The organism is Flavobacterium melibiosi, assembly GCF_048158545.1.
GTDB classification, from domain to species: Bacteria; Bacteroidota; Bacteroidia; order Flavobacteriales; family Flavobacteriaceae; genus Flavobacterium; species Flavobacterium melibiosi.
In genome coordinates, this window is the sequence record NZ_JBLNKU010000002.1 from 173,015 (window position 1) to 230,685 (window position 57,671).

Here is a 57,671-nt window from a genome sequence, read left to right on the forward strand (position 1 = left end):
CAGAAGGTTAGGTAGTACTAGCAATAATTGCTTTCTAAAGTTACATAATTTTCGGGTTCATAAAATAAAATGCTATCAAATTAGCTGATAATTGCGTTTTTCATTTTATATCATATTTATTACATATAGTTCTCTCAGGTTCAAAAGTAAATAGTAAATTTATATTTTTGATTTCTAATAAATATATAATCCTTGTACAAAAGCACCTCTTCCCTTTTCGTCTTTTTTCTATTTTGTATCATGCCAGCTTTTGGTCAAGTACAAAAGGACACGATCACTCTTCCTGAAATTATTCTTCAGGCATCGCCTATTAAAACTTCTATTCAAAATACTGCGGCAGCTGTATCAGTTATTGAGAGGACGGATCTCAACAAAAGTGATGGCGTGATACTCACCTCCGTTTTAAATAAAATTCCGGGGGTTTACATGCAACAAGGATCTTTGAATACCAATAGAATTACGATTCGGGGAATTGGCGCTCGATCACAATATGGAACCAATAAAGTAAAAGCCTATTTCGAAAATATTCCATTGACAAGTGGCGAAGGCGAAACGGTAATTGAAGATATTGATTTGGAATCCATTGGAAGTATTGAAATAATTAAAGGTCCTAATTCCACTAGCTTTGGTTCTGGATTGGGTGGTGTAATACATTTATTTGCAAGAGAAACTCCTTTTCGGGAATCCTTTGGAAAATCAGTAACGACATACGGTAGTTTTGGCTTGGTAAAACAAAGTCTTTCTGCGGGCTATAGCGATGCTAAATCAAATCTGTTTTCTAGCTATACGCATTTGCAAAGTGATGGCTTTAGAGCTAATAGTGCTTACGACAGAAAATCATTTAACGTACACGGGAAACAAAAATTAAACTCCAAAGGAAGTTTATCCTATTTAGGGATTTTCACCCGTCTAAAAGCTTTTATCCCAAGTTCATTAAATGAAAATGATTTTAAAAATCATCCCGAAAAGGCTGCGACTACTTGGGCTGCGGCCAAAGGAAATGAATCCTCTGATAAATTCCTGATGGGAATTGGATACAACTATCAGTTTTCTGAGAAATGGTCAGCCAAAACGAGTGTTTTCACCCATTTAAAAAAGGCAAATGAAGACAGACCTTTTGACATTTTGGAAGAAAAAACAAACTCCTTAGGATTTCGGTCTACGATAAATTACAAAGCCGGTTTATTTTCTCTGCCCTTTGAAGCAAGCCTTGGAACAGAATTCTTATCCGAAAAATATAATTTTTCTCTTTTCAAAAATTTATACTTATCTCAACCCGGCCAGGGAAGTATTACGGGAGCGGAATTCAGTAACATAAAACAGAAACGGAATTACATCAATTATTTTTTACAAATAGAACTACAACTGTCGAAAGAGCTGTTTTTAGAAAGCGGTCTGGCATTGAATACAACCACGTATTCTTTAGAAGATGTTTTTCAACATAATACTGTAAACCAAAAACCACCTTATACTTTTGGAAATGTTTTATCGCCTAGAATTGGGCTTTCGTATAAAGTAGCCGAAGGTAAGAACATCTATTCCTCAATCAGTAAAGGATTCTCAGTGCCTTCAGTTGCCGAAACATTGACTCCTGAAGGGCAAATCAATACCAATTTAAAACCAGAGATTGGATGGAATTATGAATTGGGTTTCAAAGGCAATTGGTTGGCTAATAAATTATATACTGAAATCGCACTTTATAGCACACAAATCACAAACTTATTGGTGGCCAGACGCACAGCCGAAGACCAGTATTTGGGGATTAATGCAGGAGAGAGTTCACATGTTGGAATTGAATATTCTGTAAACTATATGCTTTTAAAAACTTCTAAATGGCAAATTACACCCTATTTTTCAGGAACGATTAACAATTTTAAATTCAAGGATTTTGTGGATGGAAATGCAGATTATTCGGGTAACAGACTAACAGGCGTTCCTAACGTACAATTGAATTTGGGGGTGGATTTGAGTACAGAAAATGGTTTTAGTTTGAATACTTCTTTTAGAAGTGTGGGTGAAATTCCAATGAACGATACAAACTCAAAATATAGTGATGGCTATAAACTGTTGGATATTAAAGCGGCTTATACTTTTAAAATACAAAAATTCCTAAAAGCAGAACTGAGTACTGGAATTAATAATGCAACGAACACCCATTATGCGGCTAGCATTTTACCCAATGCCGTTGGTTTTGGAAATGTACCACCAAGGTATTATTACCCCGGAAATCCTAGAAATTTTTATGGTGGGATTTCTGTTTCCTATGTTTTTTTATAGTCTATTTTCAAAACTCGTAGTTGTTTAAATTCTGAATAGGAATCTTGGCTCATATCATTCCCGAAAAGGATTTATGAAATTCTAAACTTATATAATTTTGGTTTTCTTACAATTAAAAATCCAGTTTCCTTCCAAACAAGTTGTTTTGACTATCTTTAAAAAACTATAAAAGAAAATCATGGAAGCACAATCCTATAAAAATTATATTCGGTATTATCCGCCTCATCATTTTGTTTATTATCCTATTATAATGACATTTCTGGCCCTCAGCGTGTATTTTAGTTGCACCTCCGAAGACAAATTGATTTGGACTTTCATCAGTGCTATTTTTGTTGTTCTGTTTTGTCTGGCTTTCATGTTGCGACAACATTACGCATTGACTTTGCAAAACCGAATTGTACGTTTAGAACTTCGATACCGTTATTTTTCTATTACAGGAAAAAGATTGGAGGATTTTGAACATAAGTTAAATGATGACCAATTATTTGCTTTGCGGTTTGCACCCGATGAAGAACTTCCAGCTCTTACAGAAAAAACTTTGAATGAAAATCTATCCGGATCCGCAGTTAAAAAAGCGATCATTAATTGGAAAGGAGATTATGACAGAGTTTAAAATTTTAAAATAATTATTTCAAATTCTGAATTGTATAGCTATAGAATTTTGTTTCTTTGTTGCGAAGTATCATTGCCTTAAACCTGAATTTAAAACCTATAAATGCCAGAATATTTTCTAGATATTGAATACAACAACATCATTTATAGCGAAGAAGAAGTCAATTTTAAGGAATTTGAGTGTTGTACTTTTACCAATTGTAATTTCTCCCAATGTGTATTTCTGGCGGTCACTTTTATTGACTGTACTTTCAATGATTGTACTTTTAGCAATGCAAAAATAAATTATGTCGCTTTTAGAACCGTGACTTTTAATCGTTGCGAAATTAAAGAAGTGAATTTTTCCATGTGCGATAAATTAATTTTCGAAATTGCTTTTACCGATTGTATTTTGGATTTCTCCAAATTTTATACCTTAAAAATCAAAGGAACATCATTTACCAATTGTAGTTTAATTGCAGTAGATTTTATGGCCACAGATTTGACCGAAGTTATTTTTGAAAATTGCGATTTATACCGTTCTGAATTTGCTAAAGCAATTGCTAATAAAGCAAATTTCAAAACAAGCTACAATTATACCATTGACCCGAAGACAACAAAATTAAAGAAAGCCGTCTTTGCTTTAGAAGGACTTAAAGGACTACTTTACAAACATGATATTATAGTGAAATAATTATAGCTTTTTTTCCATTTTGTAGTCTTCCATCAAGTACCCGTTACCAATCTCAATATTTTCTTCGGCAATGATTTCAAAACCTAATTTTTGATAGAAAGCTAGTGCTTTATTAAAACGATTTACGTTTAAGGAAAGTGATGTCGAATTATTTTCGTTGGCTAATTTTTGTACCGCATCAATTAATAATTTACCAATTCCTTTTCCTTGTGTTTCTGGCAAAATATAAATTTTATGAATTCGGGTTACTGCTTCACTCTTATAATTGTGCTCGATTGCTATAAATGCTAAAACTGAAGTTTCCTCATAGGCAATATAAAATAATTGCTCTTGGTTTTGAATTTGTTTTATTAAAGATTCATCTGAATAAATCAAATCCATCATATAGTTTAATTGTTCTTTTGACAAAATTTCACCATATGTTATCGGCCACGTTTTATTGGCAATCTCTTGAATTGTATTTATATCAGCTATTGAAGCTTCTTTTAATGTAATCATTGTAATTTATGTATTGAAATTAAAGCAAATTTCCTTTTGGAATAAAAATATAGAATTTAGCCCCTACTCTAGGTTCCCCTTTTACTTTTATGAAACCTTTGTGGTTCTCTACAATTCTATTGCAAATAGCCAGACCAAGTCCAGTCCCTGAGTATTTAGGATCGGTTTCCAAACGTTTAAACAAAAGAAATATATTTTCGGCATATTCCTGTTTGAAACCAATTCCGTTATCTTCAATAGCAATTTTATAATAATCGGCTGCATTCGCTATCTTATAATCTACTACTTCTTTTTCAGTAATCTCTTTAGATGCGATACTTATTTGAGGTGGTACATCGTCTTTACTGTATTTAAGAGAATTCGAAATTAAGTTTATAAAAAGCTGTTTCATCTGAAACGGTATTACTTTGATCGTTGGCAAATTTCCAATTTCAACGGTTGCTTTTTTGTCTTCAATATTAGTGGATAAATCTTGAAGCGTTTCATCTAATACCTTATTTAAATCCGTTTCTACAAAAACCTTATCGCCTTTTATTGTTCTGGAATAATCGACTAAATCTATTAATAAAGTTTGCATTCTGTTGGCTGCTATACGGATTTTAGAAAAATATTCTTTTCCTTGCTGGGTTAACAAATCCAATTCCTTTTCTTCTAATCTGGAAATAAACATTTGAATCTTACGCAGCGGTTCCTGCAAATCATGACTTACTATATTGTTAAAAGCTTCGAGTTCTTTATTGATATATTTAAGCTCTTTATTATTTTCCTCTAATTCAAGTGTTTTTTTGTATTGGTTTGTTATATCACAATTCACACCTATTTTAATTAAATTTCCATTTCCATCATTAGTAAAACTTCCTACACCCAAAATGTATTTCACATCTCCTATCGGAGTTAAAAACCTAAATATCATGGAAGTGGACTGATGGTTTATCAAAGAATCTTTATGCACTTTTGTCACATAATCTAAATCATCCGGATGAATGAATTTAATTGTATTTTTTATGTTGGGTTCAAATGCATTGGGTTCAACCCCCATTAGACGGAACAAATTATCTGAAAAAGTATAGGTATTAGTTTCCAGATTAACCATCCAATGTCCAAAACCAGCAGTCATTTCAGCGGTATTATACGACTCATTAAGCAATTTTAATTTGTCATTTGCTTTTTTGAGCTCTTCAATATCCACATTCATTTTATTGAATGATAACAACAATATTAAAAGAGAAATTATAACCAATAAAAAGGCGGTTATAATGGATTCCCGTAATTCAAATTGATGATTGTCATTTTGAAATTTTGTTTTTGCACTTTCAGAAAAAATTATTTTAGTGACAAAAGATTTCATCCTATCTGTAACCTCACTACTTTCCAGTAGCTTAGCATTTAAGTATAAAGGTCCTGAATTTTTACTTTTAGCAATAATTAATGTTTGTCGGAACAGCTTAAATCTGTAATCAATAATTTTTTTAAGTCCGTCAATATCCTTATTTCTGACTGGATTATTTGAAGTTAACTTCTTTAATTTATTTAAGTTTTCTTCAATTTTACCTCTGCTCAAAAACCGGTCTTCTATATACGATTCATCTTTTGTAATGATATAGCTTCGCAAACCGGTTTCATAAATACTGATTACCGATAAAAGTTTTTCGAGTTCAATTTGAGTCTCATTAGAGTTTGCAATTAACTCAACTGTTGAATCGAGTTTCTTCATTTGAGAATAAAATACAGAGGCTATATAACAAATCACAACAATTGCAATAGCTAAAGCTATTTTAAACACTTGAGAGTTCTTATATAGTCTAAGAATTTTCATTTATTTCCTAATTATATGCTAAAGAAAAAGGTCTCTATATTTAAGCCAGAGGTATGAAATTGCCAATTCATATTTACAACTTCTTTAATTACTTTTTTCAACATAGAAAAATCGTTTGGCTTTTTGATGTAAATATTAGCACCTTCTATAAATGTATCTTCAATATCTTTTTCTGATGAAGAGGTAGAATATATAGCAATGGAAACATCTTTGAAACGAGTATTCGCTCTTATTTCTTTTAGACAATCGATTCCGGTTTTTCCTGGCATGTTTAAATCAAGGAATAAAACATGAGGCAACTTAATATCAGGATGAATGAGATAATCCATTAGATCCTTACCATCTTTAAACAGAGTCAATTTGTTATTCATTTTAAGCTCCTGTATAGCTTCACTAAAAAAAGTGCGATCATCTTCGTCATCGTCAGCTAAAAGAATATGCATTGAATCTTGATGTGTAATCATAAAATATTGGGGTTGTTTTTCTAATTTTATTTATTCATTATTAGCTAACTGCCTTCTTTTATCAACTATTCTTTTAAACATAGAAGGCGTTAATCCCGTTACTTTTTTAAATTGTGTGGATAGATAAGCTACACTACTATAATTTAGCTCATGAGAAATTTCAGTTAAAGTGAGTTCCTCTTCAATTATCATTTTTTTTGCTCTTTCAATCTTTTGAATAATTATAAAATTCTCAATTGATGTATGCGTGTACTCCGAAAAAACATTTGTAATGTATCCATATCGAAAGTTTAATTTATCTGATAGGTATTGTGAAATTGTTACATTAGGAAATTTATCTTTCTCATAGACAATTTCAATAATTGCATCTTTAATTTTTTGAATTAATTGCCCTTTTGGGTTATCAATAATATTAATTCCATATTTCTTTAAACTATCTTGCAGCGCTGTAAAGCTGTCTTCTGAAACATCATCACCGATTTCAATTTGTCCTAAATCCAAAAGTTGATATTTAATATCCATATTTTCTAATTGATCTTGCAATATCGCCCTGCAAGCAATATTTCCATCATAATTAAAATTGAGCTTCATAGCTATAAACAATCGTTAAAGTTAAAAGTAAACGCTAAAAGTAAATCAAAAATTATTAATCCTTAACAAATAATTTAATTTAAATGTTAAACATTGGTTTCTTTAAAAAATAAAAAATATAAAAAGCTGATTATTAGCGCTCATAAATAAATTAGGTGTATTTCAAATAAAAATAAAAGATATCACAATTAAATTTATCCATGAATCGTTTCACTTTTACCGTAATTTGTTATAATATTTTCTTCGAATTCAAGCCATTCTCGCCAACGTTTTTCAACATCAATTCCTACTCCATATTTCCGCGCATAGGTTATAAAAGTCGTATAATGACCCGCTTCGCTTTCCATCAAATCTCTGTAGAAAACAGATAATTCTTCGTCTTGGATGTTTTCCGAAAGCACTTTGAAGCGTTCACAACTTCTGGCTTCTATCATGGCTGAAAACAATAACCGTTCCACTAAGGCAGAAACTCTGCTTCCATCTCCGCTTTTCTTCATATACAAATACAATTCGTTCACATAATCATCTTTGCGTTCGCGACCTAATTTCAAACCACGCTTGATGATGATGTTGTGTACTTGCTCAAAATGATCAATTTCTTCTTTGGCCAAAGCCAATAAATCCTTCACTAAATCCTGATGTTCTGAGTTACTAGTGATAATTGTAATGGCATTTGTCGCTGCTTTTTGTTCACACCAGGCATGATCTGTCAAGATTTCTTCAATGTTTTTCTCTACAATATTCACCCATCTCGGATCGGTTGGTAATTTTAATCTTAGTACAGACATAATTTTTAAATCAAAATATTAAAAGTTCATAAAATCGAAAGTCGAAAGTCAAAATTAAGAAAGAACTATTAAATTCTTCCTCAAGACTTTCGACTTTCGACTTTAAAACTTTAAGACGTATTTATTTAGTATACGAAAATAGCTCTTTCGCTCATCATTTCGTTTACTTCAGCAGCTACTGCTTCGATAACATCTTCATTGGTGTGATCCACTAGAACTCTATCAATTAGAGCAACAATAGTTTCCATATCTTCTTCAACCAAACCACGAGTGGTAATCGCTGCAGTTCCCACACGAATTCCTGAAGTTACAAATGGTGATTTATCATCAAATGGAACCATGTTTTTATTTACCGTAATTTCTGCTTTTACCAATGCATTTTCAGCATCTTTTCCAGAAATGTTTTTGTTTCTTAAATCAATCAACATCATGTGGTTATCTGTACCTCCAGAAATTATTTCATATCCTCTTTTTACAAAAGCATCCGCCATTGCGTTAGCATTTTTTTGTAATTGCAAAGCATAAGTGAAAAATTCATCATTTAATGCTTCTCCAAATGCCACCGCTTTAGCAGCAATAATGTGCATCAAAGGACCTCCCTGATTTCCAGGAAAAACAGCTAAGTCTAATAGAGAAGACATCATTCTGAGTTCTCCTTTTGGAGTAGTTAAACCAAATGGATTTTCGAAATCTTTACCCATCAAAATCAAACCTCCACGAGGACCACGCAATGTTTTGTGAGTCGTAGTAGTTACAATATGACAATGAGGCAATGGATCATTCATCAAACCTTTAGCAATAAGTCCGGCAGGGTGAGAAATATCAGCCAATAAAATAGCACCGACACTGTCAGCAATTACTCTGAAACGCTCAAAATCCATATCACGAGAATAAGCCGAAGCTCCTGCGATGATTAATTTTGGTTGTTCTTTTGTTGCTATTTCTTGAATTTTATCGTAATCTAATCTTCCAGTTTCCTTATCTACACCATAGAAAGAAGGCGTATATAAACGTCCAGAAAAGTTTACTGGAGAACCGTGAGTTAAGTGTCCACCATGTGACAAATCAAAACCTAAAATTTTATCTCCAGGTTTGATACAAGCGTGATAAACTGCTGTATTCGCTTGTGAACCAGAGTGCGGCTGTACATTTGCGTAAGCAGCACCAAATAATTCTTTGGCTCTGTCAATAGCAATTTGCTCAATAACATCAACTACTTCGCAACCGCCGTAGTATCTTTTGCCAGGATATCCTTCTGCATATTTATTGGTTAAAACTGAACCAGCTGCTTCCATTACTTCGTCACTTACGAAGTTTTCCGAAGCGATAAGTTCTAATCCGTGTATTTGTCTTTCTTGTTCTTCTAGAATAAGGTCAAAAATTTGTTCGTCGCGTTGCATTTCTTTGATTTTCGTTAATATGTTGCAAAAATACAAAAAAACGTTTGGTTAATAGTTAGATTATAATATATTTGATGAGTAATTTTCAACAAAATAATTAACATCCATATGCCTATAACTGCCAACAATACTAATAGAAAATCATGGTTAGAAGTAGCTGCCAGTAGTGATTTCCCCATTCAAAACATTCCTTTTGGTGTTTTTCTTACTAAAGAAAACATAGTAACTGTAGGGACTAGAATTGGAGATTTCGCTATCGATTTGGGAGCTTTACAACAATTAAATTATTTTGAAGGTATTGAGCTGACGGATGATATGTTCATGCAAGACACTTTGAATGATTTTATTTCTGATGGTCAGAAAACGTGGCGTTTGGTTCGAAATCGTATCGCCGAAATTTTTGACGAAAAAAATCCAAAATTACGCGATAATGTAAGAGAAAGAGATATTGTCATCTTTAAAATGGAAGACGTAGAAATGCAATTACCAGTACTAATAGGTGATTATACTGACTTTTATTCCAGTAAAGAGCATGCTACTAATGTAGGAAAAATGTTCCGCGATCCTGAAAACGCACTATTACCCAACTGGCTTCATATACCTGTGGGCTACCATGGAAGAAGCTCTACTATTGTCCCTTCGGGAATTCCAGTACACAGACCAATGGGACAAACGTTGCCAAATGGCGAAATCACACCTGTTTTTGGTCCTTCCCGTTCAGTAGATTTTGAATTGGAAACGGCTTTTATAACAACCGACGTCAATATTATGGGAGAAAATATTCCTATAAATGAAGCCGAAGATTATATTTTTGGAATGGTTTTATTGAATGACTGGAGTGCCCGCGATATTCAAAAATGGGAATATGTGCCACTAGGACCATTCTTGGCAAAAAACTTTGCCACTTCAATCTCACCTTGGATTGTCACTATGGATGCTTTGGAACCGTTTAGAACTAAAGGTCCAAAACAAGAACCTACTCCGTTACCTTATTTACAACAAAAAGGAAAGCATTCTTTCGACATCAATTTAGAAGTGGCAATTCAACCTGAAAATGCCGAAGAAACAGTTGTTTCTCATTCTAATTTTAAATATTTATACTGGTCAATGTGTCAACAATTAGCACATCATACCTCTAATGGTTGTCGCGTAAATTCTGGAGACATGATGGGATCAGGAACAATCTCAGGACCAACCGAAGATAGTTTTGGTTCCATGCTAGAATTAACTTGGGGAGGAAAAAACCCTATAAAAATGAATGACGGGACAGAACGTAAATTCATCAATGATAACGACACTGTAATCATGAAAGGATTTTGTCAAAATGGGCAAGTTCGCATTGGTTTTGGCGAAGTTTCCAGTAAGTTACTTCCACCATTCGTAAGAAAATAAAAAATTAAAAATATACTTTTCAAAACCTAACATTTATTCTATTTTTGTTAGGTTTTTTTGTGGCATTATTTTTGAAATTTGAATTTAAAAAACAGGATTACAGCTTCAAACGAACACCTACTTACTTTTTTGCTTATGAAAAAAATTACTCTTTTATTATCGCTGTTTATTCTTGCTTCGTCTTGTGGCGTAAAGCAAACTCAAAACTTATTAAGCTCCGGAAATTACGATCAGGCAATTGACAATGCCATTTCTAATTTACGAACCAATAAAGACAAAAAAGGCAAGCAGGAATATGTTTATTTACTGGAAGAGGCTTTCGCCAAAGCCAAAGAGCGTGATTTAAATACGATAAACTTATTGGCAAAAGAGGCAAATCCGGCGCAATTGGAAAAAATGTACACCACGTATATACAATTGAACAACCGTCAGGAAAAAATCAAACCATTGCTTCCTTTGAAATTAATTAAAGAAGGTAGAAATGCGATTTTTCCTTTTGACAATTATAATGACCAAATTATAGACAGTAAAAATGCCTTGTCAGCTTATTTGTATGCCAATGCAAAAAAGTTAATGCTAACTTCAGACAAGATGAATTTCCGCAAGGGGTATGATGATTTAGATTATTTGAATCAAATAAATCCAAATTACAAAAATGTTTTGCAACTCATGGATGAAGCTAAATTCAAAGGTTCTGATTATGTTTCGGTTTACACCAAAAACGAAACCAACATGATTATTCCAGCTCGTCTGCAAAATGATTTGTTGGATTTTAGCACCTATGGATTAAATGATAAATGGATCGTTTACCACAGTAACAAACAAAGAGGAATTGATTATGATTATGGCATGATGATTAATTTTAGACAAATCTATATTTCACCAGAACAAATCAAAGAGAGAGAATTTGTAAAGGAACGTATGATAAAAGATGGGGTAAAAAAACTGATTGATGCTAATGGAAAAGAAGTTTTAGACGAAAAAGGCAAAGTGGTTATGGTTGACAATCTTAGAACCGTAAACGCCCGAATTTATGAATTTAGACAATTTAAATCCTGCCAAATTACCGCAAAAATTGATTATATAAATCTGAAAAGCAATCAATTAATCCAGTCCTTCCCGCTAACAAGTGAGTTTATTTTCGAAAATATTTATGCAACCTATAAAGGAGACCGACGCGCTTCTGACGATAATTATTATTCTTATTTTGATAAAAGAGCAATCGCTTTTCCTAGCAGTGAACAAATGATTTATGATACTGGAGAAGATTTGAAAGCCAAATTAAAAGACATTATCAGTCGAAATAGATTTCGAAACTAATTATCTTAATCAATAGAAAAAGAACGACTCCCTGAACATAAATTACTTCAGGGAGTTTTTAATTTACAAAAAAAAACAAACATTGTATTAAATTTTTGTTACAAAAAACAAAACAAGCCTTGTGTTTAAAAAATAATTGTATTTTTGCACCCATGAATAATATAAGTGTACATATAACTTCTATATCACGGACAAACAGACCTACGGCTTCTCCCGAAGTACGGATGCTATAATATAGTACCCACAACGTGTTTTGTTTTTGTTTTTATTCATTTTTCATATATACCGTTTTGAAATTATCCCAGTTAACCATTGGATTAGTATATCCTAAAAAAACTATATTTCCTTGCTCATTAGCCTACACAACGCTATGCTTAGGATCAATGTCTTTTTATGCATCTATTTTAATTGATTGGTATGACTCTTGTTTTCAAAACTTGAATCCAACTCATTTTTTAACTCAAAATAATCTCTTGAAATGAAAATTTCTATCGTTGTAACTCAGGAAGAACATTATAAGTATTCGCAGGAAATATGCGATACTATTGAATCGTCCGCCTTATTAAGAGGTACTGGGATTGCTAAAAGAACTCCGGAATACATCCAAAAAAAGATGGAAAGCAAAGATGCTGTCATTGCATTAGACAATGGTAAATTTGCTGGTTTTTGCTATATCGAAAGTTGGCAACACGGAAAATTTGTAGCACATTCTGGTTTGATTGTACATCCTGATTACAGAAATTTAGGCTTAGCAAAAAAAATCAAATCATTTGTTTTTGATTATTCATTGGAAAAATATCCAGAGGCTAAGGTTTTTGGAATCACGACTGGTTTAGCGGTAATGAAAATCAATTCAGATTTGGGTTACAAACCTGTACCTTTTTCAGAATTGACCAGCGATCCAAGTTTTTGGAAAGGATGTCAAACGTGTACCAATTATGAAATCCTAAAAAGTAAAGACAACAAAATGTGCTTGTGTACCGGAATGCTTTATGATCCAAAAGAAAAACCTAAAGACCCGCCTAAACATCCATTTAATGTCAGAGTATTAAACAGATTAAAATCAATTAAAGAAGCCTTGTTCTTAAAAAAATAATATCATGAAAAAAGTTGTATTAGCTTATAGTGGAGGATTAGACACCTCATATTGCCTGAAATATTTAAAAAACGAAAAAGGATATGAAGTTCATACCGTTCTTATAAATACAGGCGGATTTGACGAAGCTGAACTAGCCGCTATTGAAGAAAGAGCCTACGAATTAGGAAGTGCGCAACATGCAAATCTTACCATTGTAGATAAATATTACGATAAAGCCATTAAATATTTGATTTATGGAAATGTATTAAAAAATAATACCTATCCATTATCCGTAAGTGCAGAACGTGTTTTTCAAGCTATCGAAGCGATTAAATATGCAAAATCTGTTGGTGCAGAAGCAATCGCCCACGGAAGTACTGGCGCAGGAAATGACCAAATTCGTTTTGATTTAATTTTCCAAACCATTGCGCCCGAAATTGAAATCATCACTCCTATTAGAGATTTAAAATTATCAAGACAGGAAGAAGTTGATTATTTATCTAAAAATGGAGTTCATTATTCTTGGGAAAAAGCACAATATTCCATTAATAAAGGATTGTGGGGAACAAGCGTAGGTGGTAAAGAAACATTGACCTCAAATCAAACTTTACCAAGTGAAGCCTACCCTTCGCAATTACAAAAAACTGGAGAAGAGAAAGTCACACTACAATTTGAAAAAGGACAATTAGTAGGTATCAACGGGACATTGGACACACCAACAAAAAACATCGTTGCATTAGAAAAATTAGCCAGCGCTTATGCAATTGGTAGAGATATTCATGTGGGTGATACGATAATCGGAATTAAAGGAAGAGTTGGTTTTGAAGCCGCTGCACCTTTAATCATCATCAAAGCACACCATTTATTGGAGAAACATACGCTGGGTAAATGGCAACAATACTGGAAAGAACAGCTAGGAAACTGGTACGGAATGTTGTTTCATGAAGGACAATTCTTAGACCCTGTAATGAGAAACATTGAGGCTTTTCTAGAAGATACTCAAACGACTGTAAATGGAACCGTTATCGTTTCTTTAAAACCATATCACTTTACATTGGACGGAATTGAATCTGAAAATGATTTAATGAATACCGGTTTTGGTCAATATGGAGAAATGAACAACGCCTGGACATCTGACGATGCCAAAGGATTTATCAAAATTCTTGGGAATGCCCAAAACATATTTTCATCTGTAAACAAACTGACACATGATTAATATTGGAATAATTGGTGGTTCGGGTTACACAGCGGGGGAACTCATCAGAATATTGATGTTTCATCCCAATGCTACACTTGATTTTGTTTACAGCACGACAAACGCTGGAAAACCCCTTTCGGTTGCGCATCACGATTTGATGGGCGATATCGAAATGAATTTTACCGATACTGTAAATCCAAATGTGAATGTTGTTTTCTTGTGCTTAGGACACGGTAAATCAAAATCATTTTTAGAGCAAAATCAATTTGCGAGTCATACCAAAATCATCGATTTAGGAAATGATTTCAGATTGACAAAAGACAAAGATTTTGACAGCAAAACTTTCGTTTACGGCTTACCTGAATTGAATAAAACGGTTATCAAAAACGCTCAATTTATAGCTAATCCAGGTTGTTTTGCAACAGCGATTCAACTAGCATTATTGCCACTGGCCAAAAACGAAATGCTTACGACAGACGTTCATATCAATGCCACAACCGGAAGCACGGGAGCTGGAGTTTCACCTTCGGAAACGACGCATTTTAGTTGGAGATCGAATAATATGTCGCATTACAAAGCTTTTGAGCACCAACATTTAGGCGAAATAAACCAAAGTGTCAACCAATTGCAAGCGGACTATACAAACGAATTGATTTTTGTACCCAACAGAGGTGATTTTGCAAGAGGAATTTTTGCAACATTATACACAACAATCGAAGAAAGTCTGGAAGATGTAGTGGCTAAATACGAAGCTTTTTACAAAGACCAACCTTTTGTAACTGTAACTACCACTGGAATCAACATGAAACAAGTGATTCAAACGAACAAGTGCATTATTAGTTTAATGAAAAAAGGAAACCGGTTATTGATTACTTCAGTAATTGATAATTTAACAAAAGGAGCCTCAGGACAAGCCATTCAAAACATGAATTTAATGTTTGGATTGGATGAAGCCACAGGATTGCATTTGAAACCAAGCGGATTCTAAATGTTTATATGGTTAATCGTTAATTCGGTTAATCGATTAAACAAATAACCCATTAACCGATTAAACTTTAAAAAAATGAACTTATTTGACGTTTACCCTTTATACAACATCACTCCTGTAAAAGCACTGGATTGCACAATTACAGATGAAAATGGTGTGGAATATTTAGATTTATATGGTGGCCATGGAGTAATTTCCATTGGACACACCCAGCCTGATTATGTTGCCAAATTAAAAAATCAATTGGATAACATTGGTTTTTATTCCAATGCCATTCAGAATCCATTGCAAGTAGAATTAGCAACCAAATTAGGAAAACTTTCAGGATTGGAAGATTACACTTTATTCTTATGCAGTTCTGGAGCTGAAGCCAATGAAAACGCTTTGAAATTAGCCTCTTTTCACAACAATAAAACCAGAGTAATTGCTTTTGATAATTCCTTTCACGGAAGAACTTCTGCGGCAGTTGCCGTTACTGATAACAAAAAAATTGTTGCGCCGATCAATGCACAGCAAATCGTTACTTTTTTACCATTGAATAACATCCAATTGGTAGAAAACGAACTAAAAAAAGGAGATGTTTCTTCTGTTATTATCGAAGGAATTCAAGGCGTTGGCGGTTTAGACCAGGGAACAACTGAATTTTTTCAGTCATTAGAAAAAATATGTGCCACTTACGATGCCGTTTTGATTTTGGACGAAGTGCAATCAGGATACGGAAGAAGCGGAAAGTTTTTTGCACACCAACATCATGACATCAAAGCAGATATTATTTGCTTGGCGAAAGGAATGGGTAACGGATTTCCTATTGGCGGAATCTTGATTTCTCCAAAATTCACAGCGAGTTATGGATTATTGGGAACTACTTTCGGCGGAAACCATTTGGCTTGTGCTGCTGGAATTGCGGTTTTGGATGTGATTGAAAGTCAAAAATTAATGGATAACGTAAATGACGTTTATGACTATTTTTTAGAAGCAATCAAACAAGTTCCTGAAGTTATCAAAGTAAAAGGAAAAGGATTAATGCTAGGTGTAGAATTTGATTTTGACGTAAGTACACTTCGTAAAAAAATGATTATTGACAAACATATTTTCACGGGAAATGCTAATAATAAAAACTTATTAAGAATTCTTCCTCCATTGACAATCAAGAAGGAAGCAATCGACACCTTTATTATAGCTTTAAAAGAAACATTGGCAGAATTGAAATGATTTTTTTAAACATATAAGCCATCTAAGCTCTTAAACTTATATGACTTATATGTTTAGATTTTTTTCTAAAATAGTAAAACCAAAAACTAATGAACCACTTATTACCAATAGAAAAACGAAATGCAGTTTTAAGTCGCATGGCCGAACTTCTTGAACAAGAAAGAGCTAATCTTAAGACTATAAATCAACAAGATTTAAATAATTATTCTGGGGATGATTTGGCCATGGAAAAACGTTTATTGGTTGATGATGCCAAAATTGACGGCATGATTTTATCCATGCAACAATTAGCAAGTCAAGAAGATCCTATTGGCGTGGAACGTTTTAATTTCGACCATGAAAACGGAATGAGAATCATCAATAAAACAGCGGCTTTTGGAACCATAATGATTATTTATGAATCCAGACCCGATGTTACTGTTGAAGCAGGCGGAATCGCTTTTAAATCCGGAAATAAAATTTTACTTAAAGGTGGAAAAGAATCTTTACAATCCAACTTAAAAATTGTAGAATTGTGGCATCAAGCTTTAAAAGAAAACAATGTTGCTACAGCATGGGTGGAATACTTGAATTACAATCGAGAAGAAACGCAGGCATTTTTGGAGAAACCAACACAAAAAGTGGATTTAATCGTTCCTCGTGGTGGTGAGAAATTGATTGCTTTTGTAAAAAAACATGCCACTTGCCCAGTGATTATAAGTGGGCGAGGAAATAATTTTGTGTATGTAAATAAGGAAGCCGATTTAAAAAAAGCGCTTGATATTATTATTAACGGAAAGACTTCAAACATATCTGTTTGCAATGCTTTAGATAAAGTTTTAATTGATACAAATCTTGAAAATTGGGAAGCTTTTGCTAAAAAAATAATTACGGAATTACAACAAAAAAACGTTACCGTTTTAGGAGATGAAAGCATTTCAAGAGTAGCAAATATTCCTCAGATCGAATCGGATTTAATTTGGTACGAAGAGTTTTTAGATTATAAAATTGTCATCGGAACAACCAATTCGGATCAAGAAGCAATTAACAAAATAAATAAATATTGTGGCGGACATTCGGCTTCGATAATCACAAAAAATGATGCAATTGCTCAGGAATTCATGGAAAATGTAGATACTGCAGCCGTTTATCAAAATGCCTCTACCCGATTTACCGATGGAGGGCAATTTGGTTTAGGTGGCGAATTGGCGATAAGCACAGACAAATTACACCAAAGAGGCCCAATTGGATTGCAACATTTAGTTACTAATAAATGGTATATTTACGGAAATGGACAAATCAGGTAGATTAACTTACTGTTAATTCTGAGATACAAGCAATCTATCTCTAATTCCTGACCAACATAGTTGATAAAAATGACAATAGAAATATTAAACAATAGTGATGTTAATTTATTAAATGATTTACAGCCTTTAGGTTGGGGTACTATTTTACCGGTTCATGAGTTTTATACAACGAACACAGATTTTTGCTTTCCAATTCGAGTAAATAACGACAATAAAATAGTCGGAATCGGAACAGCTATCATTCATAACGATGTTGCTTGGCTAGGACACATTATTGTTCATCCTGAGAATAGAAAACAAGGAATAGGAAAATTAATCACTCAATCTTTGGTAAATGATTCGATGGCTAAAAATTGCGATACTATTTATCTAATAGCAACAGATCTTGGAGCTCCGGTTTATACAAAAATTGGTTTTGAAACGGAAACGGAATATCTGTTTTTCAAAGATATAAAAGCAAATGAATCCTGGGAAATTTCTAATAATATCATACCATTTCATTCGGACCATAAAGAAGAAATTGCTACTATTGATAAATTAACAACTGGAGAGGATAGAATGTTTCATTTAGAGAAACACCTTCAAGATGGTTTTGTTTATCACAATAATGCAATTATAGAAGGATTTTATCTACCTACTTTTGGTGAAGGTTTAATTCTTGCTAAAACTAAAGAAGCTGGGGTTGAACTTATGAAATTGAGATTTACACACCATGAAAATGCCGTTTTTCCGAAAGATAATATTGATGCTGTTCATTTTCTTCATAAATATGGATACAAAGAATTTAAGACTGCTAAAAGAATGAGATTAGGGAAATTAAGAGATTGGAATCCCTCATATATTTATAATAGAATTGGAGGAAATATAGGTTAAATGGTTAACTGTGATTGAGAGGTATGATGCATTTTTATTTCTTTCACATATTAGCTATAAAAACAAAAAAATGGACAAATCAGGTAAAAAAAGAATTTTATTAAAGTTAGGAAGCAATACCTTAACCAAAGAAACCAATCACATTTCGAGAGGAAAGATTGAAGATATTGGAATGCAAATAGCGGCATTGAAAGATGATTATGAGTTTATTATTGTAAGTTCCGGTGCGATTGCTGCGGCCAAACAATTTGTAAAACTGGATAACCACGATAAAGATGTTTTTGTAAAACAAGCGTTAGCGTCTATTGGGCAACCTCATCTGATGCGGATTTACCACGAAAACTTTAGCGATTTAGGTTTGCATACCTCACAGTGTTTGCTTTCGTATTCTGATTTTGAAAAAAAACAAACCAAGCTCAATATCGTCAACACGATAAATGTATTGGTCAAAAATAGTTATATTCCAATTATCAATGAAAATGATACCGTTGCAACGGATGAAATTCAGTTTGGAGACAATGATAAATTAGCCGCTTTAACCGCCGTTTTATTAAATGTGGATATTCTTATCATTGCTACCAATACGAACGGGATTTACACCAAATCATCCATCCATGATGCCGTTCCTGAAACGATTTCTTTGGTAACTGACTTAAAATTATTGGAAAAAGAGATTGGCGATTCTAAATCTTCGCACGGAACCGGTGGGATGCAATCTAAAATAGAAGCATCGGCAATTGCCAAAGCCGCTAATATCGAAACCTGGATTGTCAATGGATTGGAAGACAACTTTATTTTGAAAGCTTTAAAAAACGAAATACCTTTTACTAAAATAATTTAATTCGAATATTGGGTTTTTAGATTGTTAGACTTTTGGACAATTCATAATTCATAATTCATAATTCATAATTCATAACTAAAATGAACTACATCTCCATACAAAACATAGATTCGCTCAACAAATGGGTGAAACAAGCATTAAAAATCAAGAAAAAACCACTTAAAAACAAAAAACTGGGTAAAAATAAAACCTTGGGGATGTTGTTTTTTAATTCCAGTTTGAGAACGCGTTTGAGTACGCAAAAAGCAGCTTTGAATCTAGGAATGAACGTCATGGTAATGAATTTTACCAGTGAAGGTTGGACATTAGAATTTGAAGATGGTGCTATCATGAACTCCGGTGCTTCGGAACATATTAAAGAAGCGGCAGCAGTTGTTTCTCAATATTGCGATATTATTGCCATCAGGGCTTTTGCAGGACTTGTAGACAAAGAAAAAGACAATGCCGAAACCGTTCTTATGGGTTTCTTAAAATATGCCACTGTGCCTATTGTTAATATGGAAAGTGCTACAGGACATCCATTACAATCACTAGCCGATGCCATTACTATGGCAGAACACAGAACGGAACACAGACCAAAAGTAGTTTTGACTTGGGCACCGCATCCCAGAGCATTGCCTCAGGCTGTTCCCAATTCCTTTGTGCAGATGATGCAGTTGCAAGATGCAGACTTTGTCATTACGCATCCCGAAGGGTACGAATTGAATCCTGAAATCACGAAAGATTCCAAGATTGAATACGACCAGGACAAAGCTTTCGAAAATGCCGATTTTATCTATGCCAAAAATTGGAGCAATTATAACGATTATGGTCAAATTACAAATTCCGACCCAAACTGGACCGTAACTGCCGATAAAATGAAACTGACCAACAATGCTAAATTCATGCACTGTTTGCCGGTAAGACGTAATGTAATTGTTACTGATGAAGTAATCGACAGCGAAAATTCAATTGTTATCGAACAAGCCAATAATAGAACCTATGCCGCACAATTAGTGTTACAAAAAATATTGGAAAATGGAAAATAAAAAGCCGGTAACCCTAATAAAAATTGGAGGAAACATCATTGATAATCCAACGGAATTATCACAATTTTTATCTGATTTTTCTAAGATTGAAGGGTATAAAGTACTCGTTCATGGCGGAGGAAAATCAGCTACTAAAATGGCGGAAAGCATTGGTTTAGTTCCTCAAATGATTGACGGACGCCGCATTACCGATGCCGCTATGCTCGATGTTGTTGTGATGATTTATGCCGGTCAAATCAACAAAAATATCGTTGCCCAATTACAAGCGAATTCCACCAATGCGATGGGATTTTCTGGTGCTGATGGAAATTTAATTCAATCGGATAAAAGAAACCATCCTACAATCAATTATGGTTTTGTGGGCGATGTCAAAAAAGTAAACACACAATTATTGGAAACGTTGCTTTCAAATGGTATAGTCCCTGTATTTTGTGCGATAACACACGATGGAAAAGGACAATTATTAAACACTAATGCGGATACGATTGCCAGCGAATTAGCGATTGCTTTATCGGAAGTTTTTGATGTCACTTTGAATTATTGCTTCGAAAAACCAGGCGTTTTATATGATGCCGAAGACGATTCTTCCGTAATTGAGAACATCAATCAAGAATTATATTCCAAATTAAAAGCCGAAAAAGCGATACATTCCGGTATGATTCCTAAATTAGACAACTGTTTCAATAGTTTATCTAAAGGAGTTAAAAAAATAAAAATTGGTCATCACAGGATGTTGCAAGACTCGAAAGTAATTTGCACTAGTATAGAACTATAGTTAATTTGCCACAAAGACACGAAGACACAAAGAAATAATTTAAAGTACACTTAAAAACTTTCTTAATTTATGGCTTTGTGACAAAAAAGTAGATAACAAACTTCGTGACTTTGCGCCTTCGTGGCAAAAAAAAGTACCATCGTGGCAAAATAAATAAAATATGAAGAGTATAGAAATCCTTACACAAGAAGCCATTGCGCTATTAAAATCGCTGATTGAAACGCCTTCATTTTCAAGTGAAGAAGACAAAACAGCACTTTTAATCGAAAATTGGTTTACACAAAATAGTATCCCTTTCGAAAGAGAGAATAATAATATTTGGGCTTTCAATAAGAATTTTGATAAGTCCAAACCAACACTTTTACTCAATTCACATCACGATACCGTAAAACCAAACCAAGGCTATACCAACGATCCTTTTGAGGCCATCGTAAAAGACGGTAAATTATTTGGATTGGGAAGTAATGATGCCGGAGGCTGCCTGGTTTCTCTTTTAGCCACTTTTGTTCATTTTTATTCAAATGAAAATCTGCCTTACAATATTGTGATGGTCGCTTCAGCCGAAGAAGAAAGCAGCGGAAAAAATGGATTAAACAGCGTTTTGAAACATTTACCGGAACTGGAATGTGCTATTGTAGGCGAACCTACTTTGATGCAATTGGCTGTTGCCGAAAAAGGTTTATTGGTACTCGATGTCATCGTTAAAGGTACTGCCAGTCACGCCGCCCATAATAATCTGGATAATCCTATTTACAATGCGATACCCGTTATCGAGTGGTTTAACAGCTATCCATTTGAAAAAATATCGGAGGTTTTAGGTCCCGTAAAAATGACCGTAACACAAGTGGCTGCAGGAAAACAGCACAATGTAGTTCCTGCGGAATGTCATTTGGTTGTCGATATCAGAGTGAATGATTGTTACAGCAATCAAGAAATTTTAGATACCGTGAGAAAACATTTGACTGCCGAAGTCAATCCGCGTTCCATGCATTTAAACGCGTCTTCGATTCCTGTGGCACACGGATTAGTACAAGCCGGAATCGCACTGGGAAGAACCACTTATGGCTCGCCTACCCTTTCGGATCAATCTGTTTTGAGTTGTCAATCCTTGAAATTAGGGCCTGGCGAAACCCTGCGGTCGCACTCGGCAGACGAATTTATATTTATAAACGAAATAGAAGAAGGAATTCAATTGTATATCAAAATACTAACTGATTTTTTCAAACAATAAAATAATTTGGAGCTAATCCCGCTATCCGCTATATCTTTTCCTGGCTAAAGAAGCCAGAAAAAGGATATCGCTTCAAACGAAGTTCACTGAACTCCTATGAAAATAGAAATTAAGTGAAGTAATCGGGGCTAAAAATCTAACAGTCTAAAAATCTAATTATCCATATATGAAACTTTGGGAAAAAGGAATACCAACCGATAAACAAATTGAACATTTCACTGTTGGAAACGACAGGGAACTGGATTTAGTTCTGGCAAAATATGATGCATTAGGTTCTATTGCACACGCAAAAATGCTGGGACAAATCGGGCTTTTAACAGACTCCGAAACTGTTTCTTTGGTTTTGGCTTTGGAAGAAATAATAAAAGACGTTACAAACGGTAAATTCGAAATCGAAGACAGCTTTGAAGACGTGCATTCCAAAATTGAATATTTACTAACAGTTAAACTTGGAGACGCCGGAAAGAAAATTCACACCGCCCGTTCTCGTAATGACCAAGTTTTGGTAGACGTTAATTTATATCTTAAAGATGTCGTTGCAGCATTTAAAGAGCAAGTAAAAAGCTTGTTCGATTTGCTAATGGAATCCGCAGACAAACACCAAAATGTGTTGTTGCCAGGATACACGCACCTTCAAATTGCTATGCCTTCTTCTTTCGGAATGTGGTTTTCCGCTTACGCCGAAACTTTGATTGATGATATTACGATGTTGAATGCCGCTTTGAAAATTGTGGACCAAAACCCATTAGGTTCAGCCGCAGGTTACGGAAGTTCGTTTCCTATCAACAGAACATTCACCACACAGGAATTGGGTTTTGAAACTTTAAAATTCAATTCGGTAGCTGCTCAAATGAGCCGTGGAAAATCAGAGAAAACAGTGGCTTTTGCCATGAGTAGCGTGGCAGCAACTTTAGCGAAGTTCTCGATGGATGTTTGTTTGTATATGAGCCAGAATTTTGATTTCATCACTTTGCCGTCGCATCTTACAACCGGTTCGAGCATCATGCCACACAAAAAAAATCCAGATGTTTTTGAGTTGATTCGTGGAAAATGCAACAAAATTCAAGCCTTACCTTATGAAATCACTTTAATCACCAACAACCTTCCAAGTGGCTATCACAGGGACTTACAATTGTTGAAAGAAGGATTGTTTCCAGCGATTCAAAACCTGAAAGCATGTTTGGATATCGCTATTTTTGCGATTAAAGACATTAAAGTAAAAGAGCATATTTTAGACGATAAAAAATACGATTATTTGTTTACGGTAGATTCCTTAAACGAAATGGTAGTTGCAGGAATGCCTTTTAGAGATGCCTATAAAGCCGTAGCCGAACAATTAGAAAATGGCACTTTTAAATCGCCAAAAGAAACCAAACATACGCATGAAGGAAGTATCAACAACCTTTGTTTAGACGCTATAAAAGAGAAGATGAAAAGTTCTTATTAATTCAAAACCAAAATAATTGTTAAAAAAAAATCCATTCAGCAACGAATGGATTTTTTTATATTTTAAAGAAGAGTTGATTTTTAAACTTTTTTACCCAATTCTTCCGCATCAATATCGCTATGTGAAACATTATAAATGGCTTTTCCATCTTTAATTAAAATCAATTGTGGGGATTCATGCCTTACACCAAATTGATCCGCAATGGCATTAGAAATATCGCGATGCGCTATTAAATCTAAAAAATAAGGCGTAACTTTATCTGAGCTATTGAACTCATTTTCAAACTGTTTCAGTGCCATCCTACTTACGCTGCATCGGGTACTGTGTTTAAAAATTGCTACCGGTTTTTCATTCGAAATGAAAATAATTTCATTCAGTTGACCTAAATCGGTTAGTTCATTCCAGTTGATTTTGTTTTCTTTTAAATCCTTGTCGTCTGAACTATTAAAAATATTTTGAAAAAAACTCATAATTGTCTTATTTTAAGACATTTTGACTTTAAAGTATGATAAAAATCATGAAATTTCCGTCAATTTGTCTGTATTATTGTATTGGAATATATATTGAATATAATTCGCAAAGTTAGTCAAATAACAACAAAACAATATACCATCATGAACATAAATAAATTTACTATCAAATCCCAGGAAGCCATTCAGCTTTCGCAACAATTGGCGCAAAGCCATGGGCAACAACAAATAGAAAACGAACATATTTTCAAGGCGATTTTTGAAGTAGATGAAAATGTGGCACCTTTTCTGCTTAAAAAACTCAACGTAAATGTGAGTTTATTGGAACAAATAATAGACAGCACGATACAAAGCTTCCCGAAAGTTTCCGGTGGTGAAATTATGCTTTCCAGAACTGCAAATTCAACGCTGAACGAAGCCGAGATTATTGCAAAAAAAATGAATGATGAATTCGTTTCTGTGGAGCATTTAATTTTAGCCATATTTGGTTCCAAAAGTAAAGTCGCCCAAATCCTAAAAGACCAAGGCGTTACCGAAAAAGGACTAAAAGCCGCAATCGACGAATTGCGAAAAGGAGAACGAGTGACTTCGGCATCTGCTGAAGAAACGTATAATTCTTTAAATAAATACGCCAAAAACCTCAACGAATTGGCTCGTAACGGTAAACTCGATCCAGTAATTGGCCGTGACGAAGAAATTCGCAGAGTATTGCAAATTCTGACCCGTAGAACTAAAAATAACCCAATGCTCGTGGGAGAACCCGGAGTGGGAAAAACCGCCATTGCCGAAGGTTTAGCACACCGAATTGTAGATGGAGATGTTCCAGACAATCTGAAAGATAAAATCGTGTATTCCCTTGATATGGGAGCGTTGATTGCCGGTGCCAAATACAAAGGGGAATTTGAGGAACGATTAAAATCCGTGGTTAAAGAGGTGACTTCTGCTGAAGGTGATATTGTTTTATTCATTGACGAAATCCATACCCTTGTAGGAGCCGGCGGTGGCGAAGGTGCAATGGATGCGGCTAATATTCTGAAACCGGCATTGGCTCGTGGAGAACTGCGTGCCATTGGGGCCACAACATTGGACGAATACCAAAAATATTTTGAAAAAGACAAAGCACTCGAAAGACGTTTCCAAAAAATAATGATTGAAGAACCGGATACTGAAAGTGCGATTTCTATTTTACGTGGTATCAAAGAAAAATACGAAACACACCATAAAGTTCAGATAAAAGACGAAGCTATTATTGCTGCAGTAGAATTGTCTCAACGCTATATTACCAATCGTTTTCTTCCGGATAAAGCCATTGATTTAATGGACGAGGCAGCTTCAAAAATACGCATGGAAATCAATTCAAAACCCGAAGAATTGGATGTCTTGGATCGAAAAGTAATGCAATTAGAAATCGAAATTGAAGCGATTAAAAGAGAAAAAGACGAAAGTAAACTCAAAGTTTTAGGAATGGATTTGGCCAATCTTAAAGAAGAGAGAAACGAAATTTACGCCAAATGGAAATCTGAGAAAGATGTGGTCGATAACATTCAAGCGGTAAAAACTGAGATTGAGGATTTCAAATACGAAGCCGAACGTGCCGAACGTGATGGTGATTATGGAAAAGTAGCCGAAATTCGTTATGGAAAAATCAAAGAAGCACAAGAACGATTGGATGTGTTTCAAAAACAATTGGCCGAAGATCAAACTGGAGGAACTTCATTGATAAAAGAAGAAGTTACCCGTGAAGATATTGCAGAAGTAGTGGCAAAATGGACCGGAATTCCAGTGATGAAAATGCTTCAAGGCGAAAGAGAAAAACTGCTGAAACTGGAAGATGAATTGCATCACAGAGTCGTAGGACAGGAAGAAGCCATTCAGGCGGTGAGTGATGCCGTACGCAGAAGCCGTGCAGGATTGCAGGACATGAAAAAACCGGTAGGAACTTTTCTTTTCCTCGGAACAACGGGGGTTGGTAAAACCGAATTGGCAAAAGCCTTAGCCGAATACCTGTTTGACGATGAAAATGCGATGACCCGTATCGACATGAGTGAATACCAAGAACGCCACAGCGTAAGTCGTTTGGTTGGAGCGCCTCCAGGATATGTGGGTTATGAAGAAGGCGGACAATTGACGGAAGCCGTTCGTAGAAAACCGTATTCTGTGATATTATTGGATGAAATAGAAAAAGCGCATCCGGACACCTTTAATATCTTGCTACAAGTTTTGGATGAAGGACGTTTGACAGATAACAAAGGGCGTCTGGCCGATTTCAAAAACACAATTATCATCATGACTTCTAATATGGGAAGCCAGATAATTCAGGAGAAATTTGAAAATTTAAAAGGAAGTGTGGAAGCCGCAACCGAAGCTGCAAAAGTGGAAGTTCTCGGATTATTGAAACAAACGGTTCGCCCGGAATTCATTAACCGTATTGATGAGATTGTAATGTTTACACCACTTACCAATGAAAACATCACCAAAATCGTAGGTTTACAACTAAAAAGTGTGACTAAAATGTTAGCACTTCAAGGCATCACTATGGACGCTACTCCGGAAGCTATCGCTTATTTATCCGAAAAAGGTTATGATCCTCAATTTGGCGCCAGACCAGTGAAACGTGTGATTCAAAGAGATGTTTTGAATAAATTGTCTAAAGAAATTTTGGCTGGCAATATCAAAACCGATAGTATTATTCTTTTGGATGCTTTTAATGGTGAGTTGGTTTTTAGAAATCAAAGCGAGTTAGTTTCTTAATCGGAGGGATTTTAAAAATAATGAAAACATCAGTCGAAAGGCTGGTGTTTTTTTTATGCCATCCTGTTTTTTAGGAGTAAACTGGCTGATTTAATTGCTGTTTTATAATCAGTATCCAAAAAAGTAAAAATGCGTAACCACTTTAATTTGCAATTTCACAAGTTGGAAAATGTAGAATTGGAAAATTACAAGAATTGGCTATAAAACAGAGTTGGTTTGCTTTTTTATGCAAGCTAAGTGCCTCCTCTATTTTTTCTTTGTTAGTAATACGAACTTTCGGATTCAGTTTAATGGCAATAAAACGACCGCTACCGTCGGCCGAAACCTCCAGAGTTGCCTCCGCTTCATCTGTATAAGACACCACATCGATACCATTTTGTTTACAAACATATAAGTAAGACATCATGTGACAGGAAACCACACTACTCAATAACAGGTCTTCAGGATTGTACAAAGCAGGATCTCCTTTGAAAGCTTTAGCAGCCGAAACATGTAGAACAGCCTTACCGTCAATCGTTATGGTATGATTTTTAGTATACGTCGCCGCTTCCTTTTTAGAAAAAAGCCAATCTAATTTGGCTATAAATACATGTTTGAATCCCATAATTGTTTTTATTTCAAAAGTAATTAAAAACAGTATTGCTAATACAGAAAGGTTTTGGGTGAATATTAACTAAAAATTCACCCGTTTTATAAATAGAGTAAATAAAAAAAGTTTTAGATTCGCATCAATAAACAATCAAAACGCACAGCTTAGATTTTGGCAAAGCAATACCAAAATCAACGCAGTTTCTAAAACAATCAAAATGGCATCAGGTTTTTTCGCACTATTAGATGATATCGCAGCAATTATGGATGATGTTGCAGTAATGAGTAAATTTGCAGCAAAAAAAACGGCTGGTATTTTAGGCGATGATTTAGCCGTAAATGCCGAAAAAGCTTCCGGATTTATCTCCTCAAGAGAACTTCCCGTATTATGGGCAATTGCAAAAGGTTCTTTCATTAATAAAGTAATCATTTTACCCATCGCCTTTCTACTGAGTGCATTTTTACCTGTGGCTGTTATCATAATCTTAGTACTTGGCGGACTTTATTTAGCCTACGAAGGTGCCGAAAAAATATACGAATACTTCTTTCCACACGAGCATGCAAAGCACGAAATTTTAATGGAACCGATGACCGAAGAAGAAATTTTAACTTTTGAAAAGGGAAAAATAAAATCAGCCATCCTAACCGATTTTATTTTATCAGTAGAGATTGTAATTATTGCATTGGGAACTGTAATTGGAAAACCTATTTTATCGCAGATTATGGTTGTTTCCATCATTGCAATAATAGCAACCGTAGGTGTTTACGGGATTGTAGCCCTAATTGTAAGAATGGATGAAGCAGGTTTAAAACTGATTCAACTGAGTTCCAAAGAAAAAAGTTTTACAAAAACGATCGGTAATATTCTGGTACAAGCACTGCCAAAAGTCATCAAAAGTTTATCTGTCATAGGTACTATCGCCCTGATATTAGTGGCTGGAGGCATATTTGTACATAATATCGATTTCTTACATCATGTATTACCTCAATTGCCCTCCATCGTAACCGAATTTTTAATAGGACTTACAATCGGTGGAATTGTTTTGGGAATTGTAACGCTGTTCAAAAAGATCATTGGTAAAAAATAAGCAGCAATTGAATACATTTTAGCCATTTAAATAATTTAAAAACAAGGAGAACATCAGTCGAAAGGCTGGTGTTTTTTTTATGCCTTTTTTTTAGGAGCAGAAAATTTCTAATTTTTCATCACGAGTTGTCCCGCTGTCCGCAGTATCTTTTTATAAACGCAACCCTATCGGGTTGCATTTATAAAAAGGATACTGACTCCCATCGGGGCTATTTTACAACAAGTTTTTTCCAAAATAAAATTTTCGAAAAAAGTGCTTTATTAAAGTTTAGATTCTGTTATAAATCATATTGGAATAAAAAAGTTGAATACTAATTTGTAAGAAAATTTTAATATATTTGTTTTCTATATCGCTATAAAGTAGCGACAATCTACCCAATTACGGTTGTATAGTCGCTTCTGTATAGCGAGTATATATAAGTTAGCAGGCATATTATGAAAATAGCTGTAACAATCATATTATCAATAATTTCACAACTTTGCTTGGGACAAAATTGTAGTTGTAAAACTCGACCAGAGTTGAATGAAATTATTTCTTGTGAAAAAACTGTTTTCAAAAATGGTGCTAAAATATATAGAGAATTTACTTGCGATTCTTCTTTGGTTATATTTGAGAGTAAAAGCAAGAAAAAGAAAATACTTTTTTCATTAGATAAAGATTTAATTGAATTAACTGGAAAATTAGGATTTGCTGATTGGATAGAATATAAGAATTCATTTCTCGTAGAATATCATACGATTTCAGGATGTTGTGATCCGTATGAATATATATTATTTGACAAAACTAATGGAAAAAAAATTGCCAATATTGGAAGAGAAATATTTCATAGTGAAAATGACAAATACCCTTATTTTGTAACTATCGATAAAGAAAATTCAGATTATTTATCTTTTCTTAATTTAGAAACAAACAAGATTTTTAAAATAAATTTACCGAAAGGCAGAATTGAAAAAACAATGAAAATCACAAATAGTCGTTTTTCAGAAACTTTATTTGAGGATGGAAAAATTAAAAATGGGGTTTTTGAAATTCAATATAAATACAAAAACGCAGAAAAAGATAAGTGGCTAATTGGAAAAGTAACTGTTGATTTAAAAAAATACGCCAGCTAACATACTACAAAGGATTTTGGCATTTGGCTTAATGGAAAGTTGGTTTTGTATTTGGGATGATTTGGCAAATCCGCTCTCCGAAGTCTCCCGACTTCGGAGTCGTCATGAGGAAACCCAAATAAGAAATATCCAAAAACTATTTAAAACCAAAAACCGCTCGTGAACAAGAACATAAGCAAGAACTTTTAGACTATTATAATTTAAACTTCAACACAATAAATATGAAAACATTTAAACCAACCCATAAATTGCTAACTGTAGTAGTTACTTTATTTATACTTTCCTTTAGTACAAATATTGTGGCTCAGGAAAAAATTCAAATGGTAAGATTGGCAAAAATTAAAGTTGATCCATTGCAATTGGACAAGTATAATGGTGCACTAAAAGAACAAATGACTACTGCAGTTCGTCTTGAGCCAGGTGTTTTAACGTATTACGCCGTTGCTGACAAAACCGAACCATCAAACATCACAATACTTGAAATATATGCTGATACAACGGCATACAAATTACACATAGAAACAACTCATTTTAAAAAATACAAGGAGACTGTTAAAGATATGGTCATATCTCTGGAACTTGTAGATGTAACTCTAATTGGCTCGGCTAATAAGATGGGAAAATGACCTTTCCAAATAATTAAAGAATATTACACTAAAACAACTTGTATATTCTGTGAATTGGAATCATCACACCTTGCTTTAAGATCACATTTTTGTCTGTAACACCCCAAACCGTAGTATCTACTATTTTTTTGGATTCGATATCTTCAAAGAAAATTTTAATTTTTGAATGCTCTAGATTACCCAATGATAAAGCCCTATTGATCTCACTTATTCTGGTTTTTATTTCGTCAACATCGTCAAGAACATCTGTTATCGGAAATTTAAGAAGAGCGATGTCTTCTTTATCGATGATTGTGAATTCTTTTGTCATAATGGTAAAAATTTAATGAATACTAAATTACTTGTATTGTAGTAAAACTTAACCCGTTTTATTAGTCATAATACGCTATACAAAAATAAAACCTCCTTGACTTTGTTAATGCCAATTTTATATTAATTTTTTCTCTAGCTTAATTTCTAAAAATCCAATACAATAAACCTACTGACTATTTAAAACCTAAAAAACGCATTGCCCCTATTTTCTACTCTTTATAAAATTCACTATTTTTGCAATCTAAAATTTTAGTCATGCCAAATAAGAAATATAAAATAGCAGTCATTCAATTGAATCTTAATGATATTGCCGAAAACAACTTGAAAAAATGCATCAGTTGGGTTCGTGATGCCGCTAACCTTGGTGCCGAAGTGATTTCGTTGCCGGAATTATACAGCAGTCATTATTTTTGTCAAAGTGAAGATGTAGATAATTTTGCTTTGGCAGAACCATTGTACAGCACTTCATTTATTGCTTTTAGCGCTTTGGCTAAAGAATTAGGTGTTGTAATTATTGTTCCTTTCTTCGAAAAAAGAATGGCAGGAATCTACCACAATAGCGCGTATATCATAGACACAGACGGTTCAGAAGCAGGATTGTATCGCAAAATGCACATTCCGGACGATCCTCATTTTTATGAAAAATTCTATTTTACTCCTGGTGATTTAGGTTTTAAAACGATACCAACCAAAAAAGGAAAAATAGGAACCTTAATTTGTTGGGATCAATGGTATCCTGAAGCGGCTCGTTTGACGGCTTTACAAGGTGCTGAAGTTTTGTTTTACCCAACAGCAATTGGTTGGCATCCACAAGAAAAAGAGCAATACGGTGAAAACCAACATGGCGCTTGGATGAGTGTAATGAAAGGGCACGCAGTTGCAAATGGCGTGTATGTTGCAGCAGCAAATAGAATTGGTTTAGAGCAATACTTGCCTGATACGGCGGGAATTCAGTTTTGGGGTTCTTCGTTTATAGCGGGGCCACAAGGCGAAATTTTGGCGCAAGCCTCACACGACAAAGAAGAAATCCTGATTGCCGAAGTGGATTTAGACTTACAAGAAAATGTGCGTCAGAACTGGCCCTTTTTTAGAGACAGAAGAATAGACGCTTTTGGTGATATTACAAAAAGAGCGATTGACTAATTCGTATTTCGATACTAAAAAAATCCCTGCTTAGAAATAATTCTTAGCAGGGATTTTTATTTAAAAATAAACTCTTAATTCAAATCAGGTTGGAATATTTTAACGACACCGTCCCCTTCACTACTCACCACCACTAAGCTTCTTTTGGTAGGACTTTTCGAAGCTGGAATAAAAAGTAATCCTTCAGGCGCATCACCTGTTTTAAAAGTCTGTAAAAATTTTGGAGCAGCTGGATTCGAAACATCATACACCATAACGGCATCCACTCTTTCCAACCCAACAAAAAGAATCGTTTTATCGCCCATTTTAGTAACAACAACTGATTCTGGTTCTACTGATTTATCATCACTTCGATTGTCATCGTAAATACCCAATTCCTGTGCTTTCTTATCTAATTCATTTTTACTGTCAAAAACCATTTCTCCAGTATTTCCATTCCAAATAGAAAAAGAACGGGCTCCAAAAGAAACTAATTCATCAAAATCACCATCGCCGTCCGTGTCACCCATTTTCGTATTGATATTCAATCTTCCCATGCTTGCCTCGGCCTTTAAAGCAGCTGCATTTGGAAATGCTATTGGATCCAAAATAACAGACGAACTGCTGATTCTTTTTACATCTACAAAAGCAGAATATTCTCTGGCATCTCCTTCATTTGCAGTAACAAAATAAGGGATTTTATTGATTTCAAAATTACTGATAGCATCCGGTTGAAACATTCCTTTCGCTTTCCATGTATTAGCCAATACGCCACCATCTTTATCGCTGATATCGATAGCATTTTCGGCAAGATTGTAATCTTTGTAGCCTAATGGAAAAATATTTGTGATTTTTTTGGATGCCAAATCAATTTTAGCCACTCCGTTATTTTCCTGTAAGGTAACCCAAGCCGTTTTTGAATCAGAAGAAATCGTTATGTATTCTGGTTCAATATCGGAGGCGAAATTATTTGTTGGACTTGCAATTCTGAATCCTTTTGTTTTCAGCGTACTCAATTGACTGCTAAAACTTCCGAAATTTAAAGTCGTTACTGCATAATTATTGTTGACCGCAATAATAGAAACAGAACCATCCGGATCTATAGAATAGGTGTCATTTGGCTCTCCTTCGTTAGCAGTCATGATATAATTTCCGTCCGGAGAGAAAGTAATCATATCCGGCAAAGCACCAACAGTAATTTCTTTGATCACACTGTAATTAGCAGTATCAAAAACGACCACTTTTCCTGCATCTTGCTTGTTTGGTTTTGCTTCTAATGCCACTGCTAATTTTCCATTATATGTAGCAACACTGTTTGAAGCTCCATTAAATGGGCTTAAATCGATACTTGTTAAAAAAACTGGACTGGATGGATTAGACAAATCAATAACATCAATTCTATTTGTATTACTGTTGTTTACGGTAAATAACTTTTTAGAAACTTCATCATAAGCACTTATTTCAGCAGCTCCGGCACCACCAACAGTAATGGAACCAATTTCTTTGAAACTGGCTGCATTTTCATTTACAACTAATTCAGGTACATCATCATTATTAGAGATGCTTTCGCAACTTGACAATACCATAATTGCCGCTAGTATTGTAATACCATATTTTTTCATAACTGTATTTTTAAATTTTTTTCAAAAATAACTAGCTGTAAATCAATAGGAATTAACTCAATATTATATAATCATTACCAAAACTATTCTTATAAATTCATAAAATGCCCGAAAATGAATGGTTGCTAACTATTTTAAAATCCTATTGAATGTTTATATTTGCAGTCTTTATAATTAGAAACGCTGTATGACGACAAATAATAGACGATTTCCTGCCGAATGGGAAAAGCAACAAGGTATTTTACTGTGTTTTCCACACAACGGTAAGGATTGGCCAGGAAAATACGAAGCAGTTCAATGGGCTTTTGTGGAATTCATTAAAAAAGTGGCTATTTTCGAGCAAGTTTTTTTAGTAGTTGCAGATGAAAACCAAAAAGAAAAAGTCAATACGATGCTGGAAACAGCTCATGTTGTGCTAACAAATGTCTTCTATATCATTCATAAAACCAATAGAAGTTGGATGCGTGATTCGGGTCCAATTATCGTTAAAAACGGAACCGAAAGAGAAGCTTTGAACTTTAATTTTAATGGTTGGGCCAAATATAAAAACATTAAATTAGACAAATTCGTTCCTGCCAAAGTGGGAGAATTTTTAAATATTCCTGTTACTCCGGTAATGTACAAAGGAAAACCGGTAATTGTTGAAGGCGGAGCTATTGATTCGAATGGAAGAGGTACTTTATTGACTTCAGAAGAATGCTTGATGCATCCGGATATTCAGGTTCGGAATCCAAATTTTACCAAAGCAGATTACGAAGCGGTTTTCAAGGAATATCTTGGAATTACAAATGTGATTTGGTTAGGTGACGGAATTGAAGGTGATGATACCCACGGTCATATTGATGATTTATGCCGATTTGTAAACGAAGATACTATTGTGACCATTGTAGAAACAGATCCAAAAGACAACAATTACAAACCATTGCAAGACAATTTAAAACGCTTGCAAAACGCCAAACTGGAAAATGGAAAATCACCTGTAATTGTGGTTTTACCAATGCCAAAACGTTTGGAATTTGATGGCTTGCGATTGCCTGCCAGTTATGCAAATTTCCTGATTTTGAACAATTCTGTTTTGGTTCCTACTTTTAACGACAGTAATGACAGAAAAGCGTTAAACATACTTTCAGAATGTTTTCCTGATAGAGAAATCATCGGAATTAACGCTACTGATTTCATTTGGGGTTTTGGAACGTTACATTGTTTGAGTCAACAAATTCCTGAATAAAAAAATCAAGTTTTTTCTTTTGCATAAAAAAACACCAACATTATGCTGGTGTTTTTTAGTATTAAAAATGTTTAATTACTCTTTAGTAAAAGGTATTTTTCTACCATCACTCAAAATCATTTCTAAGCCTTTTTTACTTTCATTGAATTGAAATGTAAGTCCCGATTGTTTAGACTCGAAAGTATCTTTTGCAATTCGTTCAACAGTAAACTTTGGATAATCCGTTATTGCAACATTTAAAATACTGTTCTTTTCTGAAAATACAATTTTTATTGATGAATTTTTATTAGAATAAGTTCCTAAATATTCATCCAATATAATGTCAACATCAATCATTCCATTGGCAGAAGTCCAACTATTATTACTTTCATTACTATCAGGAAATACGTGATCAGGGTCGATTGTAATGCTTTCAATTTCCTCGGTAGAATTATGCTTGAATGACCATTCTATATTTTTTTGCCAAACTTCTACAGGTAATTTAACTCGAGTTACGTTTCCGCTTTTAGTTTTTATATCTAAAACTACAGGCATTGCCATTTTTTCGAAGTTTTCAATTGAAATTATAACTCCTTGTTTAGGATCATTTTTTATATATTTAATCGAGTTAATTCCTTGGTCTAAACGCCAATTGTATTGAAACCAACCTCTCCAAAACCAACTTAAATCTTCTCCCGCAACATTTTCAATTGTTCTAAAGAAATCATCCGGTTGTGGATGCTTGTATGCCCAACGTTCTACATAGGTTCGCAAAGCCAAATCAAAACGTTCAGGTCCGAGAACTTGTTCACGTAAAATCACTAATCCTGAACTTGGTTTTGAATAACATAAAAGACCAATATTAGCTTCTTTCATATTATCAGGCGAACTCATTATAGTTTCATTTTTTGGATTAGTATAATAATCCGCATATAAATGTAAATCCAAAGGTTTTGGTTTGTATTCGCCATTATTGAAATCAACAGAACTCAATGAATTAATAAAAGTATTAAACCCTTCGTCCATCCAGGCGAACAAACGCTCATTTGAACCAACAATCATAGGAAACCAAATATGCCCAAACTCATGATCCGTAACACCCCATAAATCTTCTCCTTTCGATTCCCAACTACAAAAAACAATTCCCGGATATTCCATTCCACCTTCATTACCAGCAACATTTGTAGCCGCTGGATAAGGATATTCCAACCATCTTTTAGAATAATTTTCTATCGAAGCTTTCGTATATTCTGTAGAACGTCCCCAGGCATCATTTCCTGCACTTTCTATTGGATAAACGGAGATAGCCAATGATTTTTTTCCGCTTGGCAAATTGATTTTTGCAGCGTCTAAAATAAATGCAGCCGAAGATGACCAAGAAACATCACGGGCATTTTTGATTTTATAATTCCATGTTTTAGTCGTATTAGTAATTGTTTTTGACAAATTGCTAACTTCTTCAGCAGTACGAATAAAAACTGTTTTATCACTTAGTTTCGCTTGAATCAAACGCTTTTGCTCTTCGGTTGTATAAACTGCTGCAGGATTAAGTAATTCGCCGGAACAAACCACTATATGATTGGATGGCGCTGTAATATTCACATCAAAATCTCCATATTCCAAATAAAATTCCGAAGCACCTAAATATGGATTTACATTCCAGCCTCTTACATCATCATACACACACATACGAGGATACCATTGTGCTATAGTGAAAATTTTTCCGTTTTTAGTCTCCAAAACACCCATACGATCCGAACCTTCAAAAGGAGCAATAAATGAAAAATCCATTTTGATTTTCACGATTCCCCCTTTGGCATTCAATCCTTGTGGAAGGAAAACCTGCATACGAGTATCAGTAATGACATACTTTGCTTCAACCTCTATAGATTTTCCCTTTACAGTAGAAATTACTTTCACCGATTTTATTTTATGCCCACCGTCAAAAATCTGACCTTGCGCCCCATTTCGGCTTCCTGTAATAGGAACAACTGCATTTCCACGGGAATCTGACTTAAATAAATTTTGGTCCAAGTTCATCCAAACAAAAGCCAATTTATCAGGACTATTGTTAGTATAAGTGATAATTCCGGTTCCTGTAATTTCGTTATTTTTTTCATCCAGTTTCGCCGTTAATTTATAATCGGCTCTGTTTTGCCAATATTCAGCACCTGGCTGACCACTTGCTGAGCGGGTACTTGTTCCGTTTTTTGTATAAAAAAATGGAGCAAAAGCATCATGGTAATCGTACTTTGAGATTGGATTGCTGGATGCATTTACTGGGGTTTGTTGCGCCCAAATAGACGTAACCACTAATAATAAGGTCAAATGTAGCATGACTCTGAAGCGAATGTTTTTCATTTTTTTGCTATTTATATCACAAATAAATGAAAAAAAAGAGGATTTCAAACTATTTCAAAAGAATTGATTGCATTTTAAATGAATAAAATTAGCCGCAATCCCAATTATTATTAAAAATTATAAAATATATTTACCATTTAAAATCAATTTTTAAATTAACTGAAAAACCATTTTGACAACTACAATTAAAAACTCGAATCTAATTGCTGAAATTAAGCACTTAGGAGCTGAATTAGTTTCCTTAAAAACTAATTTGAATAAAGAATATATTTGGGAAGGAAATCCTGATTTTTGGGGCAAACACTCCCCTATTTTATTTCCGATTGTTGGAACTTTAAAAAACAATTCTTTTCATTACAATGGAATCGAATATCATTTATCCCGTCATGGTTTCGCCAGAGATATGGAGTTTGAATTAGTCGATAAAAAGGAAAATAGCGCTACTTTTTCGATACAGTCTTCTGAAGAAACGCTAAAAGTATATCCATTTGTATTTGAATTACAGCTCATTTACACATTGGATGAAAATAGTTTACACATTGAATATAAAGTCATTAATAAAGGGAAATCTCAAATACCATTTTCTATTGGGGCACACCCAGCATTTGCTTTACCCGGAAATTTTGAGAACTATTCCATTGCATTCGAAAAAGAAGAACCTTTGCAATATTATCTTTTGGAAAATGATTTGATTTCAAATAAAACTAAGAAATTAGAAGCTCAAAACAAACGAATTCCATTGACCTACCAATTATTCGAAAATGACGCCTTGATTTTCAAAACATTAGAATCTAATTCATTGACAATTTTAGAAAACGAAAATCCGGTTTTAAGAGTAAACTTCGAAGATTTTCCAAGTTTAGGAATTTGGACAAAAATAAATGCGCCGTTTCTTTGCATCGAACCTTGGTTTGGTTATTCTGATACTTATGAAAATTCTGGAAATCTATTTGAAAAAGAAGGCATCCAAATTTTGGAAGCAAGCGACTCTTTCAAATCAAAATTTAGCATCGAAATCCTTTAATTTGTATAAAAAAATCAATAAAATATGTTATCCATAAATTTTAATCCTTTTCCAAATCTGGAAACCGAGCGTCTAATATTAAGACGTGTTGATGCGAATGACGTAAACGAAATTTTCGCTTTGCGTTCTAACCCGGAAACGATGAAATATATTCCAAGACCTTTAGTAAAAACTACTGAGGATGCCTTGGAACACATTGCTATGATTGATGCCAAAATTGAAACTAATGAAGGAATCAATTGGGCGATCACATTAAAAGATGACCCAAAACTGATTGGCCTTATTGGTCATTATAGAATAAAACCGGAACATTTTCGAGCAGAGATTGGTTATATGTTGCTTCCTGAATTTAATGGAAAAGGCATCATCTCTGAGGCTGTAAAAGAAGCGGTTAATTATGGTTTTAAAGTAATGAAACTTCATTCTCTTGAAGCAATAATTGCCCCTGAGAATCATGGGTCTATGAAAGTTTTAGAAAAAAATGGTTTTGTAAAAGAAGCCCATTTAAAAGAGAATGAATTTTACGATGGCCGCTTTTTGGATACTGTTATTTATTCCATTTTGAATACAAAGTGATTTAAAAATTTTAATATAACATTAGTACAAAATCTGAATTATAAATTTATTTGAAAGAATTATCTTTATATTTGCCGCCGAAATAAATGCCTTTCTAAAGCATTTGCAAAACTTTATCATGAAAAATTTATTAGTAATTGCAATTCTTTTCTTCTCAATACATTCACAAAGTCAAACCTATGTAAAGATAAATGCCTTAACCACTGCTTTTACTGTTCCTAATGTAGGTATTGAAACCAGTATTGGGAAAAAATTCACTTTTCAATTTGATATTTTGGCATCGCCTTGGAAATCAATATACGGTAAACCAAGACAATTCTATGCTTTTATACCGGAAGTCCGATACCATTTTAATGAAAAATATAGCGGTTTTTACGTTGGTGGCCATATTGGAGCCAGTATATTTAATTTCCAAAAATGGAATTACTTAAATACGGATCTATATGAAAAGGGATATGGTTATGTTATGGGGGGAACTATTGGATATCAAACTAAAATAAATGATAAGTTTGTATTAGATTGTTTTTTGGGTGGTGGATCCAGTCAAGGTTTCTATAAAGGATATTACATAAGTACCGGTGAACGCTATGATAAAGCTACCAACTATAACAAAAGCGGTGAGTGGATTCCCTATAGAGGTGGCGTTATGATTTCCTATCGTATCAATTAGATCCCTTTATTAATCTTTGAGGCTGTTTTAACATATAATTCTTCCACTTGTTTTCTTGCCCAGTCCGTTTTTCGCAAAAAAGTCAAGCTGGATTTTATACTTGGATTATCTGTAAAACATTTAACTTTTATGAGTGCTCCCAAGGTATCAAATCCATAATATTCAACAAGCTGTTCAACAATTTTTTGTAGAGTAATACCGTGAAGCGGATCTTTTGATTTCGAATTTTCCATTTTGCAAATTTAAGTATTTATATAAAAACAATTGGTGTTTCGTAGATTTGTTTCTACCTTTGTATTCCTATGCTGAAAACAATAAATATCTACAATAAAAGAGCCAAATTCGACTATGAAATAATCGAGACATTTACTGCTGGAATTGTTTTGGCAGGAACTGAAATTAAATCCATTCGATTAGGAAAAGCTAACATTACGGAGAGTTTTTGCGAGTTTAGTAACAATGAACTTTTCGCTATCAATACATATATTGAAGAATATACTTTTGGCAATCAATTCAACCACAAAGCCAGAAGCGAACGTAAATTACTTTTGAATAAAAGAGAATTGAAAGGATTAATCAAAAGCGTTCAAGCCAAAGGACTAACCATTATTCCTTTGAAATTGTTCACTAATGAAAAAGGAATGGCTAAACTCCAAATTGGTCTTTGTAAAGGAAAGAAAACCTATGACAAGCGCGAATCGCTAAAAGAACAAGATACAAAACGCGACCTTGACAGAATAAAAAAATCATTTTAAATTAAATTTTAAGTCATATTTGTGTTTTTTTACCAAATAAAAATGACTAAATTTGTCAAGACAATTTAAAACATTTTTATAAAATGAAAACACTACTCAAAAATGCAAGAGAACAAAAAGGACTTAAGACTAGAGAAGTGGCTCAACTTTTAGGAATTGATCAAGCCTTAATCAGTAAATTTGAAAGTGGCACCAGAAAACCTACGAGAGATCAAGTTTTAAAACTCGCATCATTACTTGAAATAGATATAGAAACCATAATGGTAGCTTGGCTTAAAGAAAAAATTCTTTATGAAATAGGCCAAGATGAATTTGCATTAAAAGCATTACAGGTTGCAGAGGAAGAAATAAAATACCAAAATAAAGCTGCTAAGAAAAAGCTATCTACAACATTGCAAAAAATGTTAGATGAAATAGATTCCTTGAAGACAAAATTGGATTCTTTTAGAGCGTTTGACAGTTATCGTATTGCTCAGGCATTGGAATTAGAATATACTTTTGAAAGTAACCGTATAGAAGGAAATACCATGACGCTTCGGGAAACTGATTTGGTTATCAATGAAGGTTTGACTATTTCAGGAAAAAGTATGCGGGAACATCTTGAAGTCATTAATCATCAGGAAGCGATTGCTTACATTAAAGATTTGATGCAAAAAAACACTTCCATAAATGAACGAGAAGTACTTTCTATTCACAATCTTATTTTAAGAGGAATCCATCCAGAAGACGCAGGTCGCTATAGAAAAGTCCAAGTAATGATACAGGGAAGCAGTCATATGCCTCCGCAACCTTTTCTGGTTGCTAAAGAAATGGAAGATTTTTTCATTTGGTTTGAAACCAATAAAAACAGCCTTCATCCTATCGTTTTGGCTGCAGAAATGCACGAACGATTAGTCACTATCCATCCATTTATTGATGGAAATGGCAGGACTTCACGCTTGGTGATGAACTTGATTTTGTTGCAACATGGCTACATCATCGCTAATATAAAAGGAGATTATGAAAGTAGAATGCAATATTACCAAGCACTGGAAACAGCTCAAACTAAGAATAACAAAGAAGACTTTTTGTTATTTATAGCTCAAATGGAAAAAGAAAGCTTAGAACGTTATCTAAGTATTATTGGTCAATAAAAAACATTTTCAGCTCCCTTCCCTTTGCTTCGCCAGTTCGCTATCGCTCGTGCAATGTCATTAAGTTAAGAAATTTTCAAAAGCTATCTTTTTGATTTTTAGTTACATTAGGTTTTATTCTGGTTCTATATTTTCCTGAATTTCTTTCAAAAGATCTATTGGGTCTTATTGGAATAAGGTTTTCTTTACACAACTGCTTAAGGTCTTCAAAAGATTTTTCCATTGATTTTGAAGTAAGGAATAAATCTAGTATTCTGTTTTTAAGAAAGCCATAAGATAAATTGGTGTTGATTTTATAATCATATTTTTTTTGTTGATTATCCTTAACTAAATCATCTTCTAATTCACTTACAATTAAAGTTTGTATATTACTCACAAATAGTGCTGCATAGAAATCTTGTTGAATACTTTCATTGGAGTACCCTGAGAAATGTTCAACTTTTAATTTATTTTTTAATCGATCATAAAATGTTTCTATTTCCCATCTTTGGCTGTACAATTCTTTAAAAACTGAACTAGGATATTTTTTACTATCTAATAATGATGTAATTAATATTTCTGTTTGCCCTTTAGGTAGCTCTACACGTATTAATCTAACTTCAATTGGAGTATCCTTGCCGTATGGCTTGTCGGATAGTTTAGTGTTTTTCCCAGGATAGAAAGTTACTATTTGAGACTTCTTTTTACTTGATTCAAAATCAATGGTAACTTGACTAAAAGAAACTTTCACACGCATGAGAAAATTTAAATCTCTTTTTATATGCTCATAAATAAAACCATATGAAGGATAACCTCTGTCGTAAATTAATAAATCATTGGATTTGCAATGCAATAAATGTGATAAAGCTAATTTTCTTTCTCCTGAATTTAAAGGAGCTAAAATTCCATCTAAAACATAGTTGTTTTTAACATCGTATATTACTGAACATCTTGCTTGAACTATGCTAGTGGTTGTTTGGTTTTTTGCATCACCATACATAGATTTTAATTCATTAGTGATAGGTAAGGTAATTCGAGAACCGTCTATTGCTAATAGTCTAAATTCTCCCCATAGTTTTATAGCTTTATCATTATCAGTGTAAAATTCATCTATTAATGTTTGGGAAAGTTTTTTAAAGACTTCTGGTTTTACCTTCATTCGAGCTTGAACAAATGCGCTCTTTGTAAACTTACTACCAATATTGGGTTTTAGAAAACTAATGAAGTTATCTATTTCCATCGTGAGGCTTTTTCTAAGGAAGTTTAACATAAATAGCAAGATAAAAGGAAAATTCTGTTTTCTATTTCGTGTAAAGTGTTTTTCTGAAACTTTATATTCGTTTTTCAATTCCTCACTAAATAATTGTGTTTGTATCTTTTTGAAGATAAAAATAGCTGTTTTTTTTCAAAGTTATAAATGATTGATTATCATATAAATATACGAAAAATTTTACAAATAAAGTGCATAATTATCTATAAATCAGCAAGATAAATCCTTAACTTAATGACATTGATCGCTCGTGTGGGAAGGGCTGGGGATGGGATTTTAATTTCTATCTTCTAATAGTGGTACAAATCGAAACTCCCCAAACTCATGTTTTTCGAATTGCGTTTCATTTTTTCTGATTAGTAAAGTCATAATTTGGACCTCTTCTCCTAACGGAATAACCAACCTTCCTCCTATTTTCAACTGTGCCATCAAAGGCTGGGGAATAAATGGAGCTCCCGCAGTTACAATAATACTATCAAAAGGTGCGTAACTTGGTAACCCTTTGTATCCATCTCCAAAAGAAAGATGTTTGGGACGAATACCTAATTTTGGAAATAAAATAGAAGTCTGTTTAAACAATTCGTTTTGCCTTTCTACGCTAAATACTTTTGCTCCCATGGTACACAAAACAGCGGTTTGATACCCAGAACCTGTTCCAATTTCTAAAATTTTATGTTCTTTTTTAACTTCTAATAATTGGGATTGAAAAGCTACTGTATACGGTTGCGAAATAGTTTGGCCTGCGCCAATAGGAAATGCTTTGTCTTGATAGGCATAATCTTCAAAACTGGAATTCAAAAACAAGTGTCTTGGGATTTTTTTTATCGCAGCCAAAACACTTTTATCAGTAATCCCTTTTTGTTCCAAAGTGCTTACTAACTGATTCCGAAGTCCTTGATGTTTGGCTGTGTCTTTCAAAATTTACTATTTTATTTTGGTAAAAATAGAAAACAATTTCTAATTTCAAATATTGAAAATTGAATTTAAAATACATTAAATAATTGTCCCATATCAATAATAGATTAATCATTTTATTGCTATTTTTGTACAAATTACATAATTATGCTGAAAATTGGAGTATTAGGTGCCGGTCATCTAGGAAAAATACATTTGCGTTTATTACAACAATCAGAAAAATATGAATTGGTTGGTTTTTATGATGAAAATCTTGAAAATGGAGCCAAAATTGCTGCTGAATTTGGCTACAAACAATTTGAGACCATAGCCAAATTGATTCACGCTGTTGATGTTATAGACATCGTTACTCCTACCCTTTCTCATTACAAATGTGCTAAAGTTTCTATAAAATCAGGAAAACACGTTTTTATTGAAAAACCCATTTCTACAACTGTTGAAGAAGCAGAAGAAATAATCGCTTTAGCAAAAGAGTACAATATCAAAGGACAAGTAGGACATGTAGAGCGATTCAATCCAGCATTTATCGCTACCAAAAACATGATTGAAAATCCTATGTTTATTGAAACACACCGTTTGGCGGAATTCAATCCTCGTGGTACGGATGTTCCCGTAGTGCTGGATTTGATGATTCATGATATTGATGCTATTTTGAGCGTTGTAAAATCTAAAGTAAAAAGTATTAATGCCAGTGGCGTTTCGGTTATTAGCGATACTCCTGATATTGCCAATGCCCGAATCGAATTCGAAAATGGTTGTGTTGCAAATTTAACTGCCAGCAGAATTTCGATGAAAAACATGCGTAAATCGCGTTTCTTCCAGAAAGATGCTTATATCTCTGTAGATTTCTTAGAGAAAAAATGTGAAGTTGTAAAAATGAAAGATGCTCCAGAAGTTCCTGGTGATTTTGATATCATTTTACAAAATGCGGAAGGTGTAAAAAAACAAATCTACTTCTCCAATCCTGATGTGGAACAAAACAACGCTATTCTTGACGAATTAGAATCATTTGCTGATGCCATCAACAATAATACTACTCCTGTTGTAACATTAGAGCAAGCTACAGAGGCTCTAAGAGTAGCATACCAAATCATCAATTGTTTTAAAAAATAGTTTTTGATGGATAATAAGTTAGAAATTAAATATCGAAATCAAAAACAGTTATTTGAGATATTAGATGAAGAGATACGTGTAGATTTAGATACTTCAAAACATAAACTTAAGTATAATATCCCATTAGAAGATATAAAAAACACTCATTTTATTTCTAAAACAAAACAAAATGGTTTTACTTTAATTGCTTATTTTTCAATTATTTTAAATTTTTTATTTGCGATTTATATATCATCTGAATATATAAAACTCACAAAAAATTTACTTCTAAGCCTATTTTTTTCAATTTCATTTGCTATAATATTCGTATTAAAAACATTATTTGAAGATTATGATGAAAAACATATTGATTCCTCAAAGCTTTTTTATTTCATATACACTAAAAAAAACGCATCAGAAATAGATAAATTCATCGAATTAGTATACAAAAAACAAATCGAATTTTTCAGAAGAAAATATTTTTTGATTGATCCAATCTTACCATACAATGTTCAATATGAAAGATATATTTGGCTTTACAGCAATAAATATATTAATGAAAATGAATATGAAGTAATAAAAGAAAATTTAGATAAATACTTCAGCTTTAATCCAACTCTATAATATGAAAACAATAGCTGTAATCGGAGCAGGAACAATGGGTAACGGAATTGCCCATACTTTTGCCCAAAGTGGTTTTACCGTAAAATTAATTGATGTTTCAGAAAAATCTTTAGATAAAGGAATGGCAACTATTGCTGCCAATTTAGATAGAATGCTGGCAAAAGGAACCATCACTCATGAAGATGTAGCCAAAACAATTACCAATATAATCACGTATACAGATATCAAAGATGGCGTTGTAGGCGTTGATTTAGTGATTGAAGCAGCTACAGAAAATGTTGAATTAAAACTAAATATTTTCAAGCAGTTAAACGAAGCTTGTTCTCATAATACGATTTTGGCAACCAATACTTCTTCCATTTCCATCACGCAAATCGGAGCAGTTGTAGCACATCCGGAACGCGTTATAGGAATGCACTTTATGAATCCCGTGCCTATCATGAAACTGGTGGAAATCATTCGTGGCTATAACACCAGCGACGAAGTAACTAAAATCATCATGAATCTTTCTGAGAAATTAGGAAAAACTCCAGTTGAGGTAAACGATTATCCTGGATTTGTAGCCAATAGAATTTTGATGCCCATGATCAATGAAGCCATCGAAACTTTATATAACAAAGTTGCTGGAGTTTATGAAATTGACACGGTTATGAAATTAGGAATGGGTCATCCAATGGGGCCTTTACAACTAGCTGATTTTATTGGTCTTGATGTGTGTTTAGCCATTCTAAATGTAATGTATGATGGATTCAAAAACCCAAAATATGCTCCTTGCCCTTTATTAGTAAACATGGTTCGTGCGGGAAAAATGGGAGTAAAAACAGGAGAAGGTTTCTACGATTATTCGGAAAGCAAAAAAGCAGAGAAAATTGCTAAACAATTTATTTAAAATGTCAATAGCAAATAATTTACTCAACATAAAAGCTACATTACCGGAACATGTAACCTTAGTTGCGGTTTCTAAAACTAAACCTGTTTTGGATTTAATGGAAGCTTATGAAGCCGGTCAACGCATTTTTGGAGAAAACAAAATCCAGGAAATGGCCGAGAAATGGGAACAAATGCCCAGAGACATTCAATGGCACATGATAGGTCATGTTCAAACAAATAAAGTCAAATTTATGGCACAATTTGTGAGCTTGATTCATGGAGTGGATAGTTTGAAATTATTGCAGGAAATCAACAAACAAGCTCAAAAAAACAATAGAATTATCGATTGCTTATTGCAAATTCATATTGCAGAAGAGGAAACTAAATTTGGACTCGACGAGGAAGAACTCGCTTCACTCCTATCTTCAAATGAATTTCAGGAACTGAAAAATATCCGAATCGTTGGATTAATGGGAATGGCAACTTTTACAAACAATAAAGATCAAATCAAGAAAGAATTCACTCATTTGAAATCGATTTTTGACGCGATTCTCAGTACAGACGCGATTAATCGCGTCTCTACGGTATCAATATTATCAATGGGAATGTCCGGCGATTATCAACTTGCAATTGAATGCGGAAGCACGATGGTTCGGATTGGAAGTAGTATCTTTGGGGGAAGATAATTTGTAATAACAGAATTCAATTTCAATAAAAATGCAAGTAAGCGAACCTAATTTTGATAAAATCTACAATTTTGAAGACCGTTTAGTTAGATTTGCAGGTGAATGCATTTTCTTTGTTAGAAAATTAGAAAAGTCTTATGAAATTGAATATTATAAAAACCAACTGATAAGATCATCTGGAAGTTCTTCACTAAATTATGGAGAGGCTCAAGGTACAATAACGAGTAAAGATTTTATATTTAAAGTTTCTCTTTCCGTTAAGGAACTCAAAGAGTCCAGAAATTCATTAAAAGTTCTGGATTATATAAAAGCAGGAGATTTAGAAGAAAGAAAGTGGCTTTTGACAGAAGTTGAAGAACTAATAGCTATCGCTTCAAAAATGATAAACAATAAAAAATAATTCAATAACAATTACAATGGCAATAACAATATTTTTTCAATAGCAATTACAATATTCAATTTTTTAGATTTTTAAAATTGATATTTGATTTTAATATTGACTTTGTTATTGTAATTTATTTTTAAAATTGCTATTGCTATTGATTTTTGAAATTGACATTGAAAATGTACGCAATACTAGACATAGAAACCACTGGAGGACAATTTAACGAAGAAGGAATCACTGAAATCGCCATCTATAAATTTGACGGCCATGAAGTAGTCGATCAATTCATCAGTTTAGTAAATCCGGAAATTCCAATTCAGCCATTTGTAGTGAAGCTTACTGGTATTAATAATGCCATGTTACAATCTGCTCCCAAGTTTTTTGAAGTTGCGAAACGCATCATTGAAATGACAAATGACTGTGTTATCGTGGCGCATAATGCCTCTTTTGATTACCGAATCTTAAGAACCGAATTCCGGCGATTAGGGTATGATTTTGAAGCGAGAACACTTTGCACGGTTGAATTATCAAAAAAATTATTACCAGAGCAACCTTCCCATAGTTTAGGAAAATTAGTTCGTGCTCTTGGAATCCCAATGGCAGATCGCCACAGAGCCAGTGGTGATGCTTTGGCGACAGTCAAATTATTTAAAATTCTTTTAGAAAAAGATTTAGAGAAAGAAATTGTAAAAGATTTTATAAAGCTGGAAATCGAAAAAGGAATTGCTCCAAAATTACTGGATATTGTGGCTAGCTTACCTTCAAAAACAGGCATCTATTACATTCACAATGAAAAAGGAAATCTAATTTATATTGGCAAAAGCCGAAACATAAAAAAACGGGTCAATCAGCATTTTACAGGGACTTCCACAAAATGCAAGAAAATACAATCCGAAGTTTTCACGGTAACGTATGATGAAACAGGAAGTGAATTGATCGCTTTATTGAAAGAAAGTGAAGAAATAAAAATCAACAAACCAATTCATAACCGAGCGCAAAGAAAAAGTATTTTTCAATTGGCTTTATATGCTGAAAAAGATAAAAATGGTTATCTAAACCTAAAACTTCAAAAAGCGGATGGTCGAAAAAAAGAAATCACCTCATTTACTTCCCTTCAAGAAGGTAAAAATGCGTTATTCAGAATAACTTCTCATTATAATTTGTGCCAAAAACTTACTGGTTTATATGTTTCTAAAACAAACTGTTTTCAATACAATATAAAAGAATGTGACGGAGCGTGCATTGGCGAGATTTCTGCCGAAGAATATAACGCAAGAGTTCTGGGATTTATAGAAAAAAATAGTTTCGAAAATCAAAATATGGTACTTATTGACCGAGGAAGAACCATCAATGAACGCAGCGCAGTTTTGATTGAAAACGGAATTTATAAAGGGTATGCTTTCTATGACTTAAACTATCAAATCAACAACATCGAAATTCTTAAAAATATTATCATTCCCATGCAAAACAATAGGGATATACGTAATATTATTCAAGGTCATGTTCGAAAAAGTAAAACACTGAAAATTGTAAAATTCTAATCGCATGCTAATAATTACAACCTAATTATGCAAAGATTAAAGTCAAAATTTGACGCTTTTAGACATAGAACTAATGTCGTAATTTACGGAACGAATACCGCTTCCGGAAGATTATTTGATCTCATTCTTTTAGGCGTTATTCTATTGAGTGTCGTTATAGTGATGCTTGAGACAGTCAAAGGTTTTGACACAAAGTACCACCAACAACTCATTGTTTTGGAATGGATTATTACTATTTTCTTTACTTTAGAATACATACTTCGAATTATATCTATTAAAAAACCCATAAAATATATCTTTAGTTTTTATGGAATAATTGATTTGATTGCAACATTACCCATGTATTTTTCCCTGTTTTTTGTTGGAACTAGCGTTTTAACAGTTGTTAGAGCTTTACGATTGTTGCGATTATTCAAGATTTTGAAACATCCACAATTCTCCAGTCAATCCACTCATTTAAAAGAAGCCTTGATTGCCAGTAGAGGGAAAATACTTATTTTCATCTACTTCATGTTAATCAGCAGTGTAATAATTGGCTCCGTAATGTATATTGTTGAAGGAAAAGAAGGCGGTTTTACGAGTATTCCCATCAGTATTTATTGGACCATTGTAACGCTTACAACAGTTGGTTATGGCGATATTTCACCCATAACACCGCTAGGACAGGCCATTGCTTCGGTAGTAATGATAATGGGTTATGGTATTATTGCCGTTCCTACAGGAATTGTTTCTGCTGAATTTGCAAACAGTAACCGTACTAAACTAAGGGCCGAAAGAATCAATCCATGTACTGTTTGCGGAACAGAAGGACATGAACATAATGCAAAATACTGCTATCATTGTGGTGCAGAACTATAACTTATTAATTGAAGCAATTCCAGCTGTACACTGCAACTCCTCGTTATTCCAGTTGTTTTTCTAAGGCATAAAAGGAGCTTCCTTTGGTCGCTCTTTTACACCAAGAAAAACAAACTTTCATAACTCCGGGGTTTCCGTTTCCATCTGGGCTAAAAAATATGAAATACTTAATAACCATTATCGGACCCACGGCTATAGGAAAAACTTCCTTGAGTATAGTATTAGCTAATTATTTTAAATGTGATATTATTTCCTGTGATAGCAGACAGTTTTTCAAGGAAATGACCATTGGAACCGCTGTACCAAACAAAGCCGAGTTAGAAGCAGCTACGCATCATTTCATCCAAAACAAATCCATATTCGAGAATTATACAGTTGGTGATTTCGAGAAAGAAGCTATTGCAAAACTTGACGAATTATTTTTGACTAATGATTATGCAATTCTAGTTGGCGGTTCCGGATTATACGTAGATGCAATTTTGAAAGGTTTTGACGAATTTCCTGAAATTGACCCGGCTGTCCGTTCAGAAATAACGACTAATTATGAAAAATTAGGAATTGGATATTTACAACAAAAACTTGAAGTTTTAGATCCTGATTATTATAAAAGTTTGACCAACGAAAATCCTCAAACCCTGCAAAACCCACAACGAATGATGCGTTTCGTGGAAGTATGTCTGGGTTCCGGAAAACCCTATTCTTCTTTTTTAAACCAGAAAAAAAGCAGCAGAAACTTCACTCCTATTTTAATAGGTTTGGAAGCCGACAGAAAGATCATTTACAGTCGAATCAATCAACGTGTTGACATCATGATGAATGAAGGACTTCTCGCTGAAGCAAAAACGCTATTCCCAAATAAAGAATTGAATGCCTTACAAACTGTGGGTTACAGAGAATTATTCAGCTATTTTGACAGAGAAATTTCATTGGAATTTGCCATTGAAGAAATAAAGAAAAACACCCGACGATTTTCAAAACGCCAATTGACTTGGTTCAAAAGAAATGAAAATACCAAATGGTTTGATTTTGAAACTCCATATGAAACTATTGTGGATTACATCCATTCAAAAAACTAAAGAATACAAATTTATAATTCATAATTCATAATTTTCAATATGCCCATCTCTCCAAATTTCACATCAATTCTTAGCAAAGACTGGGAAATCAATTTTACACAATGCGCGCCAAATGGATTTTTAAAATACACTGATTTGTGTAATATTTTACAATTAACGGCTGCGGCACATTCAGAAATTGGTGGAATTAGTTTTACGGACATGCAGGAATTTGACCAAGCCTGGGTTTTGAGCAGAATGCGTGTTGAAATCTCTAAATTACCAAAATGGGGAGATACTGTAACTGTGAAAACATGGATCAATTCCTTGGAGAACTCTCGTTCAGTACGGGCGTTGGAAATGCATGTAAATGGAGAAAAAATTGTGGGTTCTGAGACTTTTTGGGCTGTATTCAATACTAAAAGGCGTCGACCAGAAGGATTGGTGTTACCGTTTGAACATTTTGAATTATATCCCGAAAAAAGAGCCACTATTGATGGTTTTTCCAAAATAAATTTCAATAATGAGAAAGAAATAGTTTTTGAAAAAAACGTCTTTTTATCAGATTTAGACATTGTAAATCATGTCAATAATGTCAAATATCTGGAATGGTGTTTGGATTTGGTTGATGAAAAATTAATTCTGAATCAAGCTGTTAAAAGCTTTGAAATGAATTTCCTTAAAGAATTGTCTTTAAAAGATAAAGTAATAATTCATGAAAATATTTCTGAAAACAAAACAGTTTTTAGTATTACAAAAGAAGATAAAACCAGCTTTGCCTTACAATTAAATTGGGAATAATCAATTATCTTCAAAATTTTCAAACAGCACTTAATCTGGTCAAATCAGCATCAGATAAGAAAATTATTCTCAAAAACATTGATCATCTAAATCCCAATGCACTCTAATCCTTTGTTTTGTCGCGAAGAAGAGAGGCTGTGTCGGTATTCTTTTTTAATTGAAATAAAAACAGCTATAAATCATACGATTTACAGGTGTTTTTTTAATTACTTCCAAAATAAATTCATTTCTAAGAAATAAAATTACCTATGTGATAAATGTTACTGTACACGAAATTTTAACTGACAATCTTTGCAGTATAAAATTTTTACAATTATGGAATATATAGGTTATTTTTCGTCAATACTCATTGGCATTGCATTAGGACTGATCGGTGGTGGTGGCAGTATTCTTACCGTACCGGTATTAGTTTATTTATTTGCTATTGAACCCGTTTTGGCAACGGCTTACTCGCTATTTATTGTTGGACTTACTAGTGCTGTAGGTACCGTTGGTTATTTCAAAAAAGGTTTAGTAAATATCAAAACAGCTATTGTCTTTGGTATTCCTTCAATCATTGCTGTTTTTATAACTAGAGCTTATATCGTTCCTGCGATTCCAAAAGAAGTATTTACGGTGGGTGATTTTATGGTTACCAAAAACCTGTTAATGATGTTACTTTTTGCAGTAATTATGATTGCAGCTTCGTACAGCATGATTAAAAAAGATAAAAAAAATATAGAAGAAAAATCGGAAGAACAAAAATTCAATTATCCACTTATACTTATTGAAGGAGCTATTGTTGGAGTTATCACTGGTTTAGTAGGTGCTGGTGGTGGTTTCTTAATTATCCCTGCCTTAGTGATTTTAAGTAAACTTCCAATGAAAGAGGCTGTTGGAACTTCATTAGTAATTATTGCTGCTAAATCTTTGATTGGTTTCTTTGGAGAAAGTGGAGAAAATGGTATTAATTGGCAGTTTCTATTTATCATTTCGGCATTTGCGATTGTTGGAATTTTTATTGGCACGGCATTATCTAAAAAAATTGATGGCAATAAACTTAAGCCAGCCTTTGGTTGGTTTGTTTTAGTGATGGGAATTTATATTATAACCAAAGAACTTTTTCTAAAATAAAACCTTGTGTGACAAAAGTCACTAGCTAATAAATTAATAATCAATACTATTGATAGTTTTATTATCATAAAAAAATCATAAAAATGTCAAATCATTATCAAATTCTTGTCATCGGTGGAGGAAATGCAGGACTTTCTGTAGCTTCACAATTGCTTCGCAAAAGAAGTAATCTAAATATCGGAATCATTGATCCTTCAGAAAAACATTATTATCAACCTGCATGGACATTGGTTGGTGCTGGTATATTTGATATTAATAAAACTATTCGAAATGAAAAAGAGGTAATTCCCAAAAACACTACTTGGATTAAAGAAGCCGTAGCTGAATTTATGCCAACTGAAAACAAAGTAAAATGTAGTTCGGGTGATGAATTTACCTATGATTACTTAGTGGTTTGTCCGGGAATTCAATTGGATTGGAATAAAATAGAAGGACTTAAGGAAACATTAGGAAAAAATAATGTAAGTAGTAACTACTCTTTTCAACACGCGCCATACACATGGGAAATGATTAAAAATTTCAAAGGTGGCACTGCAGTTTTTACAAACCCAACAACGCCTATTAAATGCGGTGGAGCACCCCACAAAATTATGTATTTAGCGTGCGATTATTGGCGTAAAAAAGGAATTTTAGACCAATGTGATGTACACTATATTTCAGGAGCTGCTTCTATATTTGGTGTTAAAGAATATGCAGAAACACTGAAAAAAGTCATAGGTCATTACAATATTCACGTTCATTTTGGCGCAAATGTTACAGCGATAAATGGAGAAAATAAAACCGTTGCATTCGAAACCAAAGAAATTGATGAGAATCTAAATCAAAAATTATGTTCAGAAAATGCTGCTTGCTACGGAATAATAGAACATAACGATACGGAGGATCTTAAAAAAGTAATTTTAAATTTTGATTTATGCCACACTGTTCCTCCACAATCGGCTCCTGATTTTATAAAAAACAGCCCTTTGAGAGATCCAGCAAATCCATTGGGATATGTAGAAATAGACAAAAACACGCTGCAACACACTCGTTTTTCTAACATATTCGCTCTAGGAGATTGTACCAATGCACCTTGCAGTAAAACTGGCGCTGCTATTCGCAAACAAGCACCTGTTGTAGTTACTAATCTTTTAGCGATTATCGATAATAAAACAGCGTCGGCTCAATACGACGGTTACAGCGCCTGCCCTATTCCTACTCAATACGGAAAATTAATGTTGGCTGAATTTGATTATTCAAATACGCCAAAAATGACTTTCCCAATCAATCAGGCAAAACCAAATTGGGCTATGTGGATACTTAAAACTAAAATATTGCCTTGGTTGTATTGGAATAAAATTTTAAAAGGAACTGCATAACTAATTTTTAGTTTGTTGCCTGTATTGGCTAGATAGTTTCATAATTATAAGGAAAGCGAGACGGCTGTAGTAAACGCTGTTTTTCATTATGGCTCCAAAGACAAAAATACGCTTAATTATGTATTATCAAATAGCCAAAAAAGTGATTGAGCCAGCATTCAAAAAACGATATAAAAGACCATCTATTTGATGGTCTTTTTTTATGTGTACTAATTGCAAAATATTCAATTACAGTTTACTATGTGACATATATCACATACTATATTTAATCATAAAACAGTTATTTTAATATGACAATTGTCACTTTAGATTAAAAATGTGCCCCCTAATTTTGCCGTATCAATAACTTAAAAAAACTTAATTATGAAAATTGAACAAATTTATACAGGATGTATTGCACACGCAGCATATTATTTAGAAAGTAACGGAGAAGCAGCTATTTTTGATCCATTACGCGAAGTGCAACCATATATCGATAGAGCATTTAAAGATAATGCTAAAATTAAGTACGTTTTTCTAACCCATTTCCATGCTGATTTTGTTTCAGGACATTTGGATTTAGCCAATAAAACAAATGCAAAAATTGTATACGGTCCAACAGCAAAACCTGCTTATGAAGTAATCACTGCGACAGATAATCAAATCTTTGAAGTGGGAAAATATAAAGTAAAAATAATTCACACTCCGGGACATACCATGGAAAGCACTACCTTTTTATTGATTGACGAGAACGGAAAAGAACACGGAATTATAACTGGTGACACATTGTTTATTGGTGATGTAGGCCGTCCTGATTTAGCACAACACGTTGTTGCCGATTTGACCCAAGACAAACTTGCCAGACATCTTTACCAATCGCTACGCAACAAAATCATGCCTTTGTCCGATGATTTAATTGTGTACCCTAATCACGGTGCTGGCTCCGCTTGTGGGAAAATGATGAGCAAAGAAACCACAGATACTTTGGGTAACCAAAAGAAAACCAACTACGCCTTAAACCCAAAGATGACCGAAGATGAGTTTGTTATTGCAGTACTAACCGGATTAACAAATCCTCCAGGATATTTTCCAGCCAATGTTTTGATGAATATCAATGGTTATGAAAGCTTAGATGCTGTACTTAAAAAAGCCAACACGCCTTTAAATCCAGAAGAATTTGAATTGATTGCCAATGAAACTCGTGCTTTAATTCTGGATACGCGATTGGCATCTGAATTTGCAAATGGATTTATCCCCAATAGCATCAACATCGGTTTAGACGGTAATTTTGCCATGTGGGTGGGAGAAATGATTACCGATATAAAGCAAGAGATTTTATTGGTAACCGAAACTGGGAAAGAAGAAGAAAGTATGGTTCGTCTTTCTCGAATTGGCTACGACAATACGATTGGGTACCTAAAAGATGGTTTTAAATCTTGGAAAGAAGCGGGTAAAGAAATAGATAAACTCACCCGAATTACAGCAACAGAACTGGAAGAAAAACTAAAAAATGAGGAAATTCCCGTTTTTGACGTCAGAAAAAAAAGCGAATATTTATCTGAACATCTTTTAGGAGCAGTAAATATTCCGTTAAACGAAATCAACAATCACTTGGCTGAATTTCCAAAAGAAAAACCATTTATCCTGCATTGTGCCGGTGGTTATCGCAGTATGTTAGCCGCATCGATTCTAAAAATGCGTGGTTGGGATAATTTTGTGGATATAATTGGCGGTTTTACAGAAATTAAAGAAACTAATCTTCCTAAAACGGATTATGTATGTCCTACAACATTATTATAAAAATATATCGAAATTTTAAAAAGAGAGGGTCCAAAAAGATCCTCTCTTTTTTTGGTGCAAAGTGATAATAGTCACTATCCAATACTACTGTGACAGTTATTTTTGAAGAAAATTAATAGCCCCATTACAATGAAAAAAATAATTATAGCTTTATTCATTATGCTACTCACTATTACCGGATGTGAAAAAACAGACATAAAAATACCGGCAGAAAATAAACATCAAACCCCAATTGAAAAGTTAGTTTCCGGAAATCAGCGATTTTTAGAAGAAAAAACAATTCATCCCCATCAAAATAAAAAATCGGTTTTAGAAAATCAAAACGCACAACATCCTTTCGCAGTTGTGGTAGCCTGTTCTGACAGCAGAGTTTCTCCTGAAATTCTTTTTGACCAAGGAATAGGCGATTTATTTGTGATTAGAAATGCCGGAAACCTGATTTCTGATATTGATATGGGAAGCATTGAATATGCTGTTGAACATTTAGATGCCAAATTAGTCGTTGTTTTGGGTCACACGGAATGTGGTGCCATCAAAGCCTATATTGGAGATAAAAATAATGCCTATAAAAAACATCTGAATCATATTGATGACATTGTAGAAACCATTGCTAATGAATACGAAGAGAAAAAAGCAGAAAAAAATACACCAAAAAAAAATAATTTATTGGGTTGCATCAATGCAAATATCGAACATTCAAAACGACTCATTCAAGAAAATCCAATTATAAAAGAACACAAAACAAAAATTATTTCCATGCGCTATGACGTGCATACAGGCAAAATAATTCAGTTATAAAACCCTATGTAACATTAGTCACCAATTTTAATAAACTCGTGACCTAATTTTGTCAAATAAATTAGAAACTTAAAAAATAAACAATATGTTTTTTCAACACATTTACGACAAGAGTCTTGCTCAGGCAAGTTATTTTATTGGCTGTCAAAAAGCTGGAGTAGCCGCGGTAATCGATCCAAAAAGGGATGTAGATACCTATCTCGAAATTGCTAAACAGAACAATATGAAAATTACTCATATTTTAGAAACACACATACATGCAGATTTCCTTGCAGGCTCAAGAGAACTAGCCGCTTTGACAGGAGCAGAAATGTACCTTTCAGCGGAAGGCGGACCAGATTGGAAATACGAATTTCCTCATGTTGACGTAAGAGATGGTGATGTTTTAAAAGTAGGAAACTTAAAAATAGAAGTAGTTCACACTCCCGGACATACTCCAGAAAGTATCAGTTTTCTTTTAACGGATACGCCTGCCAGCAACGAACCGGTAATGTTATTCACCGGTGACTTTGTATTTGTTGGTGATATAGGAAGACCTGATTTACTTGAAAAAGCAGCAGGAATGAAAGGAACTCAAGACATTGGTGCCAAACAAATGTATCAATCGATTAATAAATTCGATGCATTACCTGATTATATTCAAGTATGGCCAGGTCATGGAGCAGGTTCTGCTTGTGGAAAAGCATTAGGAGCCGTTCCAAGCACCACTGTAGGTTATGAAAAAATAAGAAACTGGGCTCTTCAACATAAAAATGATGAAACTGGATTTGTAAAATATTTATTGGAAGACCAACCGGAACCACCAAAGTATTTTGCGATGATGAAAAAACTGAATAAAGTTGATCGTCCGCTTCTTACGGCTGTTCCAAAATTGAAAAAACTGGATTACACCGAATTAACAGCAGCTTTAGCAAAAGGAATTAAATTGATTGATGCTAGAGATAAAACGGAATTTTCAAAAGGTTTTATTCCAGAAAGTATTAACATTCAAGGGAATAATTCTTTTGCCACTTGGGCAGGATGGTTTCTTACCTATGATGAACCATTTATGCTGCTTGCTGATGAATCGCAATTGGATGATCTTACGAGAAAACTAATGAGAATAGGATTAGACAACATTCACGGTTACATTCCTTCTACAAAAATATGGGAAGAAAATGGGGGTTCTTTAGAGAAAGTGAATCAAATTACATTAGAAGAGTTTAAAACCTTACAACAAGAAAAAGGCGTTCAAGTGGTTGACCTTCGTGGTGTTGCTGAATATAATGCAGGTCATATCAAAGGAGCTGATAATGTATTTGTAGGTACTTTAGTAAACAATCTGGATAAAATAAGTAAAGAT

The 57,671-nt window shown here is 33.7% G+C and carries 55 protein-coding genes (1 of these 55 cut by a window edge); 41 read left to right on the forward strand and 14 right to left on the reverse strand.

Annotated features, from left to right (window positions below):
- The first annotated feature begins 240 nt into the window (after positions 1-240).
- The 3 genes from ACM55F_RS02755 (at position 241) to ACM55F_RS02765 (ending at position 3,562) form a co-directional block, all read left to right on the forward strand.
- Positions 241-2,277 (forward strand): TonB-dependent receptor family protein, encoded by a 2,037-nt coding sequence (locus tag ACM55F_RS02755; RefSeq protein ID WP_416852175.1) that lies wholly within the window; start codon positions 241-243, stop codon positions 2,275-2,277.
- Between the two features lie 178 nt (positions 2,278-2,455).
- A complete protein-coding gene (locus ACM55F_RS02760; protein WP_416852176.1) occupies positions 2,456-2,890 on the forward strand; it encodes a DUF6526 family protein in 435 nt (144 codons plus the stop codon).
- 102 nt (positions 2,891-2,992) lie between these two features.
- Positions 2,993-3,562 (forward strand): pentapeptide repeat-containing protein, encoded by a 570-nt coding sequence (locus tag ACM55F_RS02765; protein ID WP_416852177.1) that lies wholly within the window; start codon positions 2,993-2,995, stop codon positions 3,560-3,562.
- Here the strand turns inward: ACM55F_RS02765 and ACM55F_RS02770 are convergent, their stop codons facing one another.
- The 6 genes from ACM55F_RS02770 to glyA all read right to left on the reverse strand — a co-directional run bounded on the left by ACM55F_RS02770 (position 3,563) and on the right by glyA (position 9,119).
- The gene (locus tag ACM55F_RS02770; RefSeq protein WP_416852178.1) at positions 3,563-4,060 is read right to left on the reverse strand and encodes a GNAT family N-acetyltransferase; all 498 of its coding nucleotides are present in this window, start codon (positions 4,058-4,060) and stop codon (positions 3,563-3,565) included.
- Between the two features lie 19 nt (positions 4,061-4,079).
- Positions 4,080-5,876 (reverse strand): ATP-binding protein, encoded by a 1,797-nt coding sequence (locus ACM55F_RS02775; RefSeq protein WP_416852179.1) that lies wholly within the window; start codon positions 5,874-5,876, stop codon positions 4,080-4,082.
- Positions 5,877-5,887: 11 nt separating this feature from the next.
- Positions 5,888-6,340 carry a response regulator gene (locus ACM55F_RS02780; protein WP_416852180.1) on the reverse strand — a complete coding sequence of 151 codons (453 nt, stop codon included), beginning with the start codon at positions 6,338-6,340 and terminating at the stop codon, positions 5,888-5,890.
- Between the two features lie 30 nt (positions 6,341-6,370).
- Positions 6,371-6,931 carry a helix-turn-helix domain-containing protein gene (locus tag ACM55F_RS02785; RefSeq protein ID WP_416852181.1) on the reverse strand — a complete coding sequence of 187 codons (561 nt, stop codon included), beginning with the start codon at positions 6,929-6,931 and terminating at the stop codon, positions 6,371-6,373.
- Between the two features lie 194 nt (positions 6,932-7,125).
- Positions 7,126-7,719: a MiaE family protein gene (locus ACM55F_RS02790; RefSeq protein WP_416852182.1), complete on the reverse strand. Its 594-nt coding sequence runs from the start codon at positions 7,717-7,719 to the stop codon at positions 7,126-7,128.
- Positions 7,720-7,844: 125 nt separating this feature from the next.
- Positions 7,845-9,119 (reverse strand): serine hydroxymethyltransferase, encoded by a 1,275-nt coding sequence (glyA, locus tag ACM55F_RS02795; RefSeq protein ID WP_416852183.1) that lies wholly within the window; start codon positions 9,117-9,119, stop codon positions 7,845-7,847.
- Between the two features lie 108 nt (positions 9,120-9,227).
- Here glyA and fahA point away from each other — a divergent pair, with 108 nt between their 5' ends.
- From fahA to argH, 13 genes are all read left to right on the forward strand, one after another.
- Positions 9,228-10,511, forward strand: coding sequence for a fumarylacetoacetase (gene fahA / locus ACM55F_RS02800; protein ID WP_416852184.1), 1,284 nt, complete (start codon positions 9,228-9,230; stop codon positions 10,509-10,511).
- Positions 10,512-10,646: 135 nt separating this feature from the next.
- Positions 10,647-11,831 (forward strand): hypothetical protein, encoded by a 1,185-nt coding sequence (locus ACM55F_RS02805; protein WP_416852185.1) that lies wholly within the window; start codon positions 10,647-10,649, stop codon positions 11,829-11,831.
- 478 nt (positions 11,832-12,309) lie between these two features.
- Positions 12,310-12,927, forward strand: coding sequence for a GNAT family N-acetyltransferase (locus tag ACM55F_RS02810; protein ID WP_282717025.1), 618 nt, complete (start codon positions 12,310-12,312; stop codon positions 12,925-12,927).
- Positions 12,928-12,931: 4 nt separating this feature from the next.
- The gene (locus tag ACM55F_RS02815) at positions 12,932-14,125 is read left to right on the forward strand and encodes an argininosuccinate synthase (RefSeq protein ID WP_039110645.1); all 1,194 of its coding nucleotides are present in this window, start codon (positions 12,932-12,934) and stop codon (positions 14,123-14,125) included.
- Positions 14,118-15,095, forward strand: a complete 978-nt coding sequence (argC, locus tag ACM55F_RS02820; RefSeq protein WP_416852186.1) for an N-acetyl-gamma-glutamyl-phosphate reductase — start codon at positions 14,118-14,120, stop codon at positions 15,093-15,095. Before ACM55F_RS02815 ends, argC begins: the two co-directional genes overlap by 8 nt.
- 75 nt (positions 15,096-15,170) lie before the next feature.
- On the forward strand, positions 15,171-16,307 hold the full coding sequence (locus ACM55F_RS02825) for an aspartate aminotransferase family protein (RefSeq protein ID WP_416852187.1): 1,137 nt from the start codon (positions 15,171-15,173) through the stop codon (positions 16,305-16,307).
- Positions 16,308-16,396: 89 nt separating this feature from the next.
- Positions 16,397-17,593 (forward strand): glutamate-5-semialdehyde dehydrogenase, encoded by a 1,197-nt coding sequence (locus tag ACM55F_RS02830; protein ID WP_416852188.1) that lies wholly within the window; start codon positions 16,397-16,399, stop codon positions 17,591-17,593.
- Positions 17,594-17,662: 69 nt separating this feature from the next.
- On the forward strand, positions 17,663-18,466 hold the full coding sequence (locus tag ACM55F_RS02835; RefSeq protein ID WP_416852189.1) for a GNAT family N-acetyltransferase: 804 nt from the start codon (positions 17,663-17,665) through the stop codon (positions 18,464-18,466).
- Positions 18,467-18,536: 70 nt separating this feature from the next.
- Positions 18,537-19,307 (forward strand): glutamate 5-kinase, encoded by a 771-nt coding sequence (gene proB, locus ACM55F_RS02840; protein ID WP_165151014.1) that lies wholly within the window; start codon positions 18,537-18,539, stop codon positions 19,305-19,307.
- A gap of 80 nt (positions 19,308-19,387) precedes the next feature.
- Entirely contained in the window at positions 19,388-20,335 is a 948-nt protein-coding gene (locus ACM55F_RS02845; RefSeq protein WP_416852190.1) for an N-acetylornithine carbamoyltransferase, read from the forward strand.
- Positions 20,325-21,110, forward strand: coding sequence for an acetylglutamate kinase (gene argB / locus ACM55F_RS02850; RefSeq protein ID WP_416852191.1), 786 nt, complete (start codon positions 20,325-20,327; stop codon positions 21,108-21,110). The genes ACM55F_RS02845 and argB overlap by 11 nt, the downstream gene beginning before the upstream one ends.
- A gap of 160 nt (positions 21,111-21,270) precedes the next feature.
- Complete coding sequence (locus ACM55F_RS02855) at positions 21,271-22,341, forward strand: M20 family metallo-hydrolase (RefSeq protein WP_416852192.1); 1,071 nt, start codon at positions 21,271-21,273, stop codon at positions 22,339-22,341.
- A gap of 166 nt (positions 22,342-22,507) precedes the next feature.
- The gene (gene argH, locus ACM55F_RS02860; protein ID WP_416852193.1) at positions 22,508-23,788 is read left to right on the forward strand and encodes an argininosuccinate lyase; all 1,281 of its coding nucleotides are present in this window, start codon (positions 22,508-22,510) and stop codon (positions 23,786-23,788) included.
- A gap of 80 nt (positions 23,789-23,868) precedes the next feature.
- Here argH and ytxJ read toward each other — a convergent pair whose 3' ends face one another.
- A complete protein-coding gene (ytxJ, locus tag ACM55F_RS02865; protein WP_416852194.1) occupies positions 23,869-24,258 on the reverse strand; it encodes a bacillithiol system redox-active protein YtxJ in 390 nt (129 codons plus the stop codon).
- A gap of 144 nt (positions 24,259-24,402) precedes the next feature.
- Here ytxJ and clpB point away from each other — a divergent pair, with 144 nt between their 5' ends.
- Positions 24,403-27,009, forward strand: coding sequence for an ATP-dependent chaperone ClpB (gene clpB / locus ACM55F_RS02870; RefSeq protein ID WP_416852195.1), 2,607 nt, complete (start codon positions 24,403-24,405; stop codon positions 27,007-27,009).
- Positions 27,010-27,151: 142 nt separating this feature from the next.
- Here the strand turns inward: clpB and ACM55F_RS02875 are convergent, their stop codons facing one another.
- On the reverse strand, positions 27,152-27,613 hold the full coding sequence (locus tag ACM55F_RS02875) for an OsmC family protein (RefSeq protein WP_416852196.1): 462 nt from the start codon (positions 27,611-27,613) through the stop codon (positions 27,152-27,154).
- 202 nt (positions 27,614-27,815) lie between these two features.
- On the opposite strand from ACM55F_RS02875, the gene ACM55F_RS02880 reads away from it, so the two are divergent.
- The 3 genes from ACM55F_RS02880 to ACM55F_RS02890 all read left to right on the forward strand — a co-directional run bounded on the left by ACM55F_RS02880 (position 27,816) and on the right by ACM55F_RS02890 (position 30,423).
- Positions 27,816-28,685 carry a DUF808 domain-containing protein gene (locus ACM55F_RS02880; RefSeq protein ID WP_416852197.1) on the forward strand — a complete coding sequence of 290 codons (870 nt, stop codon included), beginning with the start codon at positions 27,816-27,818 and terminating at the stop codon, positions 28,683-28,685.
- A gap of 434 nt (positions 28,686-29,119) precedes the next feature.
- Entirely contained in the window at positions 29,120-29,797 is a 678-nt protein-coding gene (locus ACM55F_RS02885) for a hypothetical protein (RefSeq protein WP_416852198.1), read from the forward strand.
- Between the two features lie 221 nt (positions 29,798-30,018).
- On the forward strand, positions 30,019-30,423 hold the full coding sequence (locus ACM55F_RS02890) for a putative quinol monooxygenase (RefSeq protein ID WP_416852199.1): 405 nt from the start codon (positions 30,019-30,021) through the stop codon (positions 30,421-30,423).
- Between the two features lie 28 nt (positions 30,424-30,451).
- Here the strand turns inward: ACM55F_RS02890 and ACM55F_RS02895 are convergent, their stop codons facing one another.
- Entirely contained in the window at positions 30,452-30,733 is a 282-nt protein-coding gene (locus ACM55F_RS02895; RefSeq protein WP_416852200.1) for a hypothetical protein, read from the reverse strand.
- A gap of 257 nt (positions 30,734-30,990) precedes the next feature.
- Here ACM55F_RS02895 and ACM55F_RS02900 point away from each other — a divergent pair, with 257 nt between their 5' ends.
- Entirely contained in the window at positions 30,991-31,878 is an 888-nt protein-coding gene (locus ACM55F_RS02900; RefSeq protein WP_091170395.1) for a carbon-nitrogen hydrolase, read from the forward strand.
- Positions 31,879-31,952: 74 nt separating this feature from the next.
- On the opposite strand, the gene ACM55F_RS02905 is transcribed toward ACM55F_RS02900, so the two are convergent.
- Positions 31,953-33,479 (reverse strand): choice-of-anchor I family protein, encoded by a 1,527-nt coding sequence (locus tag ACM55F_RS02905; RefSeq protein WP_416852201.1) that lies wholly within the window; start codon positions 33,477-33,479, stop codon positions 31,953-31,955.
- 187 nt (positions 33,480-33,666) lie between these two features.
- On the opposite strand from ACM55F_RS02905, the gene ACM55F_RS02910 reads away from it, so the two are divergent.
- Positions 33,667-34,707 (forward strand): agmatine deiminase family protein, encoded by a 1,041-nt coding sequence (locus ACM55F_RS02910; protein WP_416852202.1) that lies wholly within the window; start codon positions 33,667-33,669, stop codon positions 34,705-34,707.
- A 75-nt stretch (positions 34,708-34,782) separates the two neighbouring features.
- Here the strand turns inward: ACM55F_RS02910 and ACM55F_RS02915 are convergent, their stop codons facing one another.
- Positions 34,783-37,047 carry a M1 family metallopeptidase gene (locus tag ACM55F_RS02915; RefSeq protein WP_416852203.1) on the reverse strand — a complete coding sequence of 755 codons (2,265 nt, stop codon included), beginning with the start codon at positions 37,045-37,047 and terminating at the stop codon, positions 34,783-34,785.
- A gap of 172 nt (positions 37,048-37,219) precedes the next feature.
- Between ACM55F_RS02915 and ACM55F_RS02920 the strand changes: the two genes are divergently transcribed.
- The 3 genes from ACM55F_RS02920 to ACM55F_RS02930 all read left to right on the forward strand — a co-directional run bounded on the left by ACM55F_RS02920 (position 37,220) and on the right by ACM55F_RS02930 (position 39,317).
- Complete coding sequence (locus ACM55F_RS02920) at positions 37,220-38,071, forward strand: aldose 1-epimerase family protein (RefSeq protein WP_416852204.1); 852 nt, start codon at positions 37,220-37,222, stop codon at positions 38,069-38,071.
- 24 nt (positions 38,072-38,095) lie between these two features.
- Positions 38,096-38,647: a GNAT family N-acetyltransferase gene (locus ACM55F_RS02925; RefSeq protein WP_416852205.1), complete on the forward strand. Its 552-nt coding sequence runs from the start codon at positions 38,096-38,098 to the stop codon at positions 38,645-38,647.
- Positions 38,648-38,765: 118 nt separating this feature from the next.
- Positions 38,766-39,317: a DUF3575 domain-containing protein gene (locus tag ACM55F_RS02930; protein WP_416852206.1), complete on the forward strand. Its 552-nt coding sequence runs from the start codon at positions 38,766-38,768 to the stop codon at positions 39,315-39,317.
- Here ACM55F_RS02930 and ACM55F_RS02935 read toward each other — a convergent pair.
- Complete coding sequence (locus ACM55F_RS02935) at positions 39,314-39,550, reverse strand: VF530 family protein (protein ID WP_416852207.1); 237 nt, start codon at positions 39,548-39,550, stop codon at positions 39,314-39,316. The genes ACM55F_RS02930 and ACM55F_RS02935 overlap by 4 nt on opposite strands.
- Before the next feature lie 69 nt (positions 39,551-39,619).
- Between ACM55F_RS02935 and smpB the strand changes: the two genes are divergently transcribed.
- The gene (gene smpB, locus ACM55F_RS02940) at positions 39,620-40,072 is read left to right on the forward strand and encodes an SsrA-binding protein SmpB (protein WP_035671685.1); all 453 of its coding nucleotides are present in this window, start codon (positions 39,620-39,622) and stop codon (positions 40,070-40,072) included.
- A gap of 83 nt (positions 40,073-40,155) precedes the next feature.
- Positions 40,156-41,205, forward strand: coding sequence for a Fic family protein (locus ACM55F_RS02945; protein WP_416852208.1), 1,050 nt, complete (start codon positions 40,156-40,158; stop codon positions 41,203-41,205).
- Between the two features lie 76 nt (positions 41,206-41,281).
- On the opposite strand, the gene ACM55F_RS02950 is transcribed toward ACM55F_RS02945, so the two are convergent.
- Positions 41,282-42,577 carry an IS4 family transposase gene (locus tag ACM55F_RS02950; RefSeq protein WP_416852418.1) on the reverse strand — a complete coding sequence of 432 codons (1,296 nt, stop codon included), beginning with the start codon at positions 42,575-42,577 and terminating at the stop codon, positions 41,282-41,284.
- Between the two features lie 153 nt (positions 42,578-42,730).
- Positions 42,731-43,372, reverse strand: a complete 642-nt coding sequence (locus tag ACM55F_RS02955; protein WP_416852209.1) for a protein-L-isoaspartate(D-aspartate) O-methyltransferase — start codon at positions 43,370-43,372, stop codon at positions 42,731-42,733.
- A 144-nt stretch (positions 43,373-43,516) separates the two neighbouring features.
- Between ACM55F_RS02955 and ACM55F_RS02960 the strand changes: the two genes are divergently transcribed.
- From ACM55F_RS02960 to ACM55F_RS03025, 14 genes are all read left to right on the forward strand, one after another.
- The gene (locus ACM55F_RS02960) at positions 43,517-44,482 is read left to right on the forward strand and encodes a Gfo/Idh/MocA family protein (RefSeq protein WP_416852210.1); all 966 of its coding nucleotides are present in this window, start codon (positions 43,517-43,519) and stop codon (positions 44,480-44,482) included.
- A gap of 6 nt (positions 44,483-44,488) precedes the next feature.
- Positions 44,489-45,085: a hypothetical protein gene (locus tag ACM55F_RS02965; protein ID WP_416852211.1), complete on the forward strand. Its 597-nt coding sequence runs from the start codon at positions 44,489-44,491 to the stop codon at positions 45,083-45,085.
- A gap of 1 nt (position 45,086) precedes the next feature.
- Positions 45,087-45,974, forward strand: a complete 888-nt coding sequence (locus ACM55F_RS02970; protein WP_416852212.1) for a 3-hydroxyacyl-CoA dehydrogenase family protein — start codon at positions 45,087-45,089, stop codon at positions 45,972-45,974.
- Position 45,975: 1 nt separating this feature from the next.
- On the forward strand, positions 45,976-46,641 hold the full coding sequence (locus ACM55F_RS02975) for a YggS family pyridoxal phosphate-dependent enzyme (RefSeq protein ID WP_416852213.1): 666 nt from the start codon (positions 45,976-45,978) through the stop codon (positions 46,639-46,641).
- A gap of 31 nt (positions 46,642-46,672) precedes the next feature.
- On the forward strand, positions 46,673-47,041 hold the full coding sequence (locus ACM55F_RS02980; protein ID WP_416852214.1) for a four helix bundle protein: 369 nt from the start codon (positions 46,673-46,675) through the stop codon (positions 47,039-47,041).
- Positions 47,042-47,205: 164 nt separating this feature from the next.
- Positions 47,206-48,567, forward strand: a complete 1,362-nt coding sequence (locus ACM55F_RS02985) for an exonuclease domain-containing protein (protein ID WP_416852215.1) — start codon at positions 47,206-47,208, stop codon at positions 48,565-48,567.
- A gap of 27 nt (positions 48,568-48,594) precedes the next feature.
- Complete coding sequence (locus ACM55F_RS02990; protein WP_416852216.1) at positions 48,595-49,425, forward strand: ion transporter; 831 nt, start codon at positions 48,595-48,597, stop codon at positions 49,423-49,425.
- Positions 49,426-49,583: 158 nt separating this feature from the next.
- On the forward strand, positions 49,584-50,501 hold the full coding sequence (gene miaA, locus ACM55F_RS02995; protein ID WP_416852217.1) for a tRNA (adenosine(37)-N6)-dimethylallyltransferase MiaA: 918 nt from the start codon (positions 49,584-49,586) through the stop codon (positions 50,499-50,501).
- 39 nt (positions 50,502-50,540) lie between these two features.
- Positions 50,541-51,281: an acyl-[acyl-carrier-protein] thioesterase gene (locus ACM55F_RS03000; RefSeq protein ID WP_416852218.1), complete on the forward strand. Its 741-nt coding sequence runs from the start codon at positions 50,541-50,543 to the stop codon at positions 51,279-51,281.
- 315 nt (positions 51,282-51,596) lie between these two features.
- Positions 51,597-52,394 carry a sulfite exporter TauE/SafE family protein gene (locus ACM55F_RS03005; protein ID WP_416852219.1) on the forward strand — a complete coding sequence of 266 codons (798 nt, stop codon included), beginning with the start codon at positions 51,597-51,599 and terminating at the stop codon, positions 52,392-52,394.
- A gap of 83 nt (positions 52,395-52,477) precedes the next feature.
- Complete coding sequence (locus ACM55F_RS03010) at positions 52,478-53,752, forward strand: NAD(P)/FAD-dependent oxidoreductase (RefSeq protein ID WP_416852220.1); 1,275 nt, start codon at positions 52,478-52,480, stop codon at positions 53,750-53,752.
- 363 nt (positions 53,753-54,115) lie between these two features.
- Positions 54,116-55,531, forward strand: coding sequence for an MBL fold metallo-hydrolase (locus ACM55F_RS03015; protein WP_416852221.1), 1,416 nt, complete (start codon positions 54,116-54,118; stop codon positions 55,529-55,531).
- Between the two features lie 129 nt (positions 55,532-55,660).
- Positions 55,661-56,329 carry a carbonic anhydrase gene (locus tag ACM55F_RS03020; RefSeq protein WP_416852222.1) on the forward strand — a complete coding sequence of 223 codons (669 nt, stop codon included), beginning with the start codon at positions 55,661-55,663 and terminating at the stop codon, positions 56,327-56,329.
- Between the two features lie 85 nt (positions 56,330-56,414).
- Positions 56,415-57,671, forward strand: the 5' portion of a protein-coding gene (locus tag ACM55F_RS03025; protein ID WP_416852223.1) for an MBL fold metallo-hydrolase. 144 nt of this gene lie beyond the right edge of the window; 1,257 of the gene's 1,401 nt are visible here — the first part of the coding sequence; the start codon lies at positions 56,415-56,417; its stop codon lies off the right edge, out of view.

Bases quoted from the DNA above. Each gene is read 5' to 3' on its own strand.
- ACM55F_RS02755 (WP_416852175.1), top strand. From the start codon at position 241: ATGCCAGCTTTTGGTCAAGTACAAAAGGACACGATCACTCTTCCTGAA.
- ACM55F_RS02760 (WP_416852176.1), top strand. From the start codon at position 2,456: ATGGAAGCACAATCCTATAAAAATTATATTCGGTATTATCCGCCTCAT.
- ACM55F_RS02765 (WP_416852177.1), top strand. From the start codon at position 2,993: ATGCCAGAATATTTTCTAGATATTGAATACAACAACATCATTTATAGC.
- ACM55F_RS02770 (WP_416852178.1), bottom strand. From the start codon at position 4,060: ATGATTACATTAAAAGAAGCTTCAATAGCTGATATAAATACAATTCAA.
- ACM55F_RS02775 (WP_416852179.1), bottom strand. From the start codon at position 5,876: ATGAAAATTCTTAGACTATATAAGAACTCTCAAGTGTTTAAAATAGCT.
- ACM55F_RS02780 (WP_416852180.1), bottom strand. From the start codon at position 6,340: ATGATTACACATCAAGATTCAATGCATATTCTTTTAGCTGACGATGAC.
- ACM55F_RS02785 (WP_416852181.1), bottom strand. From the start codon at position 6,931: ATGAAGCTCAATTTTAATTATGATGGAAATATTGCTTGCAGGGCGATA.
- ACM55F_RS02790 (WP_416852182.1), bottom strand. From the start codon at position 7,719: ATGTCTGTACTAAGATTAAAATTACCAACCGATCCGAGATGGGTGAAT.
- glyA (WP_416852183.1), bottom strand. From the start codon at position 9,119: ATGCAACGCGACGAACAAATTTTTGACCTTATTCTAGAAGAACAAGAA.
- fahA (WP_416852184.1), top strand. From the start codon at position 9,228: ATGCCTATAACTGCCAACAATACTAATAGAAAATCATGGTTAGAAGTA.
- ACM55F_RS02805 (WP_416852185.1), top strand. From the start codon at position 10,647: ATGAAAAAAATTACTCTTTTATTATCGCTGTTTATTCTTGCTTCGTCT.
- ACM55F_RS02810 (WP_282717025.1), top strand. From the start codon at position 12,310: ATGAAAATTTCTATCGTTGTAACTCAGGAAGAACATTATAAGTATTCG.
- ACM55F_RS02815 (WP_039110645.1), top strand. From the start codon at position 12,932: ATGAAAAAAGTTGTATTAGCTTATAGTGGAGGATTAGACACCTCATAT.
- argC (WP_416852186.1), top strand. From the start codon at position 14,118: ATGATTAATATTGGAATAATTGGTGGTTCGGGTTACACAGCGGGGGAA.
- ACM55F_RS02825 (WP_416852187.1), top strand. From the start codon at position 15,171: ATGAACTTATTTGACGTTTACCCTTTATACAACATCACTCCTGTAAAA.
- ACM55F_RS02830 (WP_416852188.1), top strand. From the start codon at position 16,397: ATGAACCACTTATTACCAATAGAAAAACGAAATGCAGTTTTAAGTCGC.
- ACM55F_RS02835 (WP_416852189.1), top strand. From the start codon at position 17,663: ATGACAATAGAAATATTAAACAATAGTGATGTTAATTTATTAAATGAT.
- proB (WP_165151014.1), top strand. From the start codon at position 18,537: ATGGACAAATCAGGTAAAAAAAGAATTTTATTAAAGTTAGGAAGCAAT.
- ACM55F_RS02845 (WP_416852190.1), top strand. From the start codon at position 19,388: ATGAACTACATCTCCATACAAAACATAGATTCGCTCAACAAATGGGTG.
- argB (WP_416852191.1), top strand. From the start codon at position 20,325: ATGGAAAATAAAAAGCCGGTAACCCTAATAAAAATTGGAGGAAACATC.
- ACM55F_RS02855 (WP_416852192.1), top strand. From the start codon at position 21,271: ATGAAGAGTATAGAAATCCTTACACAAGAAGCCATTGCGCTATTAAAA.
- argH (WP_416852193.1), top strand. From the start codon at position 22,508: ATGAAACTTTGGGAAAAAGGAATACCAACCGATAAACAAATTGAACAT.
- ytxJ (WP_416852194.1), bottom strand. From the start codon at position 24,258: ATGAGTTTTTTTCAAAATATTTTTAATAGTTCAGACGACAAGGATTTA.
- clpB (WP_416852195.1), top strand. From the start codon at position 24,403: ATGAACATAAATAAATTTACTATCAAATCCCAGGAAGCCATTCAGCTT.
- ACM55F_RS02875 (WP_416852196.1), bottom strand. From the start codon at position 27,613: ATGGGATTCAAACATGTATTTATAGCCAAATTAGATTGGCTTTTTTCT.
- ACM55F_RS02880 (WP_416852197.1), top strand. From the start codon at position 27,816: ATGGCATCAGGTTTTTTCGCACTATTAGATGATATCGCAGCAATTATG.
- ACM55F_RS02885 (WP_416852198.1), top strand. From the start codon at position 29,120: ATGAAAATAGCTGTAACAATCATATTATCAATAATTTCACAACTTTGC.
- ACM55F_RS02890 (WP_416852199.1), top strand. From the start codon at position 30,019: ATGAAAACATTTAAACCAACCCATAAATTGCTAACTGTAGTAGTTACT.
- ACM55F_RS02895 (WP_416852200.1), bottom strand. From the start codon at position 30,733: ATGACAAAAGAATTCACAATCATCGATAAAGAAGACATCGCTCTTCTT.
- ACM55F_RS02900 (WP_091170395.1), top strand. From the start codon at position 30,991: ATGCCAAATAAGAAATATAAAATAGCAGTCATTCAATTGAATCTTAAT.
- ACM55F_RS02905 (WP_416852201.1), bottom strand. From the start codon at position 33,479: ATGAAAAAATATGGTATTACAATACTAGCGGCAATTATGGTATTGTCA.
- ACM55F_RS02910 (WP_416852202.1), top strand. From the start codon at position 33,667: ATGACGACAAATAATAGACGATTTCCTGCCGAATGGGAAAAGCAACAA.
- ACM55F_RS02915 (WP_416852203.1), bottom strand. From the start codon at position 37,047: ATGAAAAACATTCGCTTCAGAGTCATGCTACATTTGACCTTATTATTA.
- ACM55F_RS02925 (WP_416852205.1), top strand. From the start codon at position 38,096: ATGTTATCCATAAATTTTAATCCTTTTCCAAATCTGGAAACCGAGCGT.
- ACM55F_RS02930 (WP_416852206.1), top strand. From the start codon at position 38,766: ATGAAAAATTTATTAGTAATTGCAATTCTTTTCTTCTCAATACATTCA.
- ACM55F_RS02935 (WP_416852207.1), bottom strand. From the start codon at position 39,550: ATGGAAAATTCGAAATCAAAAGATCCGCTTCACGGTATTACTCTACAA.
- smpB (WP_035671685.1), top strand. From the start codon at position 39,620: ATGCTGAAAACAATAAATATCTACAATAAAAGAGCCAAATTCGACTAT.
- ACM55F_RS02945 (WP_416852208.1), top strand. From the start codon at position 40,156: ATGAAAACACTACTCAAAAATGCAAGAGAACAAAAAGGACTTAAGACT.
- ACM55F_RS02960 (WP_416852210.1), top strand. From the start codon at position 43,517: ATGCTGAAAATTGGAGTATTAGGTGCCGGTCATCTAGGAAAAATACAT.
- ACM55F_RS02965 (WP_416852211.1), top strand. From the start codon at position 44,489: ATGGATAATAAGTTAGAAATTAAATATCGAAATCAAAAACAGTTATTT.
- ACM55F_RS02970 (WP_416852212.1), top strand. From the start codon at position 45,087: ATGAAAACAATAGCTGTAATCGGAGCAGGAACAATGGGTAACGGAATT.
- ACM55F_RS02975 (WP_416852213.1), top strand. From the start codon at position 45,976: ATGTCAATAGCAAATAATTTACTCAACATAAAAGCTACATTACCGGAA.
- ACM55F_RS02980 (WP_416852214.1), top strand. From the start codon at position 46,673: ATGCAAGTAAGCGAACCTAATTTTGATAAAATCTACAATTTTGAAGAC.
- ACM55F_RS02985 (WP_416852215.1), top strand. From the start codon at position 47,206: ATGTACGCAATACTAGACATAGAAACCACTGGAGGACAATTTAACGAA.
- ACM55F_RS02990 (WP_416852216.1), top strand. From the start codon at position 48,595: ATGCAAAGATTAAAGTCAAAATTTGACGCTTTTAGACATAGAACTAAT.
- miaA (WP_416852217.1), top strand. From the start codon at position 49,584: ATGAAATACTTAATAACCATTATCGGACCCACGGCTATAGGAAAAACT.
- ACM55F_RS03000 (WP_416852218.1), top strand. From the start codon at position 50,541: ATGCCCATCTCTCCAAATTTCACATCAATTCTTAGCAAAGACTGGGAA.
- ACM55F_RS03005 (WP_416852219.1), top strand. From the start codon at position 51,597: ATGGAATATATAGGTTATTTTTCGTCAATACTCATTGGCATTGCATTA.
- ACM55F_RS03010 (WP_416852220.1), top strand. From the start codon at position 52,478: ATGTCAAATCATTATCAAATTCTTGTCATCGGTGGAGGAAATGCAGGA.
- ACM55F_RS03015 (WP_416852221.1), top strand. From the start codon at position 54,116: ATGAAAATTGAACAAATTTATACAGGATGTATTGCACACGCAGCATAT.
- ACM55F_RS03020 (WP_416852222.1), top strand. From the start codon at position 55,661: ATGAAAAAAATAATTATAGCTTTATTCATTATGCTACTCACTATTACC.